This is a genomic window from Flavobacterium algicola (genome assembly GCF_022399565.1).
GTDB lineage: Bacteria > Bacteroidota > Bacteroidia > Flavobacteriales > Flavobacteriaceae > Flavobacterium > Flavobacterium algicola.
In genome coordinates this window covers 403,701-461,371 of record NZ_JAJTUT010000002.1, presented here as the reverse complement: position 1 = coordinate 461,371, position 57,671 = coordinate 403,701, and the positions used below count along the sequence as shown (strand labels likewise).

Here is a 57,671-nt window from a genome sequence, read left to right as displayed (position 1 = left end):
ATAGGTATCAAATAATTGATACAAACTTGGTGTAATATAGGCAGTACTATAAGACGCTAATATTTTTAGAGGTAAACCTGGAACATTATAAGATGGATTAATATTGTAAACCACATGATTACCATAATCACTATGATTGTTCAGTCGAGCGCCAGCATTGATATTGAAACCAAAATCTGAAGTGTAAACTAGATTTAAATAAGGATCAATGACGTTAAACTTTGCCAACGTATTCGAAATTGCAGTATATTCACTGTAAATTGACATTTCGAAAAATTGATATTGCACTCCTGTGAGTAAAGAAAACTCATTGGTTATTTTATATTTATTAAATGCGTCAACATTTGTATTTCTAGACTTGTAGTTGGTAATACCCCCAAAAACAAATAATTCCCTTGTTATTAGATTACCACTAGTATTGATCACTAATTCTCCATTATTATATTTGTATTTTGGAGAAAATCCTACACGATATTGATTTGAAGTATTATAATTTTCTAAATCATCTGCAAAAGCACCATAATCAAAATCGTTTTTCATTCGGTCAAAATTCGCAAAGAAATCGAAACTTAATTTTTTAGTTGGTGTCAATCCAACTTTAATAAGTGAATTAACTCTAGAGAATTTATCATCTTCGAAGTCAATTCCGGCAGCTTCGGATATACCTTGTGCTCCACTAGCGTTCAAAGTTGCAAAATAATTTACCTTATCCCCTTTTGCACCCAAGCTAAATCCTTCATTAATTTCTGCAGGAGCATAATTTCTATCCACTGCTGTATTTTGCGTACCCACATTTAGGTAAGCACTACCCGAGATCGCTTTTGTATTTCCTTTTTTTAGCGTGATATTAATAATTCCTGCTGCAGCACCAGATCCATATAATGTGCTAGAAGCACCTTTCATGATTTCGATACTCTCAACTTGCTCTACTGGTATTAATCGTAAATCATATTCAAAGTTAATTCCTGATGCATCAGAAACAGGAATACCATCGATTAAAATTAAAGTTTGACGGCTACGGCTTCCACGAATGTAATAGCTTAAATTTTTCCCCGTACTACTTTGATTTCCGTTTACCTCTACTCCAGCTACTGCACTTAAAACAGTGGCTATAGATTGCCCTGATTTTTTTGCCAAATCTTCTGCAGTTATCTTTACAATTACCTTACCTGATTTTTCTTTAGGCAAGTCAAATTTAGAATCTGAAATAACTACTTCACTCAATTCATTTGGAGTAGCCATAATTCCTTTTCTTTGTTGTGCAAAAACAGATGCACTCAGTAATACGCATAGCGTACTTACACGAACGATTTTATTGTTCATTTAATAAACATTGTGTCACGGCATAACCATGACATGATTAAAATAGGGAGAAAAGCATAGAATGACCCATACCCAAACCTTTTTTCCCGAAAGTTTGATACTCGATGTAATAGGCAGGTCTCCTGGCTTGCTTCTTGTTGTTTACCTTCCCGTTATGTACAAATAGAAATATGAATAGTTTACTTAAAAATTCAATGGACTATTTTATAACAGTGGTCTTGCAGATAACAACAATATGTATAGCTTACAGTTGCGGGTACAGCTCAAGATTATAAAATTACTTATGATTACTTGATTCCCTTTTAATGCTGTTTTTAAATATTAAAAACGACAACCTCAATACGGCGGCAAAGATAGAATTTAATTGAACTAATTTTAACATTTCTTGAACAACTACTCTTAATCTTAAAATTTAATAGTAAATCAACTGTTTTGAAAAATAAACCTTATAAAATATTCATTTCGAATTAATTTAAAAATGTCCATTTTCTAATTTTTATTAGATTTTAAATGCACAGTAATGCTGTCTAACTTTATTGGAGTGACAGGAAAAAGGGATCGTATACTCGCAGCTACTGTTTTAGAAATTTTATTTCGAACCAGCGCGGGTATAACAATATCGAAATCGTCTGTATTAATGTCAAATTTAGAGACTAATAATAAACCCTTTTGATTGTACTGTAATTTTACTTTAGTTGTAATAGCTTTTGTCTTGCCGTGAATTTTTAACTTTCCTTTTATTAAGTATGTTTTAGGCAGATTATTAATTTCTTTTAAATCAAAATTTTCTATAATTCCTTTGAAAGTCGCTTTTGAATAGCGATCTGTTTCTAAATAATTTTCATTAAAATGTGCTTCCATTAACGATTTTTCAAAGTGAAATTGCTTCATAACTATTTCGAAACTTATATATCCGTTTCTGGTATTTAGAGCCGAATGCACAGAATTATTTATAGCAGCAACAGGTTCGAAAATAGGTACTGAAGCTTCAAATTGCACTACGGCATTTTTTACGGTAGCTATCTTTTGAGAAAAGAGTGTTATTGAAAATAAAATAAAGGCGGAGAGTAGTGTTTTTTTCATAGGAGCGTAATTTGAGGGTTCTTTAAAGTTACGCTTTATTTAACCAAAATAAAAGTAAAAGCGACCTTATAAACAGTGTTTAAGGTCGCTTTATAGCAAAAATTTTAACCTCATCGTGGATAGTTAAATCAATGTATTTTTATCTGCTCGTTTTATGATACTTTCTGGTAGTGATTTTTTTGCTTTGGCTCCCATTTTCTTTAACTTTTCGACACTTACAATAAGGTTTCCTTTACCTTCCACCAATTTGTTCATGGCAGCACCGTATTCCGTTTTGCTTTCCTCTATTTTTTTTCCAATCTTAATTAAGTCTACCACAAATCCTTCAAATTTATCATAGAGCGCACCTGCTTGACGGGCTATTTCATATGCATTCTCCTGCTGTTTTTGATTGGTCCACATACTATCGATTGTACGCAAAGTAGCTAGCAATGTTGCAGGTGTTACAATTACAATATTTTTTTCAAAAGCTCTATTATACAAACTTGTATCCTCGTTTAATGCCATCGCAAAAGCGGGTTCAATAGGAATAAAAAGTAGTACAAAATCGGGACTTTCAATTTGGTAGAGATCGTGGTAATTTTTATTTCCCAATTGCTCTACATGACGCTTGATAGAAATTACATGATCCTTTAAATAATTTTTTCTCAATTGCTCGTCTTCTTCATTTATGTAACGCTCGTAACTTGTGAGTGATACCTTTGAATCGACTATCATTTTTTTTCCATCTGGCAGATTGATTACAACATCTGGTAATACTCGATTCCCTTCATCAGTAGTGAAGCTAGATTGCACTTCATACTCACGTCCTTTTTCTAGTCCAGACTTTTCTAGAACTCTTTCCAGTACCAATTCTCCCCAATTTCCTTGCATTTTACTATCCCCTTTTAAAGCTCTAGTTAAATTTAAAGTCTCTTTGCTCATTTGTAAGTTCATTTCTTGTAACCCCAAAATTTGCTGACGCAAAGCAGCATGGTAATCAATACTCTCCTTGTGTGTATCTTCTACTTTTTTCTCAAATAACTGAATCTTATCTTGCAATGGTGATAAGATATTTGTCATGTTTTGCTTGTTTTGCTCTGTGAATTTATTTGATTTTTCGTCTAATATTTTATTAGCTAAATTTTCAAATTCTTTGGTAAATTTTTCTTGAAGCTTTTCAACTTCATTTTTCTGTTCCTTATTTCGCTCCCATAGATTTTCAAAATCTGCTTCTTTTTTTGACAGTTGTATTACGATACTTTCTTTCTCGCTTCTCAGTTGTTCTTTTTCAAGACTTCTTGTCTGTAATTGTTTTTCCAAACTTGTGCGTGCTATTTCAGATTGCTCTTTTGACTGTACTAACTGCGACTGTAGTCCTAATATGCGTTCTTTCAAACTGCTTTCTGATGCCTTATAACTAGATGAAGATATAATTTTACCAATAAGAAAACCGAGGATCAAAGCTCCTACAATGAGAATAAGGGATGAGAATGTGATGGGCATATAATAGTTTTATTTGTAGAAAGTAAAAGTAGGAAATCAAAAGACAACTTTCAAAACTAAATACATCAATAGCGATTTCGCACACCAGTCTGAAAAGAACTTTCGTAGCTTAAAAACTGTCTATTATTGTCTTTTTCGAAAAAAAAAGCTAGATTCTTTTGACGGAATCTAGCTCTAGTACGCAGTTTAATTAATTCTTATTGTTTTATAAGTTTACCTTTTTGAACTATTTTATTTGCTTCTGATAAAGTATAAAAATAAATTCCGGTTGGTAAATTAGCAACATTGATAACTCCTTGGTTCATTTTTGATGAATCAATCTTCACATCACTACCTACAGCTCTACCAAGACTGTCATAAAGCTTAAATGTTAATTGACTGTTATTGTCTGAATTTACGTCAATATTAATCACATTTTGCATCGGGTTTGGAGACACATTTGCATATCGCATTTCATTCCCAAATGTATTAGTAGATAATGTAGTTCGAAAAGAAAATCGTGCGATAACGGGTCCGTGATCAGATGTAGTCGTAATGTAATTTGGGATATCATTACGAGGATCATATACTGCAATTGAATTTGGAATATAATCACTGTTTAACTCATTTGAAATTACAATATGGTCTAAGAAACCACTTGAACTTAAGTAAGTATATGCCCCTTGCTGGCTTATACCCAAAGTTAGTGCGGTATAATTTGCCGTGTCTTCTACTATTTTTTGATAGGATGATGGATTGCCGGCTATAACAGAAGTTTTGACATCATCATTAAAATCTCCTAAGATTACCAAATTATCAGTAGCGTAATTTTTGTCAAGTTCGTCTTTCAAATACTCTATATCATATTTACGCATGTTGTATTTGGAAATATCGGTACCACTATTAGCTCTTGCATGTATATCGATAAGACTGATTTCCTTTTTTACGCCATTAAGATTTGTTTCTATCTTTACCAAGTAAGGCAGTCTACCCGAGGAGAAAAAACTTGATGCATTTGCATCTGGATAATTAGGCAAAGTTGCGTTTCCAGCTCGAATACCATCATACAATTCTTTAAAGATAACTTTTGTGCTTTTTACGGTAGCAGTTTGTGTGTTGTAAAGCACTACTAATTTTTGAGGTGGAAAATCGGCCTGCGGTGCATTAAACGAATACGACCATGAAGTTGACACAGATTTATCAAACGTTTTACCATTAATACTTATTTTACCAATAAGTGTTTCTAGAGCAGTATCATCAGACACTTCTTGAACAACATAAACGTCTGCGTCTAACTTATTCATTACTGCAGCTACGTTATCAATTTGTAGAGGATCATTTACTGGACCAAATTCAGTCCCCGAAGAGCCAATCACATCACTTCCAAAAAACTCCAGATTGTAAGTTACAATATCAAATGTTTCTGATTTAGGTAAGGAAGAACCTTTCAATACTCCCACTTGTTGACTAATTCCCGTGCCCATAATTGTAATAGATCCTGTAATAGCTATCGCTTTTGAGGTTGGTGTAAAACGTGCATAAACCGTTTTACCACTTAATGCTTCTGCCGCTGATAGTACTACCGAAGATTCAAAAGTATTATTGTCTAAGGAGATTTGATAATCAGTTGGTGCAGTAAGTGTAAGATTACCATAACCTCCAGCAACAACCATAAAAGATTTACTTGCAGAAACGGAATTGACTGCTACATCATCAAAGTCAATAGTAGGATTTGCAGATAGAAAAGTTGCTGCATTGGTAAAGGCAATATCATCAACTGACCACTCGGCAGCGTAATTTGTTCCGCCTTTGGTAGTTTCATATAGCCAAGCTACATAAGTATTATCAGTTTTATAAGATTCTAAATTGATAAAATCTGATTTTGTATAAACATCTGTAGTCGTTGGAAAGCTACCTTCAATTGCGGTCCATGTTGCCGTAGTAGGACTACTTACACCGTCATAATCTGTAGACACCATCAATTTTAAACTTGCACCTGCATAATATTTTCGAGAATAAAATGATAATAAAGCAAATTTATCAAAGCTACTTAAATGTAATTTTGGCGAAATTAACCAATCACTACTTGCATCACTATCAGAGTAACCATTCATTACTACAGCACCTGGAGCACTATTTAAGTTCCTTGCAGTAGTTGTTGTTGCCCATGTATTTGTAGCTCCTTTTTCATTATAAACAGTCCATCCGCTGTTAATCAATACATCAGGATCGTTAAAATCTTGTAAATAAGGATTTATTCCTTTTCCATTAACTAAAATGGTCTTGGTCGTTGCACCCATACTTTCGATACTAATTCCCCCACTATAAGTAGTAGTTGTACTCGGCATGAAACGTGTGTATATCGTAAGAGTAGCATTCATTACAAAATCTGCAGTAGTATATACAACTGATGATTGAAAATTAATATTGTCTTTAGATACTGTAAAATTGGCAGGAGCTGTTACAGTCACATTATTGGTAATATTCATTCCTTGAACTGTAAAGGTCAAAGCGTTTGAACTAAATCCCTGCTCTTGAAACCCAAAATTTAGGGTTGATGCAGAAGTTCTTATAGAAGGTACAAGAGTTGCAGATGTACTTACATTTAGTTTATTTGTTGTAGTCTGAATATTTCCATTGCTGTCTTCTGAGACCGAATAAACAATATAAGAAGTTCCTAGTGCTAAGTCTGTAAATGAAGTTGAATAAGATTCATTGGCGTTTACAATAGCTAAAAATCCCGATCTAAGCGCAGTATTATTACTAGCGTTTAAACCTGCCTTAATTTGAGCTTTAGTAGGTTCATTGCCACCATCAGCCACAAAAACGAAATATGTTTTTCCAGATTCATTAAGCTGGTTAACAAAATCAAAGCCATCAGATAAAATTGCATCTGCTTTTGGGAAACCTGTAATTGTAGAAGGTGGTGTTGTATCGTTAATAATCGAAATGTTATCGATAGCAAAGGATGGTCTTGAACCAGAACCAGAATTTTGTCTTGAAATCCATCTCAACTGTACTACACTTTGATTATCACATTCTGATGGAAGTGTAACCTTAAAGGTTTGTGGATTTTGAGGCGTAGTGACTCCAGATCCTGTCTGAGAATCCAATGTATTTGTGTAAGCTGTCTCGGCAATTGAAACAAATGAATTCTCTGTACCCACTCGGTACTGCAAAATTAATTCGTTAATACGCGTGCTTGAACCACTTGCAGGATTACGAATGGTCATGGCGTCGTATTGAACTTGAATAGCATTTTTACCAACGCTTGAAAAAGCAAAACCAATTGTTAAATCAACTGAACCCGTATTTAGAAATCCAATTTTTCCGTTGTAATTGTAAATGTTTCCTGCAGTAGAAGAAGCTGATCCGGCTACTAATGTTTTGTCCTCTGTAATAATCCCACTTCTATTGTAAGCAGCTGACGGAAAAGAAGCTACGTTCCATCCTTGAAAACCCGATGGAAAAGTAGTCGATGTACTTGATAAATTGGTAAAATCTTGATAATAAGGCAATACCTGTGGCGTTGGTGATGTTCCTTGAGCCAATAATGTGAAATTTAGACCTAATAAAAGGCCAAATAATGCCAAGGCATTACGGAAATTGTAAAGTAGTTTCATATACAGATGTTCGTTTTATAATTCCGCTAAATTAATTTCTTTTACATTAACTAAATGTTATCAATTTGCATAAAAGCAACTTATTTAATCTGAAGTATTTTTATGAAATCTTGTAGATTTAAATCAGTAGAAAATAGGTTGTATAATCTTGTACAGTGTTATATGGTATCTTATTAATTATAAAAAATAGTAGGGAATTAGATTGGATTCTAAAACAAAACTATCTTTGCTAACAAAATTTTTTATTACACATGCACCATCATTTTATCATCAACAAACCTTACGGCTATTTAAGTCAGTTCATTTATGAGTTGAAACGAAAGAAAAAACTTTTGGGAGAACTACACAATTTTCCAGCAGGAACGATGGCAATAGGTCGTTTGGATGAGGATTCTGAAGGCTTACTGCTACTAACAACAGATGGTAAAGTAAGTGAGCAAATACGATCAAAAAAAGTTGAAAAGGAATATTACGTACAAGTAGATGGTGTCATCACTCAAGAAGCTATTGAAACATTAAAAAGTGGTGTCGAAATAGGTTTTGAGGGAGGAAAATACATGACAAGAAAATGTGATGCACAACTTATTCATGATGCTCCCGATTTCGGACCACGTGCTAAGAAAATTCGCGATGATCGTCATGGGCCGTCTACTTGGGCCTCCATTACAGTTAGAGAGGGAAAGTTCAGACAAGTGCGTAAAATGACAGCAGCCGTGGGATTCCCTACTCTTAGATTAGTTCGTGTTCGAATAGGAAACGTACATTTGCAACAATTAAAAGCTGGAGAAGTAATCGAAGTTGACGGTTTTTCAGTTGAGAAGTAAAATGGCTTATTCTTAAAAATTAAATCTCTTTATAAATGTTAAACATCGTTTTAGTAGAACCAGAAATTCCAAATAATACAGGAAATATAGGTCGCTTGTGCGTAGGCACAGAAAGTCGCCTGCATTTGATACATCCCTTTGGATTTGTAATAAATGATAAAAACCTCAAGCGCTCTGGATTGGACTACTGGGTACACCTTGATGTAACGGAATACCAAAATGTAACGGAATGGAAATTACAAATACCTGATTTATCAAGAGTGTTTTTGATGAGCTCCCATGCCGAAAAATCATATTTAGAAATTGAATTTCAAGATGGCGACTGGTTGGTTTTTGGAAAAGAAAGTAAAGGCTTAAGTCCTGAAGTATTGTCGCAATTTGAAAATCATCTCAAAATTCCAATGTCAGAAAATATTAGAAGTTTTAATATTGCCAATTCGGTTGCTTTCGTAATTGGAGAAGCAAAAAGACAAATAAGTTTGAAGTAATATAGATATTTCTAAAATAAAAATGAGGAAGTACTTACTGTACTTCCTCATTTTTTATTTGCTCTATTTTCTAGTTACAAAATCACTTAGTGTAATCATACTGACACCTTTCGCCTCATCGTGATAGATATTATATTTTGTGGGGTAATTTCCTTTTTTCTGGAAACTTACAGGTTGCGAATAGTTTTCGCTAGTATTTATTTTCGAAAGTAAATAGGCTTGAGTCACCATGGGTTCGATAAAGTTAACCTTACCGTCATAAGAACCATAAACTAGTAATTTTGAAAATGGTAAGTAGTCACCTAATGCTACCGGCATCCAATGTTTACCCATTTGTTCCGTTGCTGTATCAACTCCTGGAGGTGTAAAATAATCAGAGGGTAAGTATGATGCTTCAGGATAATTATTAAACATTGCATCAGTCGCATCAGACCAAGCTGGAATAGCTAATTGTTCTGCTACAGAAACTAAGTAGAAGTGAAAATCAAAATGTGCAACGTCAAAAACTCCAACAGGCTCATGCCCATGAGGATTCCAATTGATAGCAACATGATCAAAAGCTGTTGTTTGACTCGCCTTAGTATGCAATGGAAGAATCGTAGCATCACCATGCTCCATAGCGCTATTGGAAGTACTCATAACCATAGTGTTTCCTGGGTTTTGAACTGCATTCTCGCTTATTTCTATACCAATTTCTTTGGCAAACCCTTCTACGTTAATTTTTACCCATGTACGAGCTGTCCCGCTCCCTAACATTACCTCAGGACCATAGTAAATAAACATTTTGGTTTCGGTAGTTTGACCTGCTAGATTATAAGTAACATTTACATTGTCATCTTCATCTTCACTACATGAAAATAGAAGCATAGCGGTACAAACAATTGTCACCTTTTTAAGCAGAGAAGTAAAGTTTTGCATAAATTTATTTATAGTTATTGTTATTTTAAGTGTATTATGTAGAGGTGTAACGATCGAATTATAAGTTTAATAAATTGCAGTTTTTAGCTAATAACAAACTTCCCCTTATTGGCATCAAAATTTATATTTTCGTCGTTAAATATTGTACTAAAAGTTCCTTTTGATATAAAATTACAAGGCTCATCCTGTACTACCGTTTCAGGAGTCATTATAATCATTTCATCACTTAATTGAATTGCCATATCAATGTCATGGGTTGAAAATAAGATGCATTTCTGCGTTTCCTTGCTTAACTTTTTTAGCAATTTAAATAAAGCTACTTTATGCAGTAAATCCAAGTGCGTTGTGGGTTCATCAAGAATTATCAATGGCGTATCTTGTGCCAATGCCCTAGCGACAAGTACATTTTGCAATTGGCCATCACTAATTTCAAAATGCTTTTTGGTAGCCAAATGAGCAATTTGCGTTAGTTCTAATGCTTTATTAACTTGCATTATATCTGTTTCTGTAAGAGTACCTATCCAATTGGTATAGGGTTGCCTACCTAATGCTACGAGTTCAAAAACGGTTAAATTGCTCGGAGGCAGTTTTTCGGTCAAAACTACACTTAAAGTTTGAGACAATTCTGAAGGACTGTAGCTTTCGATCTCTTTACCATTTAGCGAAATAGTGCCCGAAAGCGGTTTTTGAATTCCAGTTAACGTTCGTAATAAAGTTGACTTACCGATTCCATTTGCCCCGATCAATGCAATAAGTTTACCTTCTTCTAAAGATAAACTAATTGCAGTTGCAATTGTATTATTCTTTTTTTTATCGAAATAGCCAATATTGACATTTGATGCTTTTAAGATAGTTGTGGTACTCATAACACTTAATTTTAAAACTGGTAAATTCAGATTTGTTACTCTACTAACTGCGTTTACGCACAAGCAACCATATGACTATCGGTGCTCCGAATAGCGAAGTTACTGCATTAATTGGTAAAGTAGTTTCAAAGCCTGGTAATTGCGAAATAAGATCACAGAGCAGCATCATACTAGCTCCAATAAGCAGCGTACTCCAAAACAGAATCAAATGATTACTAGTTTGAAAAACTAACTTGGCAATATGAGGGACTGCGAGTCCTATAAATGCAATTGGCCCAGCATATGCTGTAATGCTACCTGCCAAAATACTGGTGGCCAAGATAATTATCAAACGTGTTTTGTTGAAATTTAGCCCCATACTCTTGGCATAATTCTCTCCCAATAACAAAGCATTAAGTGGTTTTATACAGTACAAACTCAATAGTAATCCTATAATAACAGCAACAGTCAGAATTAGGATCGAATTCCAAGACAGATTACCCAAACTTCCCATTGACCAAAAGGTAAATTTTTGCAATTGATCAGCGGTACTGAAATATGATAATGTGCTAACAATTGCCGAAGTGAAGCTACCAAACATCAAACCTACAATCAAAATAGCCATTGTATCTCGCAGCCTTTGCGCTACAGTCAAGACAGCTAGTAAGACTAAAACGCTACCTAATGTGGATGCCAGTACAATTCCGTAAGAAGATAGCAGAATGTTGCTTAAAAAAGGTGATAAAAATCCTGCGCCTAAGATTACAAAGGCTACCCCTAAACTAGAACCAGAGCTCAACCCTAACACGTATGGACCTGCCAATGGATTTCTAAAAAGCGTTTGCATCAACAAACCACTAATAGACAAGCCCATCCCTACCAAAACTGCCGTAATGGCTTTTGGCAGTCTGTAATTGATTATAATATATTCCCAAGTTGTTTTACTCGCTTCACCCCCACTCAAACTGTGAATAATATCTTGAATCGGAATAGTGATTGATCCTAGACTGATGTTTGTGAAAAACAAGCACAAAAAGCCGATTCCGATTAGAATAAATAAAAGAAGAGTAGATTGTTTAGGAGCCAAGTTTATTTCAGTTTTTGTGCAAAGGTAAAGGTATAATTTGGAAGTAACTCAGGATGAAAAATTTTGATGTAATCTTTCAAGACCAAATCGGGTCTGCTCGGCGCAATTTCATAATAGATCGCCCCCCCAGTAGCACCTACTTTACTGTCTAAACTAAAGACTTGTTTATTTTTAAAAGCATCAAATTGACTGTAATGCGGATTAGCGTCATTCAATGCTTTTAAATCTTTAAAAGAACCTGTAGCAATCCAAAAATTCGCTGTCTTTGCTTTCTCTAGTACTGCCTCAAACGATAAGGATAAACTCCCTGTACCATCTACATCTGACCACAAATAACTGGCTTTAGCATCTTTTATAAATTGGGCTGCCCAACTGTTACCTTTGGCTACAAACCACTGGTCCTGATACATTGAGCCATATAGAACATTTTTACTATTGGTATTGTTAGCGGTCAAAGCAACTGCATCTTTATAATTTTTCACAATTTTGTCAAACTGCTTTTTAGCTTCTACTTCTTTACCAAGCAAGATGCCGTAAAGCTTAATCCATTCGGCTTTACCTAGAGGAGATTGTTCCATCCAATCAGCCTGAATGAGTGTTTTAAGACCACTTTTTTCTAAATTTTTAATCATCGGATTGTGATCGTCCATGCTGAAAGTGACAATCAGTTCAGGTTCCAAATCAATAAGTTGCTCCATATTTAACTGCTCATTTTGACCCAGTTCTTTTATTTTTCCTGCATCGATCAACGCCCTGGTTTTTGGTGATGAAATATAATCGGTATGCGGGAATCCTGTTAATTTATTTTCTACACCCAACATTTCTAGAAAGGGAATAATAGTAGTAGAGGTTACCACTATTGATTGTAAAGGAACCGCGACGCTTGGGTATTTTTGCAAACTATCTGGTATTATGGCTTGTTTTTCTTTTAAAATATAGGTGAGATGCTCTGAAGCATTTGGCCAAGGATTTATAATTTTTACTAGTGTATAACCATCGTTTTTATAAAGGGCCAAACTGGTCGCATACTCAATACTATTATAAGCATTAGAAACTTTTGACGATTCTATTTGGTCTGATTTTTTACAGCCTAATAGAATAAAAAAAGTACAAACGATAAGAATTCTGGAAGCGCTAAATTTCATTATATATTTCTTTTTTACTGACAAAGGTAGCTATTTTATAAAAAATCAGATTCATTATTTACAAACACCCAGAATGCAAACATTATATTTGTCTAAAATTAAAACAAATGAATTTTTTAACTTCTTGGAGCGGCGGTAAGGACAGTTGTTATGCAATGATGAAAGCAATCGAAAATAATCACATACCACAAGTTTTATTCAATATGATGAATGAAAACGGCAAAATATCACGTTCTCATGGATTACCGCTTACCATTTTAAAACAACAAGCCGATCAAATGAACTTGCCACTCGAAGCTGTACCCGCTACTTGGGATGACTATGAGCGTAAATATGTCGATCACTTAAAAAAATTCAAAAATAAATACCAACTTGATGCCGCAGTTTTTGGAGATATTGATTTACAAGCTCACAAAGATTGGGAAGATAAAGTTTGTAAACTTGCAAATATTACAGCTATTTTACCTCTGTGGCAGCAAGACCGAATTGTATTGGTAAATGAAATGATTGCAGCCAGAATAGAAACAATGATCGTTTCCTGCAATGAAGAGATGGGCGAAAACTATCTTGGTCGCATCTTAACAAAAGAATTGGCGCTCGAACTGGAACGAAGAGGAATAGATCCTTGCGGAGAAAATGGTGAATTTCATACTTTGGTAATTAACTGTCCTTTATTTCAGAACGCAATTATATTACCCTCTTTTACAAAGATTAAGCATAACCATTATTATTTTCTAAATTGGAATACTTAGCGAACTATTTAATATACCACAGTGCTTTATCGTACTATGAGTCTCCCGTTTGTGTTATATAACGTGATTATTATACAGAAAATGGATTAAAGATTGAAACAAAATCTATTTTTTATAATTTAGCAACTCTTAAATGGAACAAAAACAAAAATAAATGATGCAAAAAATTACTCTTTTACCTCTTTTCTTACTGTTACTTTCTTGTGAAAAAAGTTCGGAATCTAAATATGAATTGCTGCAATCTTCGGAATGGATTTTAGGGAAATGGGAATATAAAAATACTGATGGTATCCTGACAGAAAACTGGACAAAAATAAATGATAGCGTTTACAAGGGAACTTCTTATTTTGTGAAAGGAAAAGATACCATACATAAGGAAGCAATAGTGCTAAACCAGATAGGTGAATCACTTACCTACAAAACAGTAATAAAAGGACAGAATGCCGATTTGCCAATTTTATTTTTGGCTAAGGAAACTGTTGAAAATCAATTGGTATTTGAAAATTTGAATAATGATTACCCTCAAAAAATAAAATATACAAAAGGGAATCCTAGTCAAATAACAACTGAAATAACAGGCAAGCAGTTTGAAAAAACGACAACCGAAAAATACAACCTCAAAAAAGTAAAATAATTATTTATAGACTTCGAATATAATTACTAGAAAACATCTATTGATCTACTGTAGAATCTAAATAATTTAATAATTTTTTACAGCCCTACCAGTCCCAAGGCTTGGGGATCACCGAGGGCTATATCTAAAAAATTAATAGAAAAGCAAAAAAGGTTGCCTTTTCAGGCAACCTTTCTTCACAAGTAAAACATAAAACCAAATAATCTAACTTTACCAGCTAGTTCCATCCGCCACCAAGGGCTCTATAGATGTCTACAAATGCATTCATTTGCGACTTCTTTGTTTCTATAAGTTCGAATTTTGATTCCAACGCATCACGTTGTGTCAACAAAACTTCCATATAATCAGCACGAGCAGATTTAAACAAATCATTTGATATTCCAACTGATTGATTTAACGCTTCTACCTCTTGAGATTTTAACTCAAAACTTTGCTGCATATTTTTAATTTTTGACAACTGATTTGCTACTTCAACATAAGCATTTACAAGTGTTCTTTCATAATTATAAACAGCTTGTATTTGTTTTGCATTTGCACTAATATAACTGGCTTTAATAGCATTTCTATTAATTAAAGGCGCTACCAAATCTCCTGCAAATGAATACAAAAGTGATTCTGGTGTGCTCAACAAATATTTTGCATTAAAAGCTTGAAAACCAATTCCAGCCGAAATACTAACAGATGGGTAAAAACGAGCTTTGGCTACTTTAATGTCCAAATTGGCCGCTAGTAACTCCATTTCTGCTTGTTTGATATCCGGACGATTTTCTAACAATTGTGATGGGATACCTGCATTAACCTTTGTTGGTACCAATTTTTCAAATGATTTGTGTTCTCTAGCAATTGCCTGTGGGAAACGACCAACCATAAAGTTTATTTTATTTTCCGTCTCAGTAATTTGTTGCTGAATAGAAAATTGCATGCCTCGAGTCTTTAATACCTGAGCTTCAAAACGACGTACAGCTAATTCCGTTACACGTGCAGATTCTTTTTGCAGTTTTACAATTACCAACGCATTTGTTTGGATGTCGATGTTCTGCTTTACAATATCCAACTGATTGTCTAGAGCCAATAGTTCGTAATATGAATTTGCAATTTCTGCAATCAAATTAGTTTGAACAAAATTACGTCCCTCTACACTCGCTAGATAACGACCAACAGCAGCCTTTTTGGCATTGTGTAATTTTCCCCAAATGTCAGCCTCCCAAGTAGCAAAAGCTCCGATTTTATAATCTTGAAGTGGATCTGGAGTTTCGATTCCATCCTTGATTTCAGTATTGGCTTCACTTGCACCAATGTTGGTAAAGCGACCTACCTTATCAACTCCAGCACTTGCTCCCAAGTTAACAAAAGGCAAATATTCTCCTTTGCGCGCTCTCACTTCACTTTGTGCAATTATCAGTTCTTGCATGTTAATGTTTAGTTCCTGATTGTTTTTTAATGCTGTATCTATCAGTGTACTTAAATTACTATCTGTAAAATAGCTTTTCCATTGTGTTTTTGCCGTATTCAATGTATCATTGGTTTCATTGGCAAAAACAGCTGGTGTTGTTTTATTCTCTTCTCTGGTCACAACAGATGGAATACTGCAACTTGCAAGACTTATTAATACGCAGGTTAGACCTGCGTATTTTATTTTATTTAATTTATTCATTTTCGTCATTTTCTTCAGTTATTTTGAAATCATCTATATAGTGTACAAATCCATCAGACAATGAACTATCTTCTTCTCCTTTAATTAACTTTCTACCCGCTGCTAGTGAACCAAAAATATAATACAATCCTGGTACAATAATAACTCCGAAGACGGTACCAAATAACATACCACCTAAGGCGGCAGATCCTAATGTTCTATTACCAATTGCACCTGCTCCTGATGCAGCCATTAATGGAATTAAACCAGCAATAAAGGCAAATGAAGTCATTAAAATAGGACGGAAACGAACTTTTGCTCCTTCAATAGCGGCCTCCAAAATGGTCATTCCTTCATGATGCTTCAATACCGCAAACTCGACTATTAATACGGCATTTTTACCGAGCAGTCCGACCAGCATGATTAGACCAATCTGAGCATAAATATCATTTTGTAATCCCATCAATTTCAATAATAAGAAAGATCCAAAAATACCTACTGGCAATGATAGCACTACTGCAAGTGGAATAATAAAGCTCTCATACTGCGCTGCAAGTACTAAGTAAACAAATGCCAATACAATCATGAAAATGTACATAGATTCATTACCTCTACTCGCCTCATCATAGGATAAACCTTCCCAGGCAATATCGTATCCTTTTGGCAACGATTCTGCAGCTACTTCTTTCACTGCTTCAATAGCATCTGCTGTAGTGTATCCTTTTGCTGGAAGTCCTTGTATCGCAGCTGAATTATACATATTATAACGTGTAATTTCATTTGGTCCTTGTCCCTTTTTAAGTTTCATAAAAGCAGAATAAGGAACCATTTCATCTCTATCGTTTTTGATATATAAGTTCAAGATATCAGAAGGTAGTCTTCTGTATTTTGGATCAGATTGAACGTATACTTTAAAGAAACGGTTAAATTTAATGAAACCTTGTTCGTATGTACTACCAATCAAAATATCTAAATTCTCCATTGCTTTACCAACAGAAACCCCTTTTTGCATTGCAAGATTGTTGTCTACTTCTAGCTCATATTGTGGATAATTGGCAGCAAAAAAGGTAAACAAACCTGAAAGTTCTTTACGTTTTTCCAAATTCTCCATGAATGTTTTGTTGATCTTATCAAAATCAGCATAATCTGTAGTGGTGTTTTTATCTAGTAAACGCATAGAGAAACCTCCAGATGAACCAAATCCTGGAATTGCTGGTGGCTCAAAAAATTCAATTTTGGCACCAAGATCTCTAGATTTAGCTTCTAACTCTTCCATGATTTCTGTTACCTTATGATCTCTTTCGTCCCAAGGTTTTAAGTTAATCAAACAAGTACCCGCATTTGATCCACGACCCTCTGTCATGATCTCATAACCAGCAAGTGATGAAACCGATTCTACTCCATCTACATCCTCACAAACTTTTTGAAGTCTTTGTGAAACTTGATTGGTAGTTTCTAAAGTAGATCCAGGAGGCGTTTGAATAATCGCATAAATTGTTCCTTGATCCTCGCTTGGAATAAATCCTGAAGGAAGAATTTTATTCATGAAAAAAGTACCAATACAGAATAAAATTAAAATTCCGAATGTCAATACTCTTCTGCTTACAATTGCCTTCAGTAAAAGCACATATTTACCAGTCAATTTATCAAACGTACGATTAAAAGCATCTAGACTTTTTGTCAAAAGATTCTTTTTAACTTCTTGTCCGTGTGTATTTTTTAACAACATCGCGCATAAAACAGGAGTCAATGTCAAAGCGATAATGGCAGAAATTACAATAGCACTTGCCATAGTAATAGAGAACTGTCTGTAGAATGTTCCTACTGGACCACTCATGAAAGAGATGGGTACAAATACGGCAACCATTACTGCTGTAATTGCGATAATCGCTCCACTAATTTCTCCTAATACTTTTTTTACAGCCATGTACGGCGAAATATGGGGAAACTCTGCAAACTTGGCATGAACAGCCTCGACGACGACAATCGCATCATCGACCACAATACCAATTGCTAATACCAACGCAAATAAGGTTACCAAGTTAATCGTAATTCCGAAAAACTGAATTACAAAAAATGCACCTACCAAGGATACTGGTACTGCTAAGATCGGAATCAAGGTAGAACGCCAGTCACCTAAAAATATAAACACTACCAAAGCCACCAGAATAAAGGCATCTCTCAAAGTATCTATAACTTGCTCAATAGAAGCGTCTAGAAATTTTGAAACGTCATAACTAATTTTATAGTCCAATCCAGGAGGGAAAGTTTCCTTCATCTCCTCCATTTTTGCTTTTACTCTTCCAATAACCTCATTGGCATTACTACCATAGTTTTGTTTTAATACGATTGAAGCCGACGGATGTCCATCTAGATTAGAATAAATATCAAAAAATTCACTTCCTAGCTCAGCTCTACCAATATCTTTCAATCGAATAGCTTCACCATTTGGATTAGCGCGCACAATAACATTATCATATTCTGCTGGCTCACTAAACCTACCTTTGTATGTTAACACATATTCTAATGCTTGCGCTTTGATACCCGAACTTTGTCCGATACGACCAGGACGACCTACCACAGATTGTTCTTCAAGCGCTTTCATAACTTCCTCAGTCGAAACATTATAAGCACGCATACGATCTGGGTTCAGCCAAATACGCATAGCGTAGGTTCTACTTCCTAAGATTTGTGATCTTGCAACCCCTTTAATCCTGTTAATTTCGGGAAGCATTTTTACGTTGGCATAATTGTACAAGAATTTTTCATCCATGTTTTTATCCTTTGCATACAAGTTGATATACATCAACATCGATGGTTGGATAGGAGTAATTACAACCCCTTCACGTTGAACCAATTCTGGTAACAGTGGCATTACTTGATCGACCCTTGTTTTTACCCTAATTACGGCTTGGTTGGGATCAGTACCTGGTTCAAAAATAATTCTAAGTGTTGCCTCACCTGCACTGGTAGCATCTGTCGCCATATACCTCATGTCTTGCACACCATTGATGGCATTCTCTAGCGTAATAAGCGTTGATTTAACCAATACGTCAGCACTTGCTCCTGGATAAGCAATAAAGATATTTACCGTTGTAGGGGCAATATCTGGAAATTGTGATGTTGGTAACTTTAACATTGCCAACAGTCCCATAAATACAATAACAATCGAAATTACTATTGCAAAGACAGGTCTTTGTATAAATTTAGTAAACATTTTTTTATCTTTTTAAGTGATTTCGATTATTCAGCATATAGCTCTAAATGGGATAAAACAGCTTTACCATCTTCCAATTTGTAAGCAATTTTCTCATTCTCTTTAACCAAGCGAATACCTTCAAGTAGTATCTTATCTGTAGTTGCCAATCCGCTTTTTATAATAAATAAATGTTGCAGTTCGGCAGCGATAACAATCTCTCTAGATTTAATTTCGTTGTTTTTATCAATCACATATACATACTTTTTTTCCAAAACTTCAAAAGTGGATTTTTGAGGAATGATTAACGCATCTTTAAATGGTAATCTCATCTCAATTGTACCCGTTTCACCATGTCTTAATAAACGTTTTGGATTTTTGAAAGTAGCTCTAAATGGGATATTTCCTGTTTCATTATTAAAGTCAGCTTCAATAGTTTCAACCACACCTTCTTGATCAAAAATCTCATTGTTAGCCATTAATAAATTTACCTTCATCTTCGTTTTTGAATCTGATTTTGTAGCATAATCAAGGTACTCTGCTTCAGGAACATTGTAGTACACCCACATTGAACTGTTGTCTGAAAGTTCAGTAAGTAAATCTCCTTCATCAACCAAACTACCAACTCTTACATGAAAACGGTCAATGATCCCGTCAAAAGGAGCTCTAATCTCTGTAAAATTAAGGTGTACTTGATTAAGTGACATTTCAGCTTTTGCCTTGTCTAATTTTGCTTTGGCCATTGCCAATTCATTTTTAGAAACAACATTGGCGTCTGCTAATTTCTTTGTGTTTTGGTATTCGATTTGAGCAAATTCAGTTTCTGCTTTCGATTTCCCTAATTCTGCTTGGTAAATATTTGGCATAATTTTGAACAATAATTGCCCTTTTTTAACCGCTTGCCCTTCACCAACATATATTTTTTGCAAATAACCTTTTTCCAATGCTCTCAATTCAATATGATTGATCGAACTGATGTTACAAACGTACTCTTTGGTAATTGCAGTATCTTTTAAAACTGGATTGGTAACTAGAAATTTAATTTCTTCTTTCTTTTCTTCTTTTTGTTCTTTACAACTAATGAGGCCCAACAAAGCGCATACGCTTACGAGCATAGATAATTTCTTCATAATAAGTTAGCTTATTAAAGTAAATGTTTTGTGTGTGTGTGAAATTTTAATCAAAAAACAGAAGTACAAATAAAACCTATCCATAATAGATTGATCTATACAGATTTGGGTGGTAAATATTTAAAATGTACTAATTTGGCAAGCAGAATGTTGCCATAGAAAAGAATGGTTTATCAAATACGAAAAACCTGAAATAAGACATACTTTTTATAAGTAGTCAGGTAGTAAAATACAGTTTGAAAACTAGATACTTTTTTAAAATCAACCAAATAATCTGAAAAAGATCTTGTGTTGTAAAAAGTAGCAAAATAATTATTAGAGCTAAGGCGATTATCCGTTACATGGATTTCATCCTCGTCCACTTCATTATCAATTACACGAAGTTTGATATTAGTTTTGTTTGAAGCGGGAATCTCTTTTTTTAAGATCGAAAAACCTGAAGTATTTTGTTGAAGTACTTGAAAGTTATTTGCATTGAAAACAGTATCCATTGCAAAGATTTTGAAATTTCCATCAATATTTGCAAATACTTCTTTACCAAATCCGCTCAAAAGCAAAATTAGTAAGGGTAGAAATATTCGAAAAGTTAACTTCTTTTTCATGAGGTCGAAATTACACAAACTAAATTATCAATTCAACTCTTGCAATGTTAAATAATGTTAAAGCGCGAAAAAACATATTCTGAGTTGTTTTTTCGCCTTTTTTTTAAAAATTTATTTCGAAAATAGTATCCAAAATGTAATTTCTAAAAATAACAACAGACACTTAAATATCTAATTTTCAAAAATATATAAATAATTAAATAATTTATTCTTATTTGTTCTAAATAAGCTTTGTTTTTCTCATTTACCTTTTTACATTTGCATTAATTATTTTTAATTAATCTAAATAACAATGAAAAAAGCACTTTTAGCCGCAATTAAGCTGCTCTTAACAATTACATGCTTGGCACAGCAACCAAATTATGGTAGCATTAAAGGACAGATTAGGACCAAAGATGGCAAGGTTGCAGAAGGAGTTTCGATTTTTATAAAAGAATTAAATAGAACAACCATTGCAAATAATGATGGTGTTTTCAAATTGAATACTATTCCAGAAGGGACACATACTTTGATAGTAACCTTAGTTGGTTTTACAGATATAGAAAAAACTGTTGTAGTAAAAGCTAACGAAATAACGCAAGTAGATTTACAACTTGCAATCTCAAATACCGAGCTAAATCAAGTTGTAATTTTGAGTAATAAAAGTGCTTTTAAAACCAATCGGGTCTCCTCTACCCTAAGATTGCAGTCAAGCATTATTGAAATTCCACAAAACATTCAAGTTATTACCGGTAAATTAATAAACGATCAACAGATCTTTGATATGTTGGAAGGTGTGACTCGTAATGTGAGTGGTGTGACTCGAAATGAGCATTGGGATAATTATGCTAATATTTTTATGAGAGGGAGCCGCGTAGCACCTTTTAGAAATGGTATGAACGTGAGTACAACGTGGGGACCACTGACGGAAGACATGAGTATGGTAGAGCGTATCGAATTTGTAAAAGGTCCTGCAGGTTTTATGTTATCTAATGGTAGTTCAAGCGGATTGTATAATGTGGTGACCAAAAAACCTAGTGGCCGTACCAAAGGAGAAGCCAGTTTAACCTTAGGTAGTTTTGATATGTACAGAGCAACCATAGATTTAGACGGGAAATTAACCGACGACGGGAAATTACTATACCGTTTTAATGCCATGGGACAGGCAAAAAATAGCTTCCGTGATTTTGATTACAACAACCGCTATACTATTGCACCTGTACTAAAATATTTAGTAGACGATAATACCTCTGTGACTTTGGAGTATACACATCAATTTTCACAAGTTAATATGATCGGTACCAATTATGTGTTTTCTAAAAAAGGATATGCAGACCTAGATCGTAATTTCACGACAGGGGAAGCTAATTTTGCTCCTACAAATATGAATGACAAAAGTCTTCTTACCATTTTGGAGCATAAATTTGATGACAACTGGAAGTTTACAGGTCAAGCAGCCTACTTTAACTATACGCAAGTAGGTATGTCTATGTGGCCCGATGGAATTACGGGCGATGAAGAAAACATCATGGCGAGGCGTGTTTATCTATCAGAAGATTATGCGACTGCAAAAACAGGACAATTCTTCATTAATGGAGAGGAAAAAACAGGCTCAGTAAATCACAAAATTCTTGCTGGTTTTGACATGAGTGATAAGATTAATTATTATGACTGGACGCAAAGTGCTTTGATCTCTGATCTAGATATTTATAATCCTGTTTATGGAACTGTCTCGGCAGAAGAAATGCCTGTTTTTGACAGAAGTATTGATATAAAAGTAAGAGGATTGCAATATAAAAATGCTTATAATGCTTTTTACTTGCAAGATGAGCTAGGCTTTTTTGATGAAAAGTTACGACTTACATTGGCAGGACGTTATACTACAATAAAAACATCTACGATTTACTCTGGAGAATTTAAGGCGAGTAAGTTTACACCTCGCATAGGGTTAAGCTATTCTATAAATCCAAATACATCAGTTTACGCAATGAGAGACCAATCTTTTACTGAAAATTATGGTACAGATTGGGAAGGAAAATCATTTGATCCATTATCTGGGACAAACATTGAAGTCGGATTCAAGAGAGATTGGTTAAATGGTAAGTGGAACTCCGTATTTGCACTATATCAAATTACAAATGACAACATTCTAACAGCTGATCAAGAACACTCAATAGGTACACAACAATTCAGTAAACAAAGCGGACAGCAAAAAGTTAGGGGTTTTGAAGCCGATATAAGAGGTGAAATAGCGCCTAATTTAGATGTTATCATCAATTATGCATTTACAGAAGCCAAAGTTAGTAAAGATTCTGATCCATTACTTATCGGCAGTCAAGTTTCTGGGACATCAAAACATGTGCAAAATGCATGGTTGAATTACAAAATTGATAATGGTAGTTTGAACGGTTTAGGAATTTCATTAGGTTACCAATACCAAGTAGATAGAAAGCCGTGGTTTGCTTCCGATAGCGCTATTCAATTACCAGATTATTTCCGCCTGGATGGAGGTCTTACCTATACCAAAAACAAAATGACCTTTAATCTAATCGTTAATAACATTTTAGATAAATACTTATACTCAGGAGGGTACTATACTTACAATGAAACCTACTATTGGCAAGCAGAAGCGGGAACAAATTTCCGTTTGTCAGTGGGTTACAAATTTTAGTTTCTTTATTTTTTTTTTTTATTTCACTAAAACTCCTCAGCTTGATGAGGAGTTTTTTAAACTTATTTCATGAAAAAATATAGTTTTAAGAAACTCATAGGATTTCTTCATTTATGGCTGGGACTTTTTTCAGGCATTATTGTTTTCATTGTAGCAGTAACAGGTTGTTTGTACGCTTTTCAAGAAGAAATACAAAATTATACCGAAACGTATCGTTTTGTTGAAAGTGAAGAGAATCCATTTCTACTTCCTTCTCAGTTAGAAAAAATTGCTCGAAAAGAATTTCCAAATAAGAGTTTACACGCCATAGAGTACAAAGGCCCCAATGAAGCGGCGGAAGCCATTTTTTTTCATTACGAGCCTACCTATTACCATATAATTTACCTCAACCCCTACTCTGGCGAAGTTTTACAAAATGTAAATATGGAAGAGGGCTTTTTTAGTTTTATTCTCGACGGTCATTATTATCTGTGGTTGCCGCATGAGATTGGGCAAATTGTGGTAGCATCAGCGACTTTGATTTTTCTTATTTTACTACTTACAGGTTTATACCTCTGGTATCCCAAGAATAAAAATGCTCGAAAGCAACGCTTTTCATTTAAGTGGAAAAAAAGTACACGATGGAAGCGTAAAAATTATGATTTACACAATGTTACTGGATTTTATATAATGGCAATTGCGCTAATATTTGCTATCACCGGTTTGATCATGGGATTTAATTGGTTTGCAAGTTCTTACTATACGTTGCTTGGTGGCGAAAAGTCGCTTGTATATCTAGACCCCGTTTCAAAACCAAGGCTAGAAGGTGTATCAAATCCTTTAGACAAAGTATGGCTCAAAATGCGAAACGAATATCCACAAGCCAAAACAATTGAAGTACATCCGCCAGAAAATGAAAATTCACCGATTGCTGCTAACGCAAATCCTGATGAAGGTACCTACTGGAAAATTGACTATCGTTATTATGATCAATATACATTAGAAGAAAAAGAGGTAAAACACATTTTTGGTAGGTATAACGATGCAGCTGTAAGTGACAAATTAATGCGAATGAATTATGATATTCATACAGGAGCCGTGCTAGGGTTGGCTGGTAAAATTTTTGCTTTCCTGATAAGTCTGATGATTGCGACATTACCGATTACAGGCTTTTGTATATGGTGGAATCGAAAATTCAAGCAAAAAAAATAACTCCATTTTAAACTTTTTAATTTACTACTTATGAAAAAAAATCTAATACTCTCTTTGGCTCTAATTAGCTGTTTACTGGGGAATGCCCAAGAAAAGAACAGTTTACTTGACGCCTCTTTTTGGAAAACGAAACCTGATCTAACGGCTATAAAAGCTGAAATTGCAAAGGGTAATGATCCATCTCAGTCAACTGATAGATCTTTTGATCCAGTCGTAATGGCTATCCTAAATGATGCACCGCAGTCTACAATACAGTTTTTGGTTGAACAGTCTGGAAATAGTGTACAAAAACCAACGCATGACAATCGTATTTACTTGCACTGGGCTGCAGGAAAAGGAGATATTGAAACAATTAAATACCTCATAGACAAAGGATCAGACGTAAATTTAGAGGACTCCCATAGTAGCTTTCCAATTACCGCAGCTGCTAGTAGTGGTGTACAAAATACCGCTGTATATGATGCGTTTTTTAAAGCAGGAATTAATCCGACGCAAAAATACCAAGATGGAGCCAACCTTTTACTCTTATCAATTGCTTCAGATAAAAATTTAGATTTAGCTACCTATTTTGCTACAAAGGGCATGTCTCTAAAAGATGTTGATGCCAATGGTAGCACAGCGTTTGATTATGTAGCAAAATCTGGAAATATTTCTTTACTAAAAACATTGTTAAGTAAAGGAGTTAAACCAACCGATAACGCATTACTTTTTGCTGCTCAAGGTAGTCGTCGCGAATCTAATACTATTTCAGTATATCAATATTTAATAAATGAAGTAAAATTAAATCCAAGAGTTCAAAATAAAGAGGGAGAAACTGCTCTTCATCTGATCGCTAATAAGGCAGATCAAAATGAAATTATCACCTATTTAATTGCAAATGGTGCCGCTAGTAATGCTGTTGATAAAGAAGGTAACACTCCTTTGATGATAGCAGCCACTAGCAGGGACATTGCTGCACTAGAGCTTTTATTACCTTTAGCTAAGGATAAAAATGCAGAAAATAGTAAAGGGCAAACTGCCTTGTCAAGTGCAGTTGTATCAGGAACTCCAGAGGCCGTTGCATTATTATTAGAAAATGGTGCTAATGTCGCAATTCTTGATAAGGAAGGTAATAATTTGGGGTATTATATGATTCAGTCTTACCGTTCTCAAGCAGGAATGGGGCGCGGCGAAGCTGGTTCTAAACCAAAGGAAAACCCTTTTGATACAAAGATGAAATTACTACAAAATAAAGGACTTGACTTGGCAAGTTCCCAAAATGACGGTAATACTTTATATCATTTGGCAGTTATCAAAAACGATTTAAGCTTGTTGAAGAAATTAGCGCCTCTACAAATAGATGTAAATGCAAAAAATAAAGATGGATTAACTGCTTTGCATAAAATAGCCATGGTATCACAAGATGATAACTTATTGAAATATTTTCTTTCGATAGGAGCAAAAAAAGAAATCAGTACCGACTTTGACGAAACTCCTTATGACCTTGCCAAAGAAAATGAAACCCTTTCTAAAAACAATATATCTGTCGAATTTTTAAAATAACTAAATGAAAACTTTAATAAAATCTTTTATAACAACCTCCTTTTTATTCCTTTTAGCTTTTCAAGCAAATGCGCAAACTAGCAAATACAAATGCATGTTGCAAATGTCCAATTACATTGGCGAAGGAGCCTATGTCGTGGTTTCGCTAATCAATCCTAAAGGGGCATATGAAAAAACATTATATGTGATGGGTGATGATAAAAAATGGTACAAAACATTGAAAGAATGGAACACATTCTATACCAAAAGACCAACCAATATCAATGCAATAACAGGAGCTTCAGTTACTGGTGGCGATCGCAGTATCACAACTCTAGAAATTGAAAATAGCAAATTGAATAAAGGGTACAAATTACGATTTGAAACCGCAGTCGAAGATCAAAAATACAATACAACAGATCTAGAAGTGCCCTTAACATCAGAAGGAATTGCAGCGAAAACAGAAGGAAAAGGATACATACGCTATGTGAGATTCAACAAATTGTAGGCAACCCGTTTCAGCACAAATTCTATTTTTCTTTTCATATTGAGATAACTTTACTTTTAGAATCATCTAAAAGTTTCAGTGTCGAAATCAAAAAAGCGAAATAGGATTTGTGTTTTTTATATTATTAAAAAGTACATTCATGACACTTTCATTCTGGCGGTATGCACATTTGGTGCTGGCTCTTTTTTCGTCTTTATTTCTTATAATTGCATCAGTAACTGGTGTGATTTTGGCAGTTGATGCTGTTCAAGAAAAAATACCATCTTATAAAGTAGAAAATTTTGATACAATACGATTGAATCAAGTTTTACCTACCCTACGTACTGTCTATCCAGAAATCACTGAACTTACCGTTGATCACAATCAATATGTAACTCTTAAAGGAATTGATACTGAAGATCGAGATATTAACAATTACATCGACCCCCGAACAGGTAAAATCATTGGTGAGCCGCTCAAAAAAAGCGATTTTATTCAGTGGACGACAGCGCTTCACCGTTCTTTATTTCTAAAAGAGTCCGGTCGATTTGTTGTTGGTTTTGTCTCTTTTCTATTAATTTTTATTGCTATTTCTGGCTTCGCAATGGTGATTAAAAGACAAAGGGGTTTACGAAAATTTTTCTCGAAAGTCGTCAAAGAATATTTAGCTCAGTATTACCATGTTGTTTTGGGACGACTAGCCTTGTTACCTATTTTGATTTTAGCGCTTTCTGGTACGTATCTCACATTAGAAAAATTCCATTTTTTCATCGATCCAGCTGATGCCCATGAAAATGTAAAAAAGGAACTAACTACTATCAATGATCCCACTTTTAAAAACATTTTACTAGCTGACATTCAAGAAATTGAATTTCCTTTTTCTGATGATCCAGAAGAGTATTATGTTATAAAATTAAAAGATAAAGAAATAGAAGTCGAACAATTCTCGGGTGTAGTTATTAGCGAAAAAGAGTTCCCAATGACAACTCTTTTATCTGACCTAAGTCTTGATTTGCATACCGGTAGAACTAGCATTTTGTGGGCAATCATACTAGGATTGGCTAGCTTAAACATTCTGTACTTTATTTATTCTGGTTTTGCAATGTCCTTACAACGACGAGCCACAAAAATTAAAAATAAATATACTGCGAATGATAGCAACTTTATTTTATTGGTAGGATCTGAAAATGGTAGTACATTACGTTTTGCAAACGAAATTTTGAAACAACTTTTAGCAGATAATAAAAAAGTGTTTCTGTGTCAACTCAATCAATACAGTCAATTTCCAAAAGCGACTCAAATGCTTATTTTTGCATCTACACATGGATTAGGAGACCCTCCCTCAAATGGAACTAAATTTCTAGATTTATTATCTAGCATAAAACAAGAGCAGAAAATTGGCTACTCTGTGGTAGGATTCGGTTCGAAAGCCTATCCAGATTTCTGCGGTTATGCAACAATAATTGACGACAGTCTTACTGGTCAAGACTGGAGTGAGCAAATTATTCCTATGCAAACAGTAAATGATAAATCAGCTGAAGAATTTATTAGTTGGGTTAAATTATGGAGTCAAAAAACGGGAATATCATTATCTACTACTCCATCATTATACAATCATGTTCCAAAAGGTTTACAAAAAATGATGGTTTTAAGCAGGACAATTATATCAGAATTGGATCAGACTTTTCAAATAACACTTCGTCCTACTGCTAGAACGCGTTTTACATCTGGCGATTTACTGGCGATCTACCCTGCGGGTGATACACGAGAACGTCTCTATTCTATTGCGAAAACGGAAGGGAATATACAACTTGTAATTAAGCTACATCCTTCTGGTTTAGGAAGTAGTTATTTGTACCAATTAGAACCAGGCTCAGTGATGAAAGCGCGTGTTTTACAAAATGTGAATTTTCATTTTCCTGATAAGGTAAATTCTGTAGCACTTATTTCGAATGGCACCGGAATCGCTCCTTTTCTCGGTATGATGGAGCAAAACAGTAAAAAAACAGATATGCATTTGTATGCTGGTTTTCGAATAAAAACACAAAACACCTACTATTATGAAGGCGTGTGCTTAGAGATGATAGAAAAGCAGCAATTGCAAAATTACCAAATCGCCTATTCCCGTGAAGAAAACCGTTGTTATGTAATGGATTTAATTCAGAAAGACGCTTTATTCTTCATCAATCTTCTACAAACTGGAGGCGTTATAATGATTTGCGGTTCTTTGGCCATGCAACAAGATGTAGAGGCAATATTAGATGTAATATGTCAAGCCGAGTTAGGTATTCCGCTTTCTACTTACAAATCAAAAGGCCAAATTTTAGTAGACTGTTATTAATTAAATCAAAAAATGACTATGCATTTTTCTACATTTTTCAAGGTGGTCTCACTCTTTTTTTTTGTGACTGTGATCAACTATTCAGTCCAAGCGCAGGTTGTAAAAAAAAGAACAACCTTGCTTATGGGAGGTCGTTTTGATATTACAATTGTTGCCAAAGACACCCTTACCGCGCAAAAGAGCATTAACGAAGTAATAGCCGAAATAAGCCGAATCGAATTCTTGATTTCCGACTGGAAACCTAGTTCGCAAGTTTCAGAAATCAATCAATATGCAGGTATTCGACCTGTAAAAGTAGATAAGGAAGTTTTCGAATTAACTAAACGAGCAATCCAATTTTCAGAAATAACAAATGGTGCATTTGACATCAGTTTTGCCGCTATGGAAAAAATCTGGAAATTTGATGGATCAATGACTCAATTACCGACAGCTGAGAAAGTAAAACAAGCAATCCAAAAAGTGGGATATAAAAATATACTTCTGGACAGTGTTGCCTCTACAGTATTCTTAAAATTAGAAGGAATGAAAATTGGTTTTGGTGCTTTGGGTGAAGGTTACGCAACCGACAAATGCAGAGAGATGATGCGCGCTAGCGGAATTTCAGCGGGTATCATTAATGCATCAGGCGATATGAGCACTTGGGGAAATCAGCCCAACGGTCAGCCTTGGAGTATAGGTATTACCAATCCTTTTGAACCAGAGCAACTTTTGATGACAATTAATCTACAAGAGCAAGCCATTACCACTTCTGGAAATTATCAGAAATATGTAATTTTAGACGGCAAACGCTATTCTCATATTATTAACCCCGTGACTGGTTATCCTGCAACTGGACTTACAAGCGTAACTGTCTATGGTCCTAATGCTGAAATGGCAAATGCATTTAGTACTTCACTAATGGTCTTGGGAAAAGAGAAAGCTGGTATTTTAATGAATGATTTTCCTAAGTACAATTTTATGATGATTACCGATTCAGGAAAAGTCATTAAATCAAGAAACTTCAATAGGTAATGATGTTTTTATGATAAAATTAGTAAGCTGCAATAAAACTAATTTTATAACTTAGTCAATTAGGTAAATGTTAAACATCTAATTATCAAAACGATAATAGAATTAGATTCATATAAAACTTTTTAGATTCCCACTAACAATAATAAGGTCGAAACAAGCTTTTCATTGATATATTAACAAATTTTTTGATATTTTTTTACGATATAAAAATAAATGTCATAAAAAACAAAATTTAAATTAATTGTTTTTATTTGTTCTAAATAAGCTTTGCAATTTCGATTTTCACTATTATATTTGTCTTTTTATTTTAAATGAATCTAAATAAACACAAATGAAATCTAACGTTTTATTTCTTCTTGCATCCTTCGCAGCTTTAAGCGCACAAGCACAGGATCTTGCTTATCATACTACAACTCCTAAGCCGACTGAAAAATTTTATACTGAGCATGATACAGTAAAAAATAAAAAAGGAGAATCACTACGCGAAGTTACCGTTACAGCAAATAAACAACCTAAACCTGTAACAATTATTCGATCAGGAATAAAAGTTATGGACATACCGCAAAGTGTTCAAATCATTGATTCAGAAATCATCGGACAACAGCAAGCAATTCGATTAAGTGATGTTATCAAAAATGCAAATGGAGTTTATGTTGGATCTGCTCGAGGAGGTGCTCAAGAATCTTTCTGGTCTAGAGGATACGACATGTCATCAAACAATATGTTTAAAAACGGTTTTCGTTATAGTGCCGGGTCAATTCCAGAAGTATCTTCTCTAGAAAGAGTTGAATTTTTAAAAGGAAGCTCTGCTTTATTATATGGTAATGTTGCTCCAGGAGGAATCTTAAATCTAGTGACCAAACAACCACAGTTTACAAAGGGAGGTGAAATCAGCATGCAAGCAGGAAGTTATGCTTTTTACAAACCTACAATAGATTTCTATGGTCCTTTAAACAAATCAATCGCTTACCGCTTTACAGGATCTTATGAAAATTCTGAAAGCTTTAGAGATGTTGTAAAAAATGAACGTACATACATCAACCCTTCCTTTTTATTCAACGTAACCGACAAAACTCAAATTACAGTTCAAGGTGATTACCTTAATGCAGATTGGACACCTGACTTTGGTACAGGAGTAATAGGTAAAGAAATTTTGGACTTGCCTAGAAGTAGTTTTTATGGAGCTCTTTGGTCAACAGGAAATACAAAATCAGCAAGTGCATCTGTTTTATTAAACCATGATTTTAATAAAAATTGGAAACTTAATTTTAACACGTCTTACCAAAATTACGATAGAGAGTCAAAATCTACAGCACAGTTATCTGGTTTAAATACCTACGCAACTCGTGGAGATTGGAAAAGAGGTTTAACACAAAGTGATAATGAGGAACGTATCTTTGGAAACCAATTTAGTCTTCAAGGAACTTTTAATACAGGTAGCATCAAACACCAAATTTTTACTGGTGTAGATTATGATAATGCAGTAACAAAAGCATATACATTTGCATTCTTTGATGCTGCTGGTAATACAAAAACAACAGAGGATACTGCTATCAACTTGTTTACTTACGATCCTAGTACGCAGAGTACAGTTATACCGTTTGACTCTAGAGCAACGCAAATTGTAAATACAGATTCGCAACGATTTGGTGCTTATTTTCAAGATTTAATATCGTTAACTGATAAAGTAAAAGTACTAGCAGGTATTCGTTGGTCATGGATTGAATCAGAAGCTTCTACTTACAAAGAAACGCTTGTCAATAAATTTCAAACTGTAGCACCCGAAAACAATACGCCTACTATTGCTCCAAAAACTTTAGATAATGCCTTTTCTCCAAAAGTAGGTTTGGTATACCAACCAACAAAAGACATTACTATATTCTCTAGCTATGCAAATTCATTTACACCAAATAATTCTAATACAACAGTAGATTTACAACCCTTAGCGCCATCGATTATCGATCAGTATGAGGCTGGAATCAAGACTGATTTCTGGAGAGGAATTTTAAGTACAAATGTTACTGTTTATCAAATCACTAATAATAATTTGGTACAGACAGCACAATTCAAAGCTGATGGTTCTGCAAATACAGACACTACTCTAAAGGTGTTAAGCGGAGAAACAAAAAGTAAGGGTGTCGAAGTAGACATTACAGCAAGGCCAATAGAAGGTCTTAATATTAATGCTGGTTACAGTTACAACGACATGCGTTTTGTAAAAACGCCAGTTGCAGTCGGAAATTCAATCGAAGGAGATCGTGTGGCGAGAACGCCTGCAAATACAGCTAATTTAAGCTTTTTCTACACCGTACAATCTGGAGCTTTAAAAGGATTAGCAGTTGGTGCTATTGGTAATTACATCGGAAATAGAATTGCAGGTTGGAACAACCGTTACATTGCAGATACTGCTAACCCAGGAACGTTAATTATTGAAGACAGAGAAGTACCTGTTGATGGCTACACCACAGTTGACGTTTCTGTAGGCTATACTTGGAAAAAATTATCATTATTATGTAAATTGTCTAACATAACTGATGAACTTAATTACACTGTACATGAAAATTATAGCGTTAACCCTATCGCTCCTCGTCAAGTACTCACTTCTTTAAAATATAAGTTCTAAAGAATAAATATAGGTTAAAAACGAAATCCCATTCACAAGTAATTGCGAATGGGATTTTGTTATTTATCGTATAGTTATCTTTTAATTCTTTACACTTAAAGTCTCTAGTATCTTTTCTTCAAAACCAAGTAGCGCACGTCTGGCATAATCTACCTTTTTCTTTGTCTTAAAATCATAGGAAACTTCAAGAAAATTTTTAAAAGGCACAGTTGGTTGGACTTTTATAGCATCATTCTTTTTATGAGTTACTTTGATCGGAATGTCCTTGTAGTAAGTAAAATATTCAGGATGCGTAATTACACCCAAGGTCGAACAGTCAAACGGGATAAAACCGCGTATACCAAAGAACTTTTCATTTTTTTCCATCCAGGGTTGTACTATATCAAACAACCATTTGTCGGCCTCTAAACTCTGATCTAATGTAGCCAAATCAACATTACCAATAAATGTATAAGAACTCGGCTCATAGCCAGCAAAAACCAATGGAATTGATGATTTCAATACCACATCCATAGATGCATAATCCAATTCATAATTGTAATCGAATACGTTTAGCTTACCATGTCCAGGATTAAATAGTAAATCTGGTGTGCGCGCGGCACAGATACTAATTTTTTCAATTTGCGGAATAATGTCTGGATGATTTTTTATAAGAGTAGCCACATTAGTCATTGGTCCCAGAGCCAAAATTGTTAATTTTTCTTTTTTTAATGCTTGATATAATGCTCTTGTACCGTCATTTTCTACACCTAGATCGTCAGCATTCGGAGAACCTTTATACACAGGAATTGCAGCTCCTTTATTGTGCCATCCTAATAATTTTTCTAGAACATCATAACTGTAATCCACATAGGTAATTGAACTTATTCCAACAATTTGGATCTGTGGTTGTTTCAAAGCCATTATGAGTGTAAATGCGTCATCTACCTCTCTTGGCCCCGATTTATCGGGCATTCCAATCATCAAATCGGTATCAAACCACACCTTAGTCTGCGCCTGAGTCATACCAGCGCACAACAGCATTCCAACATAAAATAAGTATTTCATTTCTATTCGTTTAAAATTAATTTGCTAGCCAAATCCAGCATTATTTTCTTGCGTTTTAAATCCATTTTTAGAGGCAGCTGAGCCAAACCAATTAATCGTCGCATTATTTCGGTACCTACAAAACCATTCAAAATAGATTTATTCAATTGTTCGTATCCCTCATACTTATCAGCGACCTTAGCAATGAGAGAATCATCCTGACCCGAAAGATACAGATGTGCTATAAATACAGCCAAATCAAATTCTCTAGAACCGTAGAAACAAAATTCGGGATCAATCACTTTAATTCCCTTTTCCGTTTGCAACCAACTTCCTGGGTAATAATCACCATGCAACAAATGCTTCCCTTTCGACAGATACAAACCTCCCAAAACTTCAACTTTTTGACGCAGTTGTGCATTTTTTTTATAAGGCATCGCTACTTTTTGCAATCCTTCTTGAACAGTATCCAAATCAAAGCCATTTGCCTCCATAAACGGATACTTAAAAATGTGTTCGTGATTCAATAACCTCATTTCATTATTCACCAGTTCGTCATCAATTCTAGTTTTGACGAAAGCTTTGTGCAATCCGCTTAAATAAGATAGTAAAGTTTCTAAAGCTTCCTCAGACATCTGCTCACCATCTTGGTACAAAATGGTAAAATCATTTGAAGGTCCCAGATCTTCAATCGCCATCAATTTATTAGGAACATCTACCCCTATTTTCTTTGGCATAAAATCCTGTAAAAAAGGGAAGTCAATGATTTTATCATAAAACGCAGCTTCAATAATTACGCGTTCTTCTGGCGCAGCCACCTGCGGGTATTTCTCCACATAAGCACGCGATTGCTTGATTATAAAGGTGCGATTACCAGTATCTACACGCAACACGCAATTCATATTCCCAGCTCCCGGAGTAGATAAACCAATCACTTTTTCATCGGCAGACATCCAGTTTAAATTTCTCAAGCAGTCCGTCAAAGATTCCGGATTATTTGCATCCAATACAAACATATATTTCTATTTAAAATTATAATTTAATTCTTTTTAGCGTTTCCGCCAAAAAAAGGCGGGCGGGCTATCCGTTATATCTTTTGTGAAGCCCCGATGTATCGGGACATCACAAAAGGATACCACTCCTATCCCTAACGCAAAATAGGGTAAACAAGGAGCGATTTTTAAAATAAATAACGCACCCCAAACTGAAACTGTCTTGGCGGTGAAGCATTACGTTGCGTAAACAGTCCACTAGCGCTAGAACCTCCTTGAATTTGGTTACTTTGCGTCGCATTATTACTGTAGCCACTTAAATTTTCTGCATTTAGCAAGTTAAAAACGTCCGCTCTTACTTCAATTTTATTTCCTCCACCCACTGCAAATTGGTGCTGTAGTCCCAAATCAAAAGTGGTATTCCAAGGTAAGCGGTCACTATTTCTACTTTCTCCAGGAAAACGATCGCTGTTCCCCGTATATGCATCTGCAAAACTAGCTCCATCTCCATTTAAATCGGTCGTTCCAAATCCTAGCGGAATTCTGTTTATAGGTTGCCCACTTTGTAACAATCCTGTAAAAGTAACTGTTGTTCCCTTAAATGGATAGTATGTGTAAATTCCGTTGATATTATGTGTTCTATCATTGACAGATGGTCCCCATTCTGCAGCATAATTATTGGCATCTGCTGGTCTAAAGTTGATTCCGTCCGTATCATTTTTACTAGAAGATAAAGTATAATTCAAACGGTAAGAGTAATCATCTTTACCTCTTGCTTTTTGGTAATTAAAACTCATTGCATAGTAACGAGACTTTCCTTCGTTCTCACTCATAATCACATTACGCGCAATACCTGTATAAGTTTGCCCATTGATGACAGCACTACTCAAACCACTACCATCGGTAGATATAGGAATCGGTCTACTTGCATCAGCTTGTGCTACCGTTCTTATTACCACATTGTTTGGATCTACTGGATATTCTGCCGCAGCATTCAAATTACGCAGACGAGATAGATTCTCACCTCTATTGTGCACTACATCAATATAAAACAAGCGCTCATCAGACAATTGCAATTGGTATCCCAGAGCAAATTCATGTGTAAAGGGATTCTTGTAACCATTTGGGTTTAAAATTCTTCTTTCGTTAGAAAAAACACTTTCTCTTTGTCCTTGCAAGTCTGCAGCCGATGGTCCATTTAGATAAGTAACATTATTTACCGTAGCATTTAGATTCCCGTTGTACGTAATTGCATCAACGTTAGTATTTGAAGGTAATAGTCCCAATCTTTTTAACTCTTCTAATTGTATCTTATAACTAGCCGAGGTTGTATTTTGCTGCAACGCGTCGCTGTAGATAGCATAAAGTATTTTATCGTATGAAATTCCGTAACCCCCTCGCAAGCTACTATCGTTATTTAATTTGTAATTAAAATTAAAACGAGGTGCTAGATTATTATAATCCCCTTTATCGCTTCCTCCTTTTGATAAATTATCGTAATCGTAACGCAAGCCCACCGTAACATTCAAGCGATCAGTTACCGACCATAAATCTTCGATATAGGCAGAGTAAATATCTTGATGCGTTCCAAATGAAGTTGGTCTCAATTCCACATCATAACGCAAAACCTGTGCATCTGCAGGGATATCATTGATGTTCAAAGCCCCGCCGATACCACTATTTTTGATTTGATCAATTTGAGTTTGCGTTAATTTGACTCTATAATTTCCTATAGGGTTACCACCTCCAAACAATTGGTGATCACCGCGAATGAAGTTTAACCCTGCTTTGAAAGTATGATTCTCTGTATAGTACTTTACCTTTTGCTGAATTTGAAATGTATTTTCTACAGCATCAAATACATATCCTGGATTTCCTATTACTCCCAGCGTTTCATCATTTACACCCAAAATAGTAACCTGCGAACTGTTTGGATTAAAAGGTTTGGCGTAGTTCCATCTAAAACGACTGTATTGAACATTCGTTTCTCCTGAAATATCTCCCAATTTATAGCTGTTTTTTAAAGCTAATAAAATACTGTTACGTTGTTGTGAATTTCCTGCAGATCCAAATGTAGATCCACCCTCCAAACCTCCACCTTGACGCTCAACATCAATAACTCCAACATTTGCACGCAATGAAGAGTTAAAGTTCGAATTCCAAATTTGGTCAATCTTTGTCGAGAAATAATTAAATTGATTGGTTCCTCGTAGCGTTTCTGACACTCCCAATACCGGAACATTCAGTAAATTATCTTTTATATCTGTTGTATGTTCAAAGTTTACATAGTAAAATGTTTTGTCTTTTACCAACGCACCGCCTACCCCAGCACCCCATTGATAACGTGCAAAACCATTTTTAACTTGATTACCCGATAAATCACGTTGTGCAAAACTTGACTTTCCGTCAATGCTTGGTCCTGGTCTTGTGATAAAGAAAACTTCACCTGTCGTTTCATTAGAACCAGAACGAGGTGTAATATTGATGATTCCACTACCCGTTAATCCATATTCTGCTGAAAAATTATTGGTTAAGACTGTAATATCTTTTACAAATCCAGACGGAATTGCAAATTTCTGACCACCCAAAAAACGTTCGTTATTGTCCATCCCGTCAATTAGGTATGAGGTGAAACCAGAGCTAGCACCATTAATACTTACATTGGGAGCTTCGGCATAGAAACCGGTTGCTTGAGATACATTTGGTAAGCGGTATAATACGCGGGTAACATCTCGCCCTTCTACAGGAATTTCCTGAATTTCGGCTGCTTTCATTTCAAAAGAAACTTCTGCATCCCTTCTATTTATTTTAGAACCCGAACCTGTTGCGATTACGATTTCATTTAACTCTTGTCCGTTGGCTTTTTGCAGTACCAAATTTATACTGGGACTTTGATTCGATCGAACACTTAACATCTCCGAACTAATTGGTGCAAAAATTATATTTCCTTCAAAAGATACTTGGTATCCGTCTAGCGCAGGAATACCGCGGAAAATTGCTTTACCTTGTACATTTGTAGTTTGTTCTATCGATACATTTCTGGCGGCATTGGCCAATTTAATGGTAATATTAGAAACCGGTGTTTGGTTGTCTCCATCAATGATAGCTACAGTAAGATCTTGTTGTGCCAATGCAATCGTAGATACGCAAAGCATTGCCCAAATGAAAAGTTTTTTCATAGATTATAATAAAAGTGAATACTTAAAACTTGATTTATAGGTTATAAATTAAGCAAGCACCGGTGATCCTTTATTATAAAATTGTTTAAAGTAAGTAGTAAAATAAGATATACTCTTATAAGTAAAAAATGCAAACTGCTCCAGAATCAAAGCAATTAGAAAAGCCTTTAATCTTGACGAATGGTTTAATCCTAAAAGAGATTCTTGAAAAGAATGGTAATCGTGGAAATCTTTTAATCGCGGAAGTAGAAAAATACTTTGACCAGCAAAAATATTTTTTAAGTTGTTAAACACAGTATCCGTTTGCCAAGCAATCGATTCAAATTTTTGTGAATCAAATCCTTGTTTAGAAATCCCCATCAAATAGACTCCACCGCTCCAATCAGCACCCAAAATAATATCTTGGTACTCCAAATTTCTTGCAGCTTCAAGTAGAAGAGTAGTCGATAAGGATAAACTATCATTACCTATTACGATTACTTTTTCAAAACCTTTATCAAATACACTTTGAACAGCTGCCGTAATTTTACTGCCAAAGTGATCACCAACCTGAGTGGTCTCATCTGAAATAAAATAAGGAAGATGGGTATTTTTAATAATTTGAACGGCCTTTTGATTCAGCTTTTTCCATAACAAAATATTGTTCTTCGCATGAGAACTTATATTTTTTGACAATGCTTCTCTTTGCTCTGTTTGAGCAAAAAGCAAAATCGCAGTTTTAGGATGTGAATCGTTTTGGTTATTCATAATTTTTTAGACGCAGCCAAATAGCATCCCTGACATTAATATTAAAAAATTCGAAACAATTTTTACATTCTGATTCCAAAGATTAAAAAGAAGTACTTCTTTTCCTAACATTTTTATCTGAAAGATTTCATTACTATATACGCTGCTTCTAGGTATCTGGTTTTATAATTACTATCTTTTTTTTCGAAAGCGTAGAATTGTTTACCTATTTAAGTAGGACAAATCTAAAGGTCAATTCTGCAAATTTGGAGCACATGCAAAGAAATAATATAATGTTCAAAAATGGTAACCAGTAGAACTATTTTACCAAGTCTAACATTGTCAAACTGTTACAAATTAAAAAATCCCGGAATATCCGGGATTTTTAATTATTTTAAAAATGATAACTATTATTTTAAGCCAGCAATACTTTGTTCAATTGTCTCAATTTTTGCAATAGCATCTGCTTCTTTTTGTCGTTCGTTTGCGATAACTTTTTCTGGCGCACCTGCTACAAATTTTTCATTCGACAATTTTCCTTGAACCGATTTCAAGAAACCTTTGGTATAGGCCAATTCTGCTGTCAATTTTTCTATTTCTGCAGCAACATCAATAGTACCTGCAACCGGAATAAAGTATTCATTCGAATTTACACGGTATGATAATGCGCCATCAACTTTTTCTGCTACATATTCAAATGATGCCAAATTACCTAATTTAGACACTACAGTATCAAAATAAGTAGAAATTGAATCGTTATTAATTGCTTTCAATTCGATAGCATCTTTAAACGGAATATTTTTGTCCTTACGAATTGTTCTAATTCCAGAAATAATTTCCATTGTTACATCAAAATCTACTATCAAGCTAGCGTCAAATGATTTTGAATCTGGCCATGTTGATACAATCAAAGCTTCCTCTACAGATCTTTCAGCAATCAACTGCCAAATTTCTTCGGTTAAGAATGGCATGAAAGGGTGTAGTAATTTCAAGTTATTTTCTAGCATTTCGATTGCTTTTGCAAAAGTAATACTATCAATAGGTTGTTGGTAAGCTGGTTTAATCATTTCTAAGAACCATGAACAGAAATCATCCCAAACTAGTTTGTAGATTCCCATTAAAGCTTCAGAAATTCTGTATTTATCAAAATTATCTTCAATTTCAGCCAGCACTTGTTGGAATTTTGCTTCGTACCATTCAATAGCCACTTTTGATGATTCTGGTTGTTCTATTTCGCTAGAAACTTCCCAACCTTTAATCAATTTAAAAGCATTCCAAATCTTATTTGAAAAACCTTTCCCTTGGTTACACAATTCTTCATCAAACATAATATCATTACCAGCAGAAGCACTCAAGAGTAATCCCACACGTACACCATCAGCACCAAATTTCTTAATCAACTCTAATGGTTCAGGCGAATTTCCTAATGACTTAGACATTTTACGTCTTTGCTTGTCACGTACCAAACCTGTCAAATACACATTTGTAAATGGTTTTTCTCCTGCATACTCGTACCCTGCAATGATCATACGAGCAACCCAGAAAAATAAGATATCTGGACCAGTAACCAAATCATTGGTGGGATAGTAATACTTAAAATCTGCGCTTTCAGGATCCATAATACCTCCAAAAACAGACATTGGCCACAACCAAGAAGAGAACCAAGTATCTAGGGCATCAACATCTTGTCTAAGGTCAGAGATTAAAAGTGAGGAGTTAGAAGTTTTAGCTTGCGCCAAAATCACAGCTTCCTCGATAGAAGCAGCTACAACAAAATCTTCTTTTCCATCTCCATAAAAATAAGCTGGAATTTGCTGTCCCCACCACAATTGACGAGAAATGTTCCAGTCTCGAATGTTGTTCAGCCAATGCGCATATGTATTGTTAAAACGAGCTGGATGTAATTTTACATCACCATCTACCAATACTGATTTTATCGCTGGCTTCACCAAATCTTCCATTTTAAGGAACCATTGGTCTGATAATCTTGGCTCGATAACCGATTTGGTTCTTTCAGATGTTCCTACTTTATTTAAGTGCGTTTCTGTTTTGGTTAAGTCTCCTTTTTCTTCCAGTTCTTTGGCAATAGCCTCACGAACCACAAAACGATCTTGACCTTGGTAGTGCATACCAAAACTATTAAGAGTAGCATCTTCATTAAAGATGTCAATGATTTCAAGATTGTGCTTCTCCCCTAGTGTTTTGTCATTCATATCATGGGCAGGTGTTACTTTCAAACATCCTGTTCCAAACGTAATGTCAACATATTCATCCTCAATAATCGGAATCACACGTCCACATATAGGTACGATTGCTTTTTTACCTCTCAAATGTGTAAAGCGCTCGTCATTTGGATTGATACAGATAGCGCTATCACCAAAAATAGTTTCAGGACGCGTTGTTGCGATTGTCAAATAATCTTCTGTACCTTCAATTTTATATCTTAGAAAATATAGTTTTCCTTGTCTTTCTTCAAAAATAACTTCTTCATCCGATAAAGTAGTTTTTGCTTCTGGATCCCAGTTAACCATACGGTATCCGCGGTAGATTAATCCTTTGTTGTACAAATCCACAAATGATTTGATTACAGAGGCTGACATATCAGGATCCATGGTAAATTTAGTTCGCTCCCAGTCACAAGAGCAACCTAATTGTTTTAATTGCTCCAATATAGTACCACCATACTTTTCTGTCCAGTCCCAAGCATGTTTTAAAAACTCTTCGCGTGTCAGGTCATTTTTATTAATTCCTTCTGATTTTAATTTCGCAACCACTTTCGCTTCTGTAGCAATAGAAGCATGGTCAGTACCAGGTACCCAACATGCATTAAAACCTTTTAAACGCGCTCTACGAATTAATACATCCTGAATTGTGTTGTTCAACATATGCCCCATGTGCAGCACCCCAGTGACATTAGGAGGTGGGATTACAATAGTGTATGGTGTTCTATGGTCTGGTTCAGAATGAAAATAGTTGTTTTTCATCCAGTAGTCATACCATTTATTCTCAATTGTTTCGGCGTCGAATTGTGCGGGAATTGTCATTTTATCGTAGATAAGTTTAATCATTAAATTAGAAAAATTTCCTTGAACTATCATGTAAATAAGAGCGTTTGGAAATCATCTTTTGTACTTTGGTCTGATTCTTGTAATTCTATTTGGGAACAAAAGTAAATAATAAAGTACACTATAAAAAGCGAAATAAAAATTTGTGTCCTAATTAAAAGCAAGTATCTTTACTTTGACAAAAACAAAAACCATGAAAAAACTAGCCACTTTTATCGCATTCGTGCTGTTCTGCAGTATCGGATTTGCACAAAATGGTGCTAAAATTGACTTCAAAGCCCAAAACAACACCATCGATTTTGGAACTATCAAAAAGGGTTACGATAATGGAGTTCGCGTATTTGAATTTGCAAATACAGGAAACGCCCCATTATTTATTTATGCCGTACAGTCAACTACTAGTTGTATCATTTTATCAAAAACACCAGAGACAATACAACCTGGCAAATCTAGTAAGATTGAAATTAAATACATTTTAACTCCTGGCCCAATTAGAAAAACAATTACTGTAGAAACTAATGCCGCAAATTACGACGGCGGGAGAATACCTTTAAAAATTAAAGGGGATGTCATTGCTAATTAAGCAAAGCTATCTTCTTAAAATAACCATAGTAGGTTAAAATTCGTGTTATTATTATCATTTTTTAACGATTTTATAATTCGATATTAAAACATTTTATTAAACGGTAAAAGAATATGCGTGTTCACAAAAAATTCGCAAATTTGTACCAAACCATCATTAACATGCCTAATATCTCCATTAGAGGAAAAAAAATGCCTCAGTCTCCAATACGTAAACTTGCTCCATTTGCAGACATTGCAAATAGAAAAGGACTAAAAGTTTACCATCTTAACATTGGTCAACCAGACATTAAAAGTCCAGAGAAAGCAATTGAAGCCATCAAAAATATCAATCTAGACGTTATTGCATATGGTCCATCTGAAGGGAATAAAAGCTACAGAAAAAAACTAGCTTCCTTCTTTAGAAGACAACATGTAAACGTAGATACAAAAGATATCATGATTACTACTGGTGGATCTGAAGCCTTGTTATTTGCAATGGGAAGTATTATGGATCCAGGTGATGAGGTTATTATTCCAGAACCTTTCTATGCCAACTACAGCGCCTTTTCTGAAGAGTCAGGAGCTAAAGTTGTGCCTGTTACTTCTAATTTTGAAGATGGATTTTCATTGCCATCTATCGAGAAATTTGAAAGTTTAATTACCCCAAAAACAAAAGCGATATTAATTTGTAATCCAAGTAACCCTACAGGTAACTTATATTCAGAACAAGAAATCTCACAATTGGGAGAGTTGGTAAAAAGACATGATTTGTTCTTAATTGCTGATGAGGTTTATCGTGAATTTATTTATGATCCAGAAGACATTCATTATTCTGTAATGAATCTTGTTGGTCTAGAGCAAAACGTTATCATGATTGATTCTGTATCCAAAAGATATAGTATGTGTGGTGCTCGTATTGGTTGCATGGTTACCAAAAACAAAGACGTAATTGCTACTGCAATGAAATTTGCACAAGCGCGTTTATGTCCTCCTACAATTGAGCAAATAGCATGTGAAGCTGCTATTGATACGCCAAAGAGTTATTTTACAAAAACGATTAAGGAATATAAAATACGTAGAGATACGTTGATAACTGAATTAAATAAGGTCGAAGGTGTTGAAGTTACTTTACCTAAAGCTGCATTTTATTGCATCGTTAAATTGCCAGTTAAAGATACCGATCACTTTGCCAAATGGTTATTGAAAAATTATGAATTGGATGGTGAAACGGTAATGATAGCTCCTGCGGCAGGATTTTATTCGACTCCGGGAATGGGTAAAAATCAAGTGCGTATGGCTTATGTGTTAAAGAAAGAAGACTTAATTCGCTCGGTAGTGATATTGAAAGAAGCACTTAAAGTGTACAAAGCCATCAAATACAAGAAACCAATGGTCATTGACTAATAAAGTAAATTTAACTTTGATTGTAATTATTTGAACACTGACAATCAGATTACCAGTAGTTTTATAATATTTTACAAGACTGAATTTACATATATAAAACACAAAATTACAATAGAAATAACGGTAGCGACCCATACAAATGGTTGTACCGTTATTTTTTTAATATAAAAAGTTTTATTTAACTTTTGTCGAATTACATAGTTTGATATTAATTAATTAACTTTGCTCGCTTAAAAATAACCGCTTTTATAATAGAATAATTTGATGATACATAGTGAAGAATTGCATGATGAAATAGGAGATAATCATATTGCTACATCTGCAAAAAACCCAGTTCGAGACGATGCTTTTGAAATAAGTGACGAAGAAAAAATTGAATTGATCAAGAAAGATGTTGAAAGCATTCTACAAACGCTAGGAATGGATTTGACAGATGACAGCATCAAGGGAACACCTAATCGTGTGGCTAAGATGTTTGTAAAAGAAATCTTTGGTGGATTAAATCCAGACAAAAAACCAAAAGCTTCTACATTTGATAATAATTACAAGTATGGAGAAATGTTGGTTGAAAAAAACATCACCCTCTACTCTACTTGCGAACACCATTTATTACCTATTATTGGAAGAGCACATGTTGCTTATATTTCTAGTGGTAGAGTTATTGGTTTATCAAAAATGAACCGTATCGTTGAACATTATTCAAAAAGACCACAAGTACAAGAACGTTTGACAATGCAAATTGTGCAAGAGCTTCAAATTGCACTAGGAACAGAGGATGTTGCCTGTGTTATTGATGCCAAACACCTTTGTGTAAACTCTCGCGGAATTAAAGATATCGAAAGCAGTACTGTTACATCTGAATTTGGTGGAAAATTTAAAGAAGAAAAAACAAGACGCGAATTCTTGGATTATATCAAACTAGAGACAAAATTTTAATATAAGTCATCCTTCACAGGAAGATAGTATAGAATTATAAAAGTTTCAATCGTACCCATTTGCCCTAGCCCTGATGGAAGCGGCATCCTTTTTATGGCTTTTTTTGCCATAAAAAGATACAGCGGACAGCAGGAATAAGCTCCAAAAAAAAATAAAATGCCTTTATATAGCACTCAAAATATCAAATTATACAATTCTCTTTCTGGAGAAAAAGAAAATTTTACCCCAATTCATGAGGGTAATGTAGGGATGTATGTTTGTGGTCCAACTGTTTACAGCAATGTGCACTTGGGAAATGTGCGTACTTTTATGTCGTTTGATATTATTTTTCGTTATTTGATTCACTTGGGCTACAAGGTGCGCTACGTGCGTAATATTACCGATGTAGGACATATGGTGGATGATATTGATGAAGGTGAAGATAAGATTGCTAAGAAAGCACGTTTGGAGCAATTGGAACCTATGGAAGTTGTACAACGTTACACGGTTGATTTTCATCAGACTTTGAAAGCGTTTAACTTTTTACCTCCGAGTATAGAACCTACGGCTACAGGTCATATCATAGAACAAATTGAAATTATAAAGCAAATAGTAGCTTCTGGAATTGGTTATGAAGCTAATGGATCTATCTATTTTGACGTAGTTAAATACAATGAAAATCATAATTATGGTATTCTAAGCGGTCGAAATATCGAAGACATGCTTGCTAATACAAGAGATTTGGACGGCCAATCGGACAAGAAAAATCCGCAAGATTTTGCTTTATGGAAAAAAGCAGAACAGCAGCACATCATGCGTTGGCCATCTCCATGGGGAGAAGGTTTCCCAGGTTGGCACCTAGAATGTACTGCAATGAGTACCAAATATCTTGGTAACCATTTTGACATACATGGTGGCGGAATGGATTTAAAATTCCCTCATCACGAGTGCGAGATAGCACAGAATGAAGCTTGCACGGGACAAACTCCTGTAAATTACTGGATGCATGCCAATATGCTTACCCTAAACGGTAAAAAAATGGCTAAGTCTACCGGAAACAATATTTTACCCGGCGAAATACTTTCTGGCGACAACACTATACTGAGCAAACCGTTTCCCGCTTCTGTAGCTCGTTTTTTTATGTTGCAAGCACATTACAGAAGTATTTTGGATTTTTCTGATGATGCCATTGTAGCCGCTGAAAAAGGTTATAAACGTTTGATGGAAGCACTGGACACTCTAAATCAAATTCCTACCAGTAAAACCAGCAGTCTTGATATTGCAGCATGGAAACAACTTTGTTATGATGCTATGAATGACGATTTTAATACACCAATTTTAATTGCTCATTTGTTTGAAGGCGTTCGCTACACAAACATTTTGAAAGATGGTAAAGAAACTTTGACTGAAGCAGACTTAACTACTTTTAAAAAGGCCATGAATGACCTTTTATTTGATGTGTTGGGATTAGAAAATGAAAAATCATCTAATAGTCAAAATGACAAACTGGAAGGCACTGTTAATCTACTAATCGAAATGCGCAATCAAGCACGAGCCGATAAGAATTTTGCATTGTCTGACCAAATTAGAGATCAGTTACTTGCAATTGGAATTCAATTAAAAGATGGTAAAGAAGGTACTAGCTTCACAATATAAATAATTAGGTTCAATTGTAAATTACAGTTGAACCTTTTTCCTTTCGCACTCAAAGAATTTTCACTTTACAATGCTTCTGTTTTTGTAATTTTATAATCTGCTTAAAATGAAATTAACGACTCCCTTTGTATTTCTTGTTCGTTTTTATCAATCGGCTATTTCACCTTTTACCCCTGCTACTTGTCGATTTGAACCTACCTGCTCCTCGTACATGATTGAAGCTTTGCAAACTCATGGTTTACTCTATGGTGGCTATCTAGGACTGAAAAGAATTTTGAGCTGTCACCCTTGGGGGAAAACGGGCTACGACCCCGTTCCTAAGAAAAATTGTGATCACCATAACACAAATTAAGGTTGTTAAACTGTTCTTAATAACCAGCCATAACAGCAAATTAATATTGAAACTCTAAACTAAAACTGTATTTTTACCCCAAATTTATATATAATGACACACGCTTTAAACATCGTATGGAACCCCGCAGAAGGAATTGATTTAGGCTTTTTTATCATTCGATTTTACAGCCTAATGTTTGTAATTGCTTTTGGACTAGGGTGGTACATCATGAAAAATATTTTTGAACGTGAAGGCGAATCTATTGAAAAACTGGATTCTCTTTTTGTTTGGACTGTTCTTGCCACTTTGATCGGCGCTCGACTAGGACATGTCTTGTTTTATGATTGGGAATACTTCCGCAATCATTTGGCCGAAATATTTTTACCATTCCGTTTTAACCCATTTGAATTTACTGGCTTTCAAGGACTTGCTAGTCATGGTGCTGCAATTTCTATTATCGTTGCAATGTATTATTTTTGCAAAAAAGTCATCAAACGCCCCCTATTATGGATGCTTGATCGTATTGTAATTGCTGTTGCTAGCGGTGCTGTTTTTGTGCGTTTGGGTAACTTTTTTAACTCTGAAATTGTTGGGAAAGCTACTGAATCGGCTTTTGGAATTCAGTTTGTGAGAGACCATTTTTCTGCTAGAGAAGCTATTATGAGAACGGGAATTCAGGATCCAAGTCAAGCTTACAATGCTATAGCAACTAATTCTCAATTTAGCGCTTTGTTACAAGAAGTACCTTTAAAACATCCAGCACAATTGTATGAGGCTTTCTGCTACATCTTTGTATTTGCAATTTTATTTTTCCTTTATTGGAAAACAGAAGCAAGACAAAAATCAGGTTATTTGTTCGGTTTGTTTTTAGTTTTACTATTCAGCGTTCGTATCGTAGTAGAGTCGGTAAAAGAAAGTCAAGGTGGATTCGAGAGTGATTTAGGAAACATCCTATCTACAGGACAATGGTTGAGTATTCCGTTCATCCTAATTGGTTTGTACTTTGTATTTACTGCCAAAAAGACAAATCAAGTTTAAGAAATACAGTTTAATATATAAAAAAGCGGTTCCCTCACTTAGTAATAAAGGAACCGCTTTTTATTTGGTGATTATAGTAACTATTACAACAGTATTGAATAACCTAAAAACCATTAAGTAATATTTAATAAAAATACTTTCGCTAGAAATTAAACAAACTAGATTACGTATCGAAGAGTAATAGGTAATTAGATAATCTTTTTGATTACTCTTAATTTATGTGTGTGCCTGTTGGTCTCTGGATTATAAATCCCGAGATGGTCCAAGCGGTCAATTCTTATTTTTCCGCTAGCATGAATGATGTAATTGTCCTCCATGATGATTCCCACATGTGTAATATTCCCTTCATCATTATCAAAAAAGGCTAAATCTCCTGGTTCACTCTCTTCTATAAAACTAAGTGGCTCCCCTTGCGCTGCTTGTTGCGAAGCATCACGAAGTAGCTTGTATCCATTCAGCTTATAAACCATCTGCGTAAAACCCGAACAATCTACTCCAAAAGGCGTTTTCCCCCCCCATAGATAAGGGGCGTTCAAGTACAAATAAGCTGTATTAATCAAATTCGTTTTATTTTTAATTCCTTCGACCTTGGCTCCTTCAAACTCAAATTTACTTGTATTCATTTCGCTGTCTAGGAACGAAAGTGACGATCCCAGCGGAATTGGAATTAGTAAATTGGTAGGAGTTGTGATGTACTCAATCAAATCGGCATTAAGAACAATAGCACTATCATTTAACTGTTCGTAATTGACTTCGGTGATCAATTGGCATTGTTTGGAATCAATCCATCCTTCGTATCCATCATATTGCAATTGGATGCGGTACCATTGTTTGAGTTGTTCTAAGACTTTGAAATGTTCTCCAAAGAGTACTTGGGATACGATTTCACTTCGATCCGACGGTTCAAACCGAAGGGGGATTATAGCCAGATTGCAAATTCCAAACATGTATTGTTGTTTATGAGTTGAGTAGTTCGTCTTATTCTTTTTTTGATAGAAGTCGAATAACTGATTTTATAATTATGCTTTTTCGATTATCATTGCCGATGCACCACCACCACCGTTACAAATAGCTGCGGCACCAATTTTACCATTGTTTTGCTCTAATACATTAATTAGAGTTACCAATATACGCGCACCCGAACAACCTAATGGATGCCCCAAGGAAACAGCTCCACCGTTGATATTCATTTTTGCGGCATCGATATTTAAAATTTTTGCATTTGCTAAACCTACTACAGCAAAAGCTTCATTAAATTCAAAAAAATCGACTTGCTCTTGTGTCATTCCTGCTTTAGCTAAAGCTTTAGGCAAAGCTTTGGAAGGTGTAGTTGTAAATTTTTCTGATTCTTGTGCGGCATCGGCATAACTTAAAATGTATGCCATAGGTTGAATACCCAAACTGATTGCCTTTTCTTCGGTCATTAAGACCAATGCGGCTGCTCCGTCATTAATTGTTGAAGCATTTGCTGCCGTCACAGTTCCTTCTGGTGTAAATACCGCTCTTAAGTTGCGAATTTTATCAATAAAGACATTAGAGAACTCTTCATCTTTACTGATAATTACTGCATCACCTCGGCGTTGCTTAACAGCCACCGGGACGATTTCGTTATCAAATTTCCCTGCCTCCCAAGCAATGGCAGATCGTTTGTATGATTCTATTGCAAAAGCATCTTGCTCTTCACGTGATATATTGTATTCGGTAGCGCATAAATCGGCACAAACTCCCATAGCTTGATTATTATAAGCATCTACAAGACCATCTCTTTGCATTCCGTCCACCATAGTGGCTGGGCCAAATTTAGTTCCGTTACGCAGCTGTGCATAATGAGGAATCATGCTCATGTTCTCCATCCCTCCTGCCACAACGATTTCGGCATCACCACAAGCAATTGCTTGCGCAGCAAACATCACGGCTTTCATACCCGATGCACACACTTTATTTACTGTAGTACATGGAACAGTATCTGGTAACCCGGCCAGTAGCGCGGCTTGTCTTGCGGGTGCTTGACCTGCTCCTGCTTGTACGACATGGCCCATATAGACTTCATCAATTAAAGTAGGATCTAAATTTATTTTATCTAATGCACCTTTTATAGCGATAGCACCAAGTTCGGGTGCTGGAACAGTGGAGAGACCTCCCATAAAACTTCCTATTGGAGTTCTGACTGCAGAAACGATGACTATTCTTTGGCTCATAGTAGTAGTTATTTTGTTAGCTAAGCAAATTTAATGTTTTTTAGACAATTTTTTGGTTTTGATTTAACGATTGTGTTATTAAGAAAATATTTTTGATAAAATGATTTTGCTATATGTTTGATTGTGAATACCTTTTGAAATATTACGAAAAAAACATAAAAAAAAGTTCCAAAATACTTGTGAGTAACGCTAAGATGTCTTAAATTTGCAACCGCAAAACGAGACAAGTTTCTCTGAGCTTAGGAGGGGTGCCAGAGTGGTAATGGAGCAGTTTGCTAAACTGTCATCGGGTAACCGGTGCCAGGGTTCGAGTCCCTGTCCCTCCGCAGATTTTTAAAGTGCAAGCTTTAAATTTTGTTTATTGAAAATCGTTACGGGGTGTAGCGTAGCTCGGTTATCGCGCCTGCTTTGGGAGCAGGAGGCCGCAGGTTCGAATCCTGCCACCCCGACTAAACTTTACCATTAGTTTTAAAAGAAATGGAGGCATAGCTCAGCTGGATAGAGCACCTGCCTTCTAAGCAGGCGGTCGAAGGTTCGAATCCTTCTGCCTTCACATTAAAAACCCACTGTTTTCAGTGGGTTTTTTGCGTTTAGGGATTTTTGTGTTGGAATAATAAGTACTTTTACAACGACAAAACACCACTTTTTAATACATTTTTGCATATTTTTTGCATATGAAAATTGAGATCAAATTATTCGATAACGAAAAAGAAACCGGCCAAGGATTTCCTTTGGCGGTGAGTATTTCGCACCAGGGGAAAAGGAAACGAAAAAACATTGCTTTTTGTCAATCAAAACATTTTTTGGTTGATGGTAAGACAATTTCAGAGAAACATCCTGATTATGATACCCTCGCTCCTATTTTGATGAATTTAAAGATCAAAGCGCGCAAACTGATTTTAAAAAGCATGACTGATATCGATAAAGTGTATCAAGAATTGTTTGCCGTTGATTTTTCGCAAATTGGTTTTATCGAATATGCTGATGGCTTGATTGCCGAAATGGAGAAAATGGCAGCCGAAATGGCGAAATATGACCTTAAAGGAAGCAACAAAATAATTGGTAATATTAAATGTTACAAAAATGTGATCGCGCAATTTGGGAATTTTGCTCAAAATACTTCTTTGCAGAACCTAGATTTCGAAACCTTGCAGCGCTTTAAAAACTACAACCTGAGCGTTGGAAATTCAAAAAGTACGATACATCTTTACCTTCGTACCTTGCGCACCATTTACAACAAAGGAATTATGATCCATCGTTTGGTAGACGAAAAACCATTTGCCACTGTTTTTTCGGGCTTAAAAGTGCGTGCCTATGATTCTAGAAAAAAGTACCTGGAGCGTGAAGCGATTACCGAACTTGAAACGACTACTTTATTTAAAGCAACTGCAAAGCAAAAGTACCTCGATCTATTTTTGCTGCAGTTCTATTTTGGCGGCTGCGATTTGATTGATATCTATTACTTAAAGGAGCGCCAGTTGAGAAAAGGACGCGTTATTTTTGAAAGGACCAAAACCAATACCGGAACCCGAATTGACTTGAAATTGCACCCAAAAGCGGCTGAAATTATAAATAAGTATAAAACGAGTTCTGAATGGCTTTTTCCTTGGGGAAAAGAAAAAAATGAGTATGAAATATTTAGGCGTACCTACCAGCGCGCCCTGATTTATATTCAAGAAAAACTGAATCTTGAAGTACAACCAGATGGTGGCCACATCGCAGTGAAGGTAGCAAGACATAGTTTTGCCAACCGTGCCAAAGTATTAATGATCGAAAGCGATATCACCCGTGAGCTTATGGGTCACGAGCGTGATGATGTTGACAACTACTACAAAGATAAATATCCCGAAAAAGTGCGAGACATGGCGCTATTTGAAATTATTTCGCCTTTTGAATGTTTGAAATAGTTAATCGTTTCTAAGTTTCCATGTTGTACCGTCTGTAAAAGCTACCTCATACGCTCTAGCAGCAATTACTCTTTTTGCGTCTACAGAAGAAATACTCCACTGTGATTTTCTAGTACGACCAGGGTTAATTATCTCATCGGTAAATCCACCTCCTTCACCTAGTAAAGAATAACTTCCCATTTCAGCTGGTTCTTTAAAGGAGTTTTCGCCATACCATTCAAATCTTACTGCTTGAATTTTTTTTTCAGATACGTTTACAAAAGTCAATTCGATGTCTTTGTAGTTTGAGTAATCTTTTTTAATTAATCGACTATTTGTAACTTTAATAGGAGATTTTGAAACGCCAGTAGTGTCTAGGTAAAAATCTTTTCTGGTTTTTTCTAATAATTTTTCCGAGCGTTCTTTTACTCGGTCCATTATCTTTAAACTATCTATTGTATATTTTTCTCTTTTAATATTTTCTTCAGCTGTGCTTTTGTTTTTACAAGAAATTAAAGCTAAAAATGAAAATAATGATATAGTAATTTTATTCATATTATTTAAATTTTTTGAGTATTTCGTCATCTTCCGCTTTTTCGGCATTTGCATTAGTTATTATTTCGGCCTGCTCATTAAGTAGGTTAATAATTTCTTGATGATGCTTTATTTTTTCAAATACCTGCATTAATTTCTTCTCAACATTACTATTAGGTGTGTAAAACTCACTCGGCTCATTTAGTGTATTATTACTTTCTTTATTAAAAATAAAGCGTAATAATTCTTGTTTTGTTTCTGGTATAACTTCTCCTTTTTCGTAATTCGAAACCGTTTTTAATGAAACTCCGAGCTTAATTGCTAATTGAGCTTGTGTTAAATTCATCTTCTTTCTATTTTCTTTGATTTCTAAAGCGTTCATTTTGAGTTGTTTAATTATTTGTTAATGTTAAAAAGAGAAATATTACTTATTTATATAGTTTACAAATGAGTAATATTACTTATATTTGTATCTGTAAACATATATATGTTTTTATTATGAAAAACAAAGATACAAAAACCGAACCAAAATTAACAATAAGAGAAACTGAAACGATAAATAGGTTTGAGACATTTTATAAATGTTCGGAGATATTGAGGGAATTTTTCAGAATGGGATTTAAGTCTTTTGAGGCTTTGAAAGCTATTATGCTGTTTCACTATCCTGATATTGATTTGGTTAGGTTAAAAAGATTTTGGAACTGTCAGCTATTGGATAGGACTATTGTAGAAAAAGTAATAACTGTTTTTGAAAAATTGAAAAATGAGTAATATTTCTAAAAATCATCATTTTAATGTAGTTGGAGAGATTCAAAGTGCATTTGGCTTTTACAAATTTTATTTTGCGAATCTGCACTTTTATGCCAAACGTGAAGACTGTTTTAAGTACTGTAATTTGTATTTCAGAGAGCAATTCGGGTATAATCGTTATGATAGTTGGGAGGAATTTTTCGGTGTTATTGGTGTTAGACCAATGAATCGCAAGGCTGTAAAAATTACAACACCTATTGTTGATTGTTTATCAGTGGAAAAAATGGAACGCAATTTCTTGATTGCATTGTTTAAGCAAAAAGGATTTGATACCTGGACTTCTTTCAAGGCTATCGTGATGCATTATTACCAAGCCGATGAAACTAAACTAATGGCTATTTGGAAAGGTGGTTTAATAGACCCCGAAACTTTAAAATATGTTGATTACGTAAGACAAATAATAGGATAGCCATGGAAAAAATAAACTACATAAATGCAACTGAATTCCTTGAAACTTTAAAGGATCGTGGTTTGGTGATTGTTTCGGCAAAAGATTTTGAAGCATCAAAAGAGATACAGCGCAAACGGCTTATGAAGCGCAAATCATTGTCTTTGGTCGAAATAGTTGGCTGTAGTCTGCTCCCGCTGACTTCAAAAAAAGGGGTCAACGATTGGATTCTTTCGGGTAAAATCAAAGAAGACGAATGGTACCAGGAACAAACGGGTAGAAAAAGAGTAATGATCTTGACAAAAGCAATTAAACGACTAGGCTATGAATATTAATCAAGAAGAAATAAACAAAATCGAGGTCAAAGAACCTCAATTGTTAACCTGCAGCAACGCCACCCAAGTGTGCGATCCCGAAGATTTATTTGATATGATTGAACAATGTAAAATATGTGGCCGATGTGTGTAGATGTGATTGACTTATGGTGGCTATGCGCAGTAGTGTTGCTAGTGGTGGTAAAAAATATGTTGAACCGTAAATAAAAATACAATGATAATAGCAGAAATAGTATTCGTCTTGTTTGCCTTGGGAATGATCGGAATTATCGGTTTTGAAATTGTTTGTTTCGTCTTCAAAGCATTTATAATTGGTGCAAAAACTTTGATCAAAAATAATAATCAAATAAATTAAAAACAATGGAAAAATTCATTCTACAAAACGAAAGTGCCAGCGATCGTTTGGAGCAGCTGAAAAATTCAGCCGACAAAATGGAACAGTTCTCATATCCTAGAGAACTTTCAAACGGAGAAATTCAAGAATTACAGTCTAATTTATCACAAGATATGATTTTTGTCGATAAAGAAGATCAAAAATTAAAAGTTGCCAAAGAGGTTTTTAAATCTGCAACAAAACCGGTGAAGCAGAATATTGCTAAGAACTTGCAAATGATTCGCTCACAAGTCGAAGAAGTATCTGAGGAGGTGTATCTGCTTAAAGATATCGAAGATGGTAAAATGGGTTACTACTCCAAAGAAGGGGTTTTGGTATTTGAAAGAAACCTTCGCCCAGATGAACAACAATACAGTATTCAGGATCACTTAAGAAAAGCGCAATAATCACAACCATGGAAAATAAATTAAACATAACAGTAGAAAAAGAAAATGCAGTAGTAACATTATTACATGGTCCTGCAGAACCAGTGTATCATAATGCAGCAATTGTTGTGAAAGGTGGTGCTATCAATTCGGCTTACGAATATCTATCCAAAGCGGTGGTTGAAGCGACTATTATTGAACATTCGAAAATTGAATTTTGTTACGATAAATTATACATCAACTTATTGTATGATGCACGCCAACGTACTCCAGATGTTATTGAAGGTGCTTTGAAGCTGCACCCTGATTTGCAAAAATTCAACATCAACTCGGGTAAATCGTATTCGACATTTGAATTAGCAGACTTCATTAAAATGAACCGTCATTATTTCGAAAACAAAGAGTATGCAATGAAATTGGTTTCTGAGCTTCGAAATTTTGAAGGTAAAGTGAATCGTGATATCGAAGGGCGTACAGATGATCGTGGAAATAAAAGAGCATTGATCAATCAAGTAGTAGAATCGAATATTCCTTCGGGGTTTTTCTTAGAGTTGCCAGTATTTGTAGGTCAAGATAAAACAAGATTGGAAATAGAGGTGAGTATCAATGCTTCTTTTGAATGCTCATTGATTTCGCCTGACTTGAAACAATTGATTGATTTAGAATCGAAAACTATTCTGGGTAATCAACTGGAGTTAATCAAGGCAAAGCATCCGGAATTGAAAATATTTGAATTGTAAAAATAGAACCTATGAAAACAATCACTTTCGATAAAGAAATCGCAGAAAAAGTAGCGCAATTGGTGTGTACTGAATTTGGGTGCACTATTGGTAGAATCACAAGTCTCACAGATACATTTGAGAAGAAAGTGGTTGTTTTTATACTGGTTAAGTATTATGGCTTCTACTTCCGTATTGTAGGTAACGTTTATCAAATGTCCTACTTATATGTACCAACCGTAGTTGCCGAAATTGAACACATGGAAAAAGTGGTTACAATTTTTAATGTAAAAATAAAATTAATTCTAAAACAATTAAATCATGGGGACTACTTGGACGCCGCAGGAAAACAAAATACTTATAGAAAAATATCCTGATTCCTTAACAACCGATTTATTGGCATTGTTGCCCGGTAGAACGATCAGTATGATTACAGGTCATGCCAATGTACTTGGTGTAAAAAAATCAGCTGCCTTTTATGCTGCAGGTGGCGGTGGTCGAATGTGCAAAGGGTCAATGATTGGTATAGATACCCGATTTACACCACAAACACCTGGTTGGAACAAGGGGAAAAAGCAAGTAGAATGGATGTCGCCAGAGAAGATTGCTCAAACGGCAAAAACACGCTTCAAAAAAGGTCAGGACCCGCACAATACGCAAGCTATAGGTTATGAGAGAATGAGTAAAGATGGGTATATCGAAGTGAAGTTTCAGCACTTAAAAAACGGTCGCTCAAACAATGACAATTTCGAGTTCAAACACCGCCTGATTTATCAAGCCGAAAACGGACCAATTCCGGATGGTATGATAGTAGAGTTCAAAGATGGCGATAAAACGAATTTTGACCCATCAAATTTGATTCTAAAGTCTCGAAAAGAGAACTTATTAAGAAACACGATGTGTGATACATCAATAGTAAAGCGATTCATGGGAATAAAAGACCCCGAAATGGTCAAAGAGGTGATCGATAATCACCAGGGGTTAATTAGTGTACAAAGAAATATTATTAAAGTAAAATCAAAAATAAATGAGTCCAGAAGAAAAATTAACTGAGTTGCTTACGGGTAAATCGTTTACACATCAAGGGGAACAATTCAATTTTGTGAATTGCAAAAGAGTGGTGTCAAATATAATGATTTTCACCAACAAAAAATTATTACAAATACCTGTAGATAGATTTGTCGATTTCTTTCAAAAAGTAGAAAGTAACTGTGAAGATGTTGTTTCTACACTAGTAGAAAAGAAAGAATACATACCAACTGCGCCATATACTGCAGAAGTTGCTTCGCCACAAAGTTATTCTAGTCATAGGCCAGTAAAAGTTATGGCAGAAATGCCGAAGGTTTTCGAAAAACTAAACGAAAGCTTTGAGGACCTTATAAACAAAATAAACACTGCTAGTGAAGGTGATTTGAAGTCCTTGGAGATTAGAGCTAAAATGTTGACTTCTGTCGCTCAAACATCTATTAATATGGAGAATAGCCGTATTAACTTAATTAAAATGTTAAATAGATAAATATGGATTATTTTCAATTGATGAGAAACTTTTGGGATTTCGCTTTTGAAAATCCTGACAAAATAAAGCCTAATCATTGTGCGGTATATTGTTTTGCTGTAGAACATTGTAATCGTTTGGGTAGAAAGAAAAAATTTGGTTTTCCATCATCGATGGTTATGGATGCGGTCGGCTTGAAATGTTATAATTCGTACATCAAAGTTTTTAATGAATTAGTGGCTTTTGGTTTCTTTGAATTGATTGAAAAGTCAAAAAATCAATTTTCTTCTAACATTATTGCTTTATCGAATTTCGACAAAGCACTCGACAAAGCACTCGATAAAGCAATGTTAATGCAGTCAACAAAGCAACGTGAAAGCACTAGTCAAAGCAATCATAGTATAAAAGAACTAATACCTAATACCTTAGAACTAATAACTAAGAGTTCTTTAAAAGATAAAAATGAAACTTTCATTTCTGATTTATTGAAAACACAGAGTTGGGTTGAAAACATGTGTATGCGAAATAAAATCAATGTTGAGGAATTAGGGAATTGGTTAAATGTTTTCGATTTGAAAATAAAAACTGAATTGGACGAAAAGATATCAAAAAAGGATTTTGCTTCACATTTTTCAAGATGGTTACCTGGAGAAATGCAAAAACAAAACAATCAAAAAGTAATTGAACTGAATACTGTTCAACCAACCCGTAAACTTTGGAAAGGTGAGTGAAAAATATAAAAATCCGTATCAAAATAAGCAAACAGACAAATCGTCGATTATAAGCTTAGAAAGGGGTAAAATAGTACCACAGTCAATTGACACAGAACAAGCTGTCTTGGGTGCGCTCCTGATTGATGCAAACGCTATAGACGAATGCATGATTATCTTAAAGAGTTCTGATGTTTTTTTTAAGGAATCACACAAAGTAATCTTTGAAGCAATTAGTGATCTGTATTCAAAAAATGAAAGCATTGACATGATCACAGTAGGTTCTCGATTGCGATCCATGGGTAAAATAGATTTAGCAGGTGGTGATTATGCATTGGTAGAGCTAACGCAAAAAATCGCATCTGGT

Annotated in this window: 50 protein-coding genes, 3 tRNA genes and 1 riboswitch (2 of these 54 cut by a window edge); of the genes, 32 read left to right on the top strand and 21 right to left on the bottom strand. The window is 34.9% G+C overall.

Annotated elements, in window-relative coordinates:
- From LXH21_RS08750 to LXH21_RS08735, 4 genes are all read right to left on the bottom strand, one after another.
- Window positions 1-1,323, bottom strand: the 5' portion of a protein-coding gene (locus tag LXH21_RS08750) for a TonB-dependent receptor plug domain-containing protein (RefSeq protein ID WP_239864805.1). The gene continues 615 nt to the left of window position 1, outside the view; only the first 1,323 of its 1,938 coding nucleotides appear in the window; its start codon is at window positions 1,321-1,323; its stop codon lies beyond the left edge, outside the window.
- Between the two features lie 96 nt (window positions 1,324-1,419).
- A riboswitch (cobalamin riboswitch) is annotated at window positions 1,420-1,677 on the bottom strand.
- A gap of 135 nt (window positions 1,678-1,812) precedes the next feature.
- The gene (locus LXH21_RS08745) at window positions 1,813-2,406 is read right to left on the bottom strand and encodes a YceI family protein (protein ID WP_239864803.1); all 594 of its coding nucleotides are present in this window, start codon (window positions 2,404-2,406) and stop codon (window positions 1,813-1,815) included.
- A gap of 123 nt (window positions 2,407-2,529) precedes the next feature.
- Window positions 2,530-3,891, bottom strand: a complete 1,362-nt coding sequence (rmuC, locus tag LXH21_RS08740) for a DNA recombination protein RmuC (RefSeq protein ID WP_239864801.1) — start codon at window positions 3,889-3,891, stop codon at window positions 2,530-2,532.
- Between the two features lie 197 nt (window positions 3,892-4,088).
- Window positions 4,089-7,493 (bottom strand): T9SS type A sorting domain-containing protein, encoded by a 3,405-nt coding sequence (locus tag LXH21_RS08735; protein WP_239864791.1) that lies wholly within the window; start codon window positions 7,491-7,493, stop codon window positions 4,089-4,091.
- A gap of 251 nt (window positions 7,494-7,744) precedes the next feature.
- Between LXH21_RS08735 and LXH21_RS08730 the strand changes: the two genes are divergently transcribed.
- Both LXH21_RS08730 and LXH21_RS08725 read left to right on the top strand, forming a co-directional pair.
- Window positions 7,745-8,317 (top strand): pseudouridine synthase, encoded by a 573-nt coding sequence (locus tag LXH21_RS08730; RefSeq protein WP_239864789.1) that lies wholly within the window; start codon window positions 7,745-7,747, stop codon window positions 8,315-8,317.
- A gap of 35 nt (window positions 8,318-8,352) precedes the next feature.
- Window positions 8,353-8,805 (top strand): tRNA (cytidine(34)-2'-O)-methyltransferase, encoded by a 453-nt coding sequence (locus LXH21_RS08725; protein ID WP_239864787.1) that lies wholly within the window; start codon window positions 8,353-8,355, stop codon window positions 8,803-8,805.
- Between the two features lie 63 nt (window positions 8,806-8,868).
- Here LXH21_RS08725 and LXH21_RS08720 read toward each other — a convergent pair whose 3' ends face one another.
- The 4 genes from LXH21_RS08720 to LXH21_RS08705 form a co-directional block, all read right to left on the bottom strand.
- Window positions 8,869-9,723: a hypothetical protein gene (locus LXH21_RS08720; RefSeq protein WP_239864786.1), complete on the bottom strand. Its 855-nt coding sequence runs from the start codon at window positions 9,721-9,723 to the stop codon at window positions 8,869-8,871.
- 83 nt (window positions 9,724-9,806) lie between these two features.
- Window positions 9,807-10,589 carry an ABC transporter ATP-binding protein gene (locus LXH21_RS08715; RefSeq protein ID WP_239864784.1) on the bottom strand — a complete coding sequence of 261 codons (783 nt, stop codon included), beginning with the start codon at window positions 10,587-10,589 and terminating at the stop codon, window positions 9,807-9,809.
- 43 nt (window positions 10,590-10,632) lie between these two features.
- Window positions 10,633-11,655, bottom strand: a complete 1,023-nt coding sequence (locus tag LXH21_RS08710; protein WP_239864783.1) for an iron ABC transporter permease — start codon at window positions 11,653-11,655, stop codon at window positions 10,633-10,635.
- Window positions 11,656-11,657: 2 nt separating this feature from the next.
- Window positions 11,658-12,800 carry an ABC transporter substrate-binding protein gene (locus LXH21_RS08705; protein WP_239864781.1) on the bottom strand — a complete coding sequence of 381 codons (1,143 nt, stop codon included), beginning with the start codon at window positions 12,798-12,800 and terminating at the stop codon, window positions 11,658-11,660.
- Between the two features lie 107 nt (window positions 12,801-12,907).
- Here LXH21_RS08705 and LXH21_RS08700 point away from each other — a divergent pair, with 107 nt between their 5' ends.
- The gene (locus LXH21_RS08700; protein WP_239864779.1) at window positions 12,908-13,552 is read left to right on the top strand and encodes a Dph6-related ATP pyrophosphatase; all 645 of its coding nucleotides are present in this window, start codon (window positions 12,908-12,910) and stop codon (window positions 13,550-13,552) included.
- Window positions 13,553-13,706: 154 nt separating this feature from the next.
- Window positions 13,707-14,186, top strand: a complete 480-nt coding sequence (locus LXH21_RS08695) for a DUF6265 family protein (RefSeq protein WP_239864777.1) — start codon at window positions 13,707-13,709, stop codon at window positions 14,184-14,186.
- Between the two features lie 217 nt (window positions 14,187-14,403).
- On the opposite strand, the gene LXH21_RS08690 is transcribed toward LXH21_RS08695, so the two are convergent.
- From LXH21_RS08690 to LXH21_RS08675, 4 genes are all read right to left on the bottom strand, one after another.
- Window positions 14,404-15,840, bottom strand: a complete 1,437-nt coding sequence (locus tag LXH21_RS08690) for a TolC family protein (protein WP_239864776.1) — start codon at window positions 15,838-15,840, stop codon at window positions 14,404-14,406.
- The gene (locus LXH21_RS08685) at window positions 15,833-19,036 is read right to left on the bottom strand and encodes an efflux RND transporter permease subunit (protein WP_239864774.1); all 3,204 of its coding nucleotides are present in this window, start codon (window positions 19,034-19,036) and stop codon (window positions 15,833-15,835) included. The genes LXH21_RS08690 and LXH21_RS08685 overlap by 8 nt, the downstream gene beginning before the upstream one ends.
- A gap of 26 nt (window positions 19,037-19,062) precedes the next feature.
- Entirely contained in the window at window positions 19,063-20,145 is a 1,083-nt protein-coding gene (locus tag LXH21_RS08680) for an efflux RND transporter periplasmic adaptor subunit (protein WP_239864772.1), read from the bottom strand.
- Between the two features lie 173 nt (window positions 20,146-20,318).
- Window positions 20,319-20,747, bottom strand: a complete 429-nt coding sequence (locus LXH21_RS08675; RefSeq protein ID WP_239864770.1) for a hypothetical protein — start codon at window positions 20,745-20,747, stop codon at window positions 20,319-20,321.
- 292 nt (window positions 20,748-21,039) lie between these two features.
- On the opposite strand from LXH21_RS08675, the gene LXH21_RS08670 reads away from it, so the two are divergent.
- The 7 genes from LXH21_RS08670 to LXH21_RS08640 all read left to right on the top strand — a co-directional run bounded on the left by LXH21_RS08670 (window position 21,040) and on the right by LXH21_RS08640 (window position 32,571).
- Window positions 21,040-23,397, top strand: coding sequence for a TonB-dependent receptor (locus LXH21_RS08670; protein ID WP_239864768.1), 2,358 nt, complete (start codon window positions 21,040-21,042; stop codon window positions 23,395-23,397).
- A gap of 69 nt (window positions 23,398-23,466) precedes the next feature.
- On the top strand, window positions 23,467-24,588 hold the full coding sequence (locus tag LXH21_RS08665) for a PepSY-associated TM helix domain-containing protein (RefSeq protein ID WP_239864766.1): 1,122 nt from the start codon (window positions 23,467-23,469) through the stop codon (window positions 24,586-24,588).
- Between the two features lie 30 nt (window positions 24,589-24,618).
- Window positions 24,619-26,130: an ankyrin repeat domain-containing protein gene (locus LXH21_RS08660; protein WP_239864764.1), complete on the top strand. Its 1,512-nt coding sequence runs from the start codon at window positions 24,619-24,621 to the stop codon at window positions 26,128-26,130.
- A gap of 4 nt (window positions 26,131-26,134) precedes the next feature.
- A complete protein-coding gene (locus tag LXH21_RS08655; RefSeq protein WP_239864761.1) occupies window positions 26,135-26,617 on the top strand; it encodes a DUF2271 domain-containing protein in 483 nt (160 codons plus the stop codon).
- Between the two features lie 139 nt (window positions 26,618-26,756).
- A complete protein-coding gene (locus LXH21_RS08650) occupies window positions 26,757-28,937 on the top strand; it encodes a PepSY domain-containing protein (RefSeq protein ID WP_239864760.1) in 2,181 nt (726 codons plus the stop codon).
- 12 nt (window positions 28,938-28,949) lie between these two features.
- Window positions 28,950-29,948 carry an FAD:protein FMN transferase gene (locus LXH21_RS08645; protein WP_239864758.1) on the top strand — a complete coding sequence of 333 codons (999 nt, stop codon included), beginning with the start codon at window positions 28,950-28,952 and terminating at the stop codon, window positions 29,946-29,948.
- A 331-nt stretch (window positions 29,949-30,279) separates the two neighbouring features.
- A complete protein-coding gene (locus LXH21_RS08640) occupies window positions 30,280-32,571 on the top strand; it encodes a TonB-dependent siderophore receptor (RefSeq protein WP_239864756.1) in 2,292 nt (763 codons plus the stop codon).
- Between the two features lie 81 nt (window positions 32,572-32,652).
- On the opposite strand, the gene LXH21_RS08635 is transcribed toward LXH21_RS08640, so the two are convergent.
- The 5 genes from LXH21_RS08635 to LXH21_RS08615 form a co-directional block, all read right to left on the bottom strand.
- Window positions 32,653-33,618 (bottom strand): nucleoside hydrolase, encoded by a 966-nt coding sequence (locus LXH21_RS08635; RefSeq protein ID WP_239864753.1) that lies wholly within the window; start codon window positions 33,616-33,618, stop codon window positions 32,653-32,655.
- Window positions 33,619-33,620: 2 nt separating this feature from the next.
- Window positions 33,621-34,613, bottom strand: coding sequence for a phosphotransferase (locus LXH21_RS08630; protein ID WP_239864743.1), 993 nt, complete (start codon window positions 34,611-34,613; stop codon window positions 33,621-33,623).
- A 164-nt stretch (window positions 34,614-34,777) separates the two neighbouring features.
- Window positions 34,778-37,768, bottom strand: a complete 2,991-nt coding sequence (locus LXH21_RS08625; RefSeq protein WP_239864741.1) for a TonB-dependent receptor — start codon at window positions 37,766-37,768, stop codon at window positions 34,778-34,780.
- A gap of 48 nt (window positions 37,769-37,816) precedes the next feature.
- Window positions 37,817-38,515 carry a DUF2064 domain-containing protein gene (locus tag LXH21_RS08620; RefSeq protein ID WP_239864739.1) on the bottom strand — a complete coding sequence of 233 codons (699 nt, stop codon included), beginning with the start codon at window positions 38,513-38,515 and terminating at the stop codon, window positions 37,817-37,819.
- Window positions 38,516-38,904: 389 nt separating this feature from the next.
- Entirely contained in the window at window positions 38,905-41,538 is a 2,634-nt protein-coding gene (locus LXH21_RS08615) for a valine--tRNA ligase (protein ID WP_239865774.1), read from the bottom strand.
- Between the two features lie 214 nt (window positions 41,539-41,752).
- Here LXH21_RS08615 and LXH21_RS08610 point away from each other — a divergent pair, with 214 nt between their 5' ends.
- The 6 genes from LXH21_RS08610 to lgt all read left to right on the top strand — a co-directional run bounded on the left by LXH21_RS08610 (window position 41,753) and on the right by lgt (window position 47,470).
- Window positions 41,753-42,142, top strand: coding sequence for a DUF1573 domain-containing protein (locus LXH21_RS08610; RefSeq protein WP_239864737.1), 390 nt, complete (start codon window positions 41,753-41,755; stop codon window positions 42,140-42,142).
- Window positions 42,143-42,303: 161 nt separating this feature from the next.
- The gene (locus tag LXH21_RS08605; protein WP_239865770.1) at window positions 42,304-43,527 is read left to right on the top strand and encodes a pyridoxal phosphate-dependent aminotransferase; all 1,224 of its coding nucleotides are present in this window, start codon (window positions 42,304-42,306) and stop codon (window positions 43,525-43,527) included.
- A gap of 264 nt (window positions 43,528-43,791) precedes the next feature.
- On the top strand, window positions 43,792-44,463 hold the full coding sequence (gene folE, locus LXH21_RS08600) for a GTP cyclohydrolase I FolE (protein ID WP_239865760.1): 672 nt from the start codon (window positions 43,792-43,794) through the stop codon (window positions 44,461-44,463).
- A 156-nt stretch (window positions 44,464-44,619) separates the two neighbouring features.
- Window positions 44,620-46,098, top strand: coding sequence for a cysteine--tRNA ligase (gene cysS / locus LXH21_RS08595; RefSeq protein WP_239864735.1), 1,479 nt, complete (start codon window positions 44,620-44,622; stop codon window positions 46,096-46,098).
- 106 nt (window positions 46,099-46,204) lie between these two features.
- Window positions 46,205-46,450 carry a membrane protein insertion efficiency factor YidD gene (gene yidD / locus LXH21_RS08590; RefSeq protein ID WP_239864733.1) on the top strand — a complete coding sequence of 82 codons (246 nt, stop codon included), beginning with the start codon at window positions 46,205-46,207 and terminating at the stop codon, window positions 46,448-46,450.
- A gap of 93 nt (window positions 46,451-46,543) precedes the next feature.
- Window positions 46,544-47,470 carry a prolipoprotein diacylglyceryl transferase gene (lgt, locus tag LXH21_RS08585; protein WP_239864731.1) on the top strand — a complete coding sequence of 309 codons (927 nt, stop codon included), beginning with the start codon at window positions 46,544-46,546 and terminating at the stop codon, window positions 47,468-47,470.
- Window positions 47,471-47,658: 188 nt separating this feature from the next.
- Here the strand turns inward: lgt and LXH21_RS08580 are convergent, their stop codons facing one another.
- Together LXH21_RS08580 and LXH21_RS08575 are read right to left on the bottom strand one after the other, a co-directional pair.
- The gene (locus LXH21_RS08580; protein WP_239864729.1) at window positions 47,659-48,417 is read right to left on the bottom strand and encodes a C40 family peptidase; all 759 of its coding nucleotides are present in this window, start codon (window positions 48,415-48,417) and stop codon (window positions 47,659-47,661) included.
- Between the two features lie 72 nt (window positions 48,418-48,489).
- Window positions 48,490-49,668 carry an acetyl-CoA C-acyltransferase gene (locus tag LXH21_RS08575; RefSeq protein ID WP_239864727.1) on the bottom strand — a complete coding sequence of 393 codons (1,179 nt, stop codon included), beginning with the start codon at window positions 49,666-49,668 and terminating at the stop codon, window positions 48,490-48,492.
- A gap of 242 nt (window positions 49,669-49,910) precedes the next feature.
- On the opposite strand from LXH21_RS08575, the gene LXH21_RS08570 reads away from it, so the two are divergent.
- From LXH21_RS08570 to LXH21_RS08555, 4 genes are all read left to right on the top strand, one after another.
- Window positions 49,911-49,994 (top strand) — tRNA-Ser (locus LXH21_RS08570).
- Between the two features lie 48 nt (window positions 49,995-50,042).
- A tRNA-Pro gene (locus tag LXH21_RS08565) sits at window positions 50,043-50,117 on the top strand.
- A 30-nt stretch (window positions 50,118-50,147) separates the two neighbouring features.
- A tRNA-Arg gene (locus tag LXH21_RS08560) sits at window positions 50,148-50,221 on the top strand.
- A gap of 121 nt (window positions 50,222-50,342) precedes the next feature.
- Window positions 50,343-51,575: a tyrosine-type recombinase/integrase gene (locus tag LXH21_RS08555; RefSeq protein WP_239864725.1), complete on the top strand. Its 1,233-nt coding sequence runs from the start codon at window positions 50,343-50,345 to the stop codon at window positions 51,573-51,575.
- On the opposite strand, the gene LXH21_RS08550 is transcribed toward LXH21_RS08555, so the two are convergent.
- Together LXH21_RS08550 and LXH21_RS08545 are read right to left on the bottom strand one after the other, a co-directional pair.
- Window positions 51,576-52,109 (bottom strand): hypothetical protein, encoded by a 534-nt coding sequence (locus LXH21_RS08550; protein ID WP_239864716.1) that lies wholly within the window; start codon window positions 52,107-52,109, stop codon window positions 51,576-51,578.
- 1 nt (window position 52,110) lies between these two features.
- Entirely contained in the window at window positions 52,111-52,470 is a 360-nt protein-coding gene (locus tag LXH21_RS08545; protein WP_239864713.1) for a helix-turn-helix domain-containing protein, read from the bottom strand.
- A 116-nt stretch (window positions 52,471-52,586) separates the two neighbouring features.
- Here LXH21_RS08545 and LXH21_RS08540 point away from each other — a divergent pair, with 116 nt between their 5' ends.
- From LXH21_RS08540 to LXH21_RS08490, 11 genes are all read left to right on the top strand, one after another.
- Complete coding sequence (locus LXH21_RS08540; RefSeq protein WP_239864712.1) at window positions 52,587-52,859, top strand: hypothetical protein; 273 nt, start codon at window positions 52,587-52,589, stop codon at window positions 52,857-52,859.
- Complete coding sequence (locus LXH21_RS08535; protein ID WP_239864710.1) at window positions 52,852-53,307, top strand: hypothetical protein; 456 nt, start codon at window positions 52,852-52,854, stop codon at window positions 53,305-53,307. Before LXH21_RS08540 ends, LXH21_RS08535 begins: the two co-directional genes overlap by 8 nt.
- Window positions 53,308-53,309: 2 nt before the next feature.
- On the top strand, window positions 53,310-53,621 hold the full coding sequence (locus tag LXH21_RS08530) for a hypothetical protein (RefSeq protein ID WP_239864708.1): 312 nt from the start codon (window positions 53,310-53,312) through the stop codon (window positions 53,619-53,621).
- 214 nt (window positions 53,622-53,835) lie between these two features.
- Entirely contained in the window at window positions 53,836-53,976 is a 141-nt protein-coding gene (locus LXH21_RS08525) for a hypothetical protein (RefSeq protein WP_239864706.1), read from the top strand.
- Between the two features lie 5 nt (window positions 53,977-53,981).
- A complete protein-coding gene (locus LXH21_RS08520) occupies window positions 53,982-54,401 on the top strand; it encodes a hypothetical protein (protein ID WP_239864704.1) in 420 nt (139 codons plus the stop codon).
- An 8-nt stretch (window positions 54,402-54,409) separates the two neighbouring features.
- Entirely contained in the window at window positions 54,410-55,120 is a 711-nt protein-coding gene (locus LXH21_RS08515) for a hypothetical protein (protein ID WP_239864702.1), read from the top strand.
- Between the two features lie 11 nt (window positions 55,121-55,131).
- Window positions 55,132-55,476 carry a hypothetical protein gene (locus tag LXH21_RS08510; protein ID WP_239864700.1) on the top strand — a complete coding sequence of 115 codons (345 nt, stop codon included), beginning with the start codon at window positions 55,132-55,134 and terminating at the stop codon, window positions 55,474-55,476.
- Window positions 55,421-56,152 (top strand): HNH endonuclease signature motif containing protein, encoded by a 732-nt coding sequence (locus tag LXH21_RS08505; RefSeq protein WP_239864698.1) that lies wholly within the window; start codon window positions 55,421-55,423, stop codon window positions 56,150-56,152. The genes LXH21_RS08510 and LXH21_RS08505 overlap by 56 nt, the downstream gene beginning before the upstream one ends.
- Window positions 56,127-56,615, top strand: coding sequence for a hypothetical protein (locus tag LXH21_RS08500; RefSeq protein ID WP_239864696.1), 489 nt, complete (start codon window positions 56,127-56,129; stop codon window positions 56,613-56,615). Before LXH21_RS08505 ends, LXH21_RS08500 begins: the two co-directional genes overlap by 26 nt.
- 2 nt (window positions 56,616-56,617) lie before the next feature.
- Window positions 56,618-57,325: a DUF7833 domain-containing protein gene (locus tag LXH21_RS08495; protein ID WP_239864693.1), complete on the top strand. Its 708-nt coding sequence runs from the start codon at window positions 56,618-56,620 to the stop codon at window positions 57,323-57,325.
- Window positions 57,318-57,671 carry the start of a replicative DNA helicase gene (locus LXH21_RS08490; RefSeq protein ID WP_239864691.1) on the top strand. 1,158 nt of this gene lie beyond the right edge of the window, so 354 of the gene's 1,512 nt are visible here — the first part of the coding sequence; it begins with the start codon at window positions 57,318-57,320; the stop codon falls past the right edge of the window. The genes LXH21_RS08495 and LXH21_RS08490 overlap by 8 nt, the downstream gene beginning before the upstream one ends.

What these genes read in the sequence shown, in the direction of transcription:
- LXH21_RS08695 (WP_239864777.1), top strand. Translation starts at nt 13,707, where the DNA reads ATGATGCAAAAAATTACTCTTTTACCTCTTTTCTTACTGTTACTTTCT.
- LXH21_RS08715 (WP_239864784.1), bottom strand. Translation starts at nt 10,589, where the DNA reads ATGAGTACCACAACTATCTTAAAAGCATCAAATGTCAATATTGGCTAT.
- LXH21_RS08705 (WP_239864781.1), bottom strand. Translation starts at nt 12,800, where the DNA reads ATGAAATTTAGCGCTTCCAGAATTCTTATCGTTTGTACTTTTTTTATT.
- LXH21_RS08510 (WP_239864700.1), top strand. Translation starts at nt 55,132, where the DNA reads ATGAAAACAATCACTTTCGATAAAGAAATCGCAGAAAAAGTAGCGCAA.
- LXH21_RS08665 (WP_239864766.1), top strand. Translation starts at nt 23,467, where the DNA reads ATGAAAAAATATAGTTTTAAGAAACTCATAGGATTTCTTCATTTATGG.
- LXH21_RS08605 (WP_239865770.1), top strand. Translation starts at nt 42,304, where the DNA reads ATGCCTAATATCTCCATTAGAGGAAAAAAAATGCCTCAGTCTCCAATA.
- LXH21_RS08580 (WP_239864729.1), bottom strand. Translation starts at nt 48,417, where the DNA reads ATGTTTGGAATTTGCAATCTGGCTATAATCCCCCTTCGGTTTGAACCG.
- LXH21_RS08685 (WP_239864774.1), bottom strand. Translation starts at nt 19,036, where the DNA reads ATGTTTACTAAATTTATACAAAGACCTGTCTTTGCAATAGTAATTTCG.
- LXH21_RS08630 (WP_239864743.1), bottom strand. Translation starts at nt 34,613, where the DNA reads ATGTTTGTATTGGATGCAAATAATCCGGAATCTTTGACGGACTGCTTG.
- LXH21_RS08620 (WP_239864739.1), bottom strand. Translation starts at nt 38,515, where the DNA reads ATGAATAACCAAAACGATTCACATCCTAAAACTGCGATTTTGCTTTTT.
- cysS (WP_239864735.1), top strand. Translation starts at nt 44,620, where the DNA reads ATGCCTTTATATAGCACTCAAAATATCAAATTATACAATTCTCTTTCT.
- LXH21_RS08500 (WP_239864696.1), top strand. Translation starts at nt 56,127, where the DNA reads ATGAGTCCAGAAGAAAAATTAACTGAGTTGCTTACGGGTAAATCGTTT.
- LXH21_RS08690 (WP_239864776.1), bottom strand. Translation starts at nt 15,840, where the DNA reads ATGAATAAATTAAATAAAATAAAATACGCAGGTCTAACCTGCGTATTA.
- LXH21_RS08535 (WP_239864710.1), top strand. Translation starts at nt 52,852, where the DNA reads ATGAGTAATATTTCTAAAAATCATCATTTTAATGTAGTTGGAGAGATT.
- LXH21_RS08625 (WP_239864741.1), bottom strand. Translation starts at nt 37,768, where the DNA reads ATGAAAAAACTTTTCATTTGGGCAATGCTTTGCGTATCTACGATTGCA.
- LXH21_RS08550 (WP_239864716.1), bottom strand. Translation starts at nt 52,109, where the DNA reads ATGAATAAAATTACTATATCATTATTTTCATTTTTAGCTTTAATTTCT.
- LXH21_RS08700 (WP_239864779.1), top strand. Translation starts at nt 12,908, where the DNA reads ATGAATTTTTTAACTTCTTGGAGCGGCGGTAAGGACAGTTGTTATGCA.
- LXH21_RS08540 (WP_239864712.1), top strand. Translation starts at nt 52,587, where the DNA reads ATGAAAAACAAAGATACAAAAACCGAACCAAAATTAACAATAAGAGAA.
- lgt (WP_239864731.1), top strand. Translation starts at nt 46,544, where the DNA reads ATGACACACGCTTTAAACATCGTATGGAACCCCGCAGAAGGAATTGAT.
- LXH21_RS08725 (WP_239864787.1), top strand. Translation starts at nt 8,353, where the DNA reads ATGTTAAACATCGTTTTAGTAGAACCAGAAATTCCAAATAATACAGGA.
- LXH21_RS08680 (WP_239864772.1), bottom strand. Translation starts at nt 20,145, where the DNA reads ATGAAGAAATTATCTATGCTCGTAAGCGTATGCGCTTTGTTGGGCCTC.
- LXH21_RS08655 (WP_239864761.1), top strand. Translation starts at nt 26,135, where the DNA reads ATGAAAACTTTAATAAAATCTTTTATAACAACCTCCTTTTTATTCCTT.
- LXH21_RS08650 (WP_239864760.1), top strand. Translation starts at nt 26,757, where the DNA reads ATGACACTTTCATTCTGGCGGTATGCACATTTGGTGCTGGCTCTTTTT.
- LXH21_RS08545 (WP_239864713.1), bottom strand. Translation starts at nt 52,470, where the DNA reads ATGAACGCTTTAGAAATCAAAGAAAATAGAAAGAAGATGAATTTAACA.
- LXH21_RS08645 (WP_239864758.1), top strand. Translation starts at nt 28,950, where the DNA reads ATGACTATGCATTTTTCTACATTTTTCAAGGTGGTCTCACTCTTTTTT.
- LXH21_RS08635 (WP_239864753.1), bottom strand. Translation starts at nt 33,618, where the DNA reads ATGAAATACTTATTTTATGTTGGAATGCTGTTGTGCGCTGGTATGACT.
- LXH21_RS08735 (WP_239864791.1), bottom strand. Translation starts at nt 7,493, where the DNA reads ATGAAACTACTTTACAATTTCCGTAATGCCTTGGCATTATTTGGCCTT.
- LXH21_RS08730 (WP_239864789.1), top strand. Translation starts at nt 7,745, where the DNA reads ATGCACCATCATTTTATCATCAACAAACCTTACGGCTATTTAAGTCAG.
- LXH21_RS08515 (WP_239864702.1), top strand. Translation starts at nt 54,410, where the DNA reads ATGGAAAATAAATTAAACATAACAGTAGAAAAAGAAAATGCAGTAGTA.
- folE (WP_239865760.1), top strand. Translation starts at nt 43,792, where the DNA reads ATGATACATAGTGAAGAATTGCATGATGAAATAGGAGATAATCATATT.
- LXH21_RS08675 (WP_239864770.1), bottom strand. Translation starts at nt 20,747, where the DNA reads ATGAAAAAGAAGTTAACTTTTCGAATATTTCTACCCTTACTAATTTTG.
- LXH21_RS08525 (WP_239864706.1), top strand. Translation starts at nt 53,836, where the DNA reads ATGATAATAGCAGAAATAGTATTCGTCTTGTTTGCCTTGGGAATGATC.
- LXH21_RS08555 (WP_239864725.1), top strand. Translation starts at nt 50,343, where the DNA reads ATGAAAATTGAGATCAAATTATTCGATAACGAAAAAGAAACCGGCCAA.
- LXH21_RS08610 (WP_239864737.1), top strand. Translation starts at nt 41,753, where the DNA reads ATGAAAAAACTAGCCACTTTTATCGCATTCGTGCTGTTCTGCAGTATC.
- LXH21_RS08530 (WP_239864708.1), top strand. Translation starts at nt 53,310, where the DNA reads ATGGAAAAAATAAACTACATAAATGCAACTGAATTCCTTGAAACTTTA.
- LXH21_RS08575 (WP_239864727.1), bottom strand. Translation starts at nt 49,668, where the DNA reads ATGAGCCAAAGAATAGTCATCGTTTCTGCAGTCAGAACTCCAATAGGA.
- LXH21_RS08615 (WP_239865774.1), bottom strand. Translation starts at nt 41,538, where the DNA reads ATGACAATTCCCGCACAATTCGACGCCGAAACAATTGAGAATAAATGG.
- LXH21_RS08520 (WP_239864704.1), top strand. Translation starts at nt 53,982, where the DNA reads ATGGAAAAATTCATTCTACAAAACGAAAGTGCCAGCGATCGTTTGGAG.
- LXH21_RS08745 (WP_239864803.1), bottom strand. Translation starts at nt 2,406, where the DNA reads ATGAAAAAAACACTACTCTCCGCCTTTATTTTATTTTCAATAACACTC.
- LXH21_RS08660 (WP_239864764.1), top strand. Translation starts at nt 24,619, where the DNA reads ATGAAAAAAAATCTAATACTCTCTTTGGCTCTAATTAGCTGTTTACTG.
- rmuC (WP_239864801.1), bottom strand. Translation starts at nt 3,891, where the DNA reads ATGCCCATCACATTCTCATCCCTTATTCTCATTGTAGGAGCTTTGATC.
- LXH21_RS08670 (WP_239864768.1), top strand. Translation starts at nt 21,040, where the DNA reads ATGAAAAAAGCACTTTTAGCCGCAATTAAGCTGCTCTTAACAATTACA.
- LXH21_RS08495 (WP_239864693.1), top strand. Translation starts at nt 56,618, where the DNA reads ATGGATTATTTTCAATTGATGAGAAACTTTTGGGATTTCGCTTTTGAA.
- LXH21_RS08505 (WP_239864698.1), top strand. Translation starts at nt 55,421, where the DNA reads ATGGGGACTACTTGGACGCCGCAGGAAAACAAAATACTTATAGAAAAA.
- LXH21_RS08720 (WP_239864786.1), bottom strand. Translation starts at nt 9,723, where the DNA reads ATGCAAAACTTTACTTCTCTGCTTAAAAAGGTGACAATTGTTTGTACC.
- yidD (WP_239864733.1), top strand. Translation starts at nt 46,205, where the DNA reads ATGAAATTAACGACTCCCTTTGTATTTCTTGTTCGTTTTTATCAATCG.
- LXH21_RS08640 (WP_239864756.1), top strand. Translation starts at nt 30,280, where the DNA reads ATGAAATCTAACGTTTTATTTCTTCTTGCATCCTTCGCAGCTTTAAGC.